This window comes from Arthrobacter sp. 2MCAF14, from assembly GCF_052115645.1.
Classification (GTDB): Bacteria; Actinomycetota; Actinomycetes; order Actinomycetales; family Micrococcaceae; genus Arthrobacter.
Genome location: NZ_JBFRHB010000012.1, coordinates 1 through 56338 on the forward strand (window position 1 = coordinate 1; position 56338 = coordinate 56338).

General features: G+C 63.2%; 53 protein-coding genes, 8 tRNA genes and 1 riboswitch (1 of these 62 cut by a window edge). Of the genes, 17 read left to right on the forward strand and 44 right to left on the reverse strand.

Features of this window, described 5'->3' with window-relative positions:
* Positions 1–314 (reverse strand): IS110 family transposase (locus tag AB4074_RS10190; RefSeq protein WP_441413375.1); only part of this gene is annotated, 314 nt, incomplete at its 3' end.
* A 377-nt stretch (positions 315–691) separates the two neighbouring features.
* Complete coding sequence (locus AB4074_RS10195; RefSeq protein ID WP_441413286.1) at positions 692–1018, reverse strand: hypothetical protein; 327 nt, start codon at positions 1016–1018, stop codon at positions 692–694.
* Between the two features lie 122 nt (positions 1019–1140).
* Between AB4074_RS10195 and mobF the strand changes: the two genes are divergently transcribed.
* From mobF to AB4074_RS10210, 3 genes are all read left to right on the forward strand, one after another.
* Positions 1141–4692, forward strand: coding sequence for a MobF family relaxase (gene mobF, locus AB4074_RS10200; protein WP_441413287.1), 3552 nt, complete (start codon positions 1141–1143; stop codon positions 4690–4692).
* A 20-nt stretch (positions 4693–4712) separates the two neighbouring features.
* Entirely contained in the window at positions 4713–5285 is a 573-nt protein-coding gene (locus AB4074_RS10205; protein WP_441413288.1) for a hypothetical protein, read from the forward strand.
* A 211-nt stretch (positions 5286–5496) separates the two neighbouring features.
* Entirely contained in the window at positions 5497–5682 is a 186-nt protein-coding gene (locus AB4074_RS10210; RefSeq protein ID WP_441413289.1) for a three-helix bundle dimerization domain-containing protein, read from the forward strand.
* Between the two features lie 563 nt (positions 5683–6245).
* Here the strand turns inward: AB4074_RS10210 and AB4074_RS10215 are convergent.
* Positions 6246–7277 (reverse strand): matrixin family metalloprotease, encoded by a 1032-nt coding sequence (locus tag AB4074_RS10215; protein WP_441413290.1) that lies wholly within the window; start codon positions 7275–7277, stop codon positions 6246–6248.
* 563 nt (positions 7278–7840) lie between these two features.
* On the opposite strand from AB4074_RS10215, the gene AB4074_RS10220 reads away from it, so the two are divergent.
* The gene (locus tag AB4074_RS10220; protein WP_441413291.1) at positions 7841–8779 is read left to right on the forward strand and encodes a hypothetical protein; all 939 of its coding nucleotides are present in this window, start codon (positions 7841–7843) and stop codon (positions 8777–8779) included.
* 265 nt (positions 8780–9044) lie between these two features.
* On the opposite strand, the gene AB4074_RS10225 is transcribed toward AB4074_RS10220, so the two are convergent.
* The 8 genes from AB4074_RS10225 to AB4074_RS10260 form a co-directional block, all read right to left on the reverse strand.
* Positions 9045–9557, reverse strand: a complete 513-nt coding sequence (locus AB4074_RS10225) for a single-stranded DNA-binding protein (RefSeq protein WP_441413292.1) — start codon at positions 9555–9557, stop codon at positions 9045–9047.
* A 50-nt stretch (positions 9558–9607) separates the two neighbouring features.
* On the reverse strand, positions 9608–10675 hold the full coding sequence (locus AB4074_RS10230) for an ArdC-like ssDNA-binding domain-containing protein (RefSeq protein WP_441413293.1): 1068 nt from the start codon (positions 10673–10675) through the stop codon (positions 9608–9610).
* Between the two features lie 175 nt (positions 10676–10850).
* Positions 10851–11360, reverse strand: a complete 510-nt coding sequence (locus AB4074_RS10235; RefSeq protein ID WP_441413294.1) for a hypothetical protein — start codon at positions 11358–11360, stop codon at positions 10851–10853.
* Positions 11347–13164, reverse strand: a complete 1818-nt coding sequence (locus AB4074_RS10240) for a type IV secretory system conjugative DNA transfer family protein (RefSeq protein ID WP_441413295.1) — start codon at positions 13162–13164, stop codon at positions 11347–11349. Before AB4074_RS10240 ends, AB4074_RS10235 begins: the two co-directional genes overlap by 14 nt.
* Positions 13164–14426, reverse strand: a complete 1263-nt coding sequence (locus AB4074_RS10245; protein ID WP_441413296.1) for an ATP-binding protein — start codon at positions 14424–14426, stop codon at positions 13164–13166. Before AB4074_RS10245 ends, AB4074_RS10240 begins: the two co-directional genes overlap by 1 nt.
* 194 nt (positions 14427–14620) lie before the next feature.
* Entirely contained in the window at positions 14621–16108 is a 1488-nt protein-coding gene (locus AB4074_RS10250; protein ID WP_441413297.1) for an SCO6880 family protein, read from the reverse strand.
* A gap of 5 nt (positions 16109–16113) precedes the next feature.
* A complete protein-coding gene (locus AB4074_RS10255; RefSeq protein WP_441413298.1) occupies positions 16114–17499 on the reverse strand; it encodes a type IV secretion system protein in 1386 nt (461 codons plus the stop codon).
* 12 nt (positions 17500–17511) lie between these two features.
* Positions 17512–17799: a hypothetical protein gene (locus AB4074_RS10260; protein WP_078108165.1), complete on the reverse strand. Its 288-nt coding sequence runs from the start codon at positions 17797–17799 to the stop codon at positions 17512–17514.
* 937 nt (positions 17800–18736) lie between these two features.
* Here AB4074_RS10260 and AB4074_RS10265 point away from each other — a divergent pair.
* Positions 18737–18913 carry a DUF4236 domain-containing protein gene (locus AB4074_RS10265; RefSeq protein ID WP_441413299.1) on the forward strand — a complete coding sequence of 59 codons (177 nt, stop codon included), beginning with the start codon at positions 18737–18739 and terminating at the stop codon, positions 18911–18913.
* Positions 18914–18996: 83 nt separating this feature from the next.
* On the opposite strand, the gene AB4074_RS10270 is transcribed toward AB4074_RS10265, so the two are convergent.
* The 4 genes from AB4074_RS10270 to AB4074_RS10285 are packed head-to-tail and all read right to left on the reverse strand — an operon-like array spanning position 18997 to position 21855.
* Positions 18997–19623: a C40 family peptidase gene (locus AB4074_RS10270; protein WP_441413300.1), complete on the reverse strand. Its 627-nt coding sequence runs from the start codon at positions 19621–19623 to the stop codon at positions 18997–18999.
* A complete protein-coding gene (locus AB4074_RS10275) occupies positions 19613–20116 on the reverse strand; it encodes a hypothetical protein (RefSeq protein WP_441413301.1) in 504 nt (167 codons plus the stop codon). The genes AB4074_RS10270 and AB4074_RS10275 overlap by 11 nt, the downstream gene beginning before the upstream one ends.
* Positions 20116–20841, reverse strand: coding sequence for a hypothetical protein (locus AB4074_RS10280; RefSeq protein ID WP_441413302.1), 726 nt, complete (start codon positions 20839–20841; stop codon positions 20116–20118). The genes AB4074_RS10275 and AB4074_RS10280 overlap by 1 nt, the downstream gene beginning before the upstream one ends.
* 51 nt (positions 20842–20892) lie before the next feature.
* A complete protein-coding gene (locus tag AB4074_RS10285) occupies positions 20893–21855 on the reverse strand; it encodes a sigma factor (protein ID WP_441413303.1) in 963 nt (320 codons plus the stop codon).
* Between the two features lie 131 nt (positions 21856–21986).
* Between AB4074_RS10285 and AB4074_RS10290 the strand changes: the two genes are divergently transcribed.
* Positions 21987–22310 (forward strand): ArsR/SmtB family transcription factor, encoded by a 324-nt coding sequence (locus tag AB4074_RS10290; RefSeq protein ID WP_441413304.1) that lies wholly within the window; start codon positions 21987–21989, stop codon positions 22308–22310.
* Here the strand turns inward: AB4074_RS10290 and AB4074_RS10295 are convergent.
* Positions 22264–22767 carry a hypothetical protein gene (locus tag AB4074_RS10295; protein WP_441413305.1) on the reverse strand — a complete coding sequence of 168 codons (504 nt, stop codon included), beginning with the start codon at positions 22765–22767 and terminating at the stop codon, positions 22264–22266. The two genes, AB4074_RS10290 and AB4074_RS10295, sit on opposite strands and share 47 nt — an antisense overlap.
* Before the next feature lie 229 nt (positions 22768–22996).
* On the opposite strand from AB4074_RS10295, the gene AB4074_RS10300 reads away from it, so the two are divergent.
* Positions 22997–23302 carry a helix-turn-helix domain-containing protein gene (locus AB4074_RS10300; protein WP_441413306.1) on the forward strand — a complete coding sequence of 102 codons (306 nt, stop codon included), beginning with the start codon at positions 22997–22999 and terminating at the stop codon, positions 23300–23302.
* Between the two features lie 263 nt (positions 23303–23565).
* Here AB4074_RS10300 and AB4074_RS10305 read toward each other — a convergent pair whose 3' ends face one another.
* Together AB4074_RS10305 and AB4074_RS10310 are read right to left on the reverse strand one after the other, a co-directional pair.
* Positions 23566–24696 (reverse strand): tyrosine-type recombinase/integrase, encoded by a 1131-nt coding sequence (locus AB4074_RS10305; RefSeq protein WP_441413307.1) that lies wholly within the window; start codon positions 24694–24696, stop codon positions 23566–23568.
* 88 nt (positions 24697–24784) lie between these two features.
* Positions 24785–24866: transfer RNA gene (locus AB4074_RS10310), tRNA-Leu, on the reverse strand.
* A gap of 196 nt (positions 24867–25062) precedes the next feature.
* Between AB4074_RS10310 and AB4074_RS10315 the strand changes: the two genes are divergently transcribed.
* The gene (locus tag AB4074_RS10315) at positions 25063–25668 is read left to right on the forward strand and encodes an ANTAR domain-containing response regulator (protein WP_269993486.1); all 606 of its coding nucleotides are present in this window, start codon (positions 25063–25065) and stop codon (positions 25666–25668) included.
* A 160-nt stretch (positions 25669–25828) separates the two neighbouring features.
* Here AB4074_RS10315 and pyk read toward each other — a convergent pair whose 3' ends face one another.
* From pyk to hisI, 11 genes are all read right to left on the reverse strand, one after another.
* Positions 25829–27328 carry a pyruvate kinase gene (gene pyk, locus AB4074_RS10320; RefSeq protein WP_441413308.1) on the reverse strand — a complete coding sequence of 500 codons (1500 nt, stop codon included), beginning with the start codon at positions 27326–27328 and terminating at the stop codon, positions 25829–25831.
* Positions 27329–27385: 57 nt separating this feature from the next.
* The gene (locus AB4074_RS10325) at positions 27386–28843 is read right to left on the reverse strand and encodes a glutamate synthase subunit beta (protein ID WP_441413309.1); all 1458 of its coding nucleotides are present in this window, start codon (positions 28841–28843) and stop codon (positions 27386–27388) included.
* Positions 28836–33449: a glutamate synthase large subunit gene (gltB, locus tag AB4074_RS10330; protein WP_441413310.1), complete on the reverse strand. Its 4614-nt coding sequence runs from the start codon at positions 33447–33449 to the stop codon at positions 28836–28838. Before gltB ends, AB4074_RS10325 begins: the two co-directional genes overlap by 8 nt.
* 261 nt (positions 33450–33710) lie before the next feature.
* Positions 33711–34943, reverse strand: a complete 1233-nt coding sequence (gene lgt / locus AB4074_RS10335) for a prolipoprotein diacylglyceryl transferase (RefSeq protein WP_441413311.1) — start codon at positions 34941–34943, stop codon at positions 33711–33713.
* A 19-nt stretch (positions 34944–34962) separates the two neighbouring features.
* Positions 34963–35775, reverse strand: a complete 813-nt coding sequence (trpA, locus tag AB4074_RS10340) for a tryptophan synthase subunit alpha (protein WP_236817209.1) — start codon at positions 35773–35775, stop codon at positions 34963–34965.
* Positions 35775–37172, reverse strand: coding sequence for a tryptophan synthase subunit beta (trpB, locus tag AB4074_RS10345; RefSeq protein ID WP_441413312.1), 1398 nt, complete (start codon positions 37170–37172; stop codon positions 35775–35777). The genes trpA and trpB overlap by 1 nt, the downstream gene beginning before the upstream one ends.
* A gap of 110 nt (positions 37173–37282) precedes the next feature.
* Positions 37283–38101, reverse strand: coding sequence for an indole-3-glycerol phosphate synthase TrpC (trpC, locus tag AB4074_RS10350; RefSeq protein ID WP_441413313.1), 819 nt, complete (start codon positions 38099–38101; stop codon positions 37283–37285).
* Between the two features lie 2 nt (positions 38102–38103).
* Complete coding sequence (locus AB4074_RS10355) at positions 38104–38376, reverse strand: HGxxPAAW family protein (RefSeq protein ID WP_236817197.1); 273 nt, start codon at positions 38374–38376, stop codon at positions 38104–38106.
* An 89-nt stretch (positions 38377–38465) separates the two neighbouring features.
* Positions 38466–39071: a Trp biosynthesis-associated membrane protein gene (locus tag AB4074_RS10360; protein ID WP_441413314.1), complete on the reverse strand. Its 606-nt coding sequence runs from the start codon at positions 39069–39071 to the stop codon at positions 38466–38468.
* A complete protein-coding gene (locus tag AB4074_RS10365) occupies positions 39068–40648 on the reverse strand; it encodes an anthranilate synthase component I (protein ID WP_441413315.1) in 1581 nt (526 codons plus the stop codon). Before AB4074_RS10365 ends, AB4074_RS10360 begins: the two co-directional genes overlap by 4 nt.
* A 57-nt stretch (positions 40649–40705) precedes the next feature.
* Complete coding sequence (hisI, locus tag AB4074_RS10370; RefSeq protein WP_441413316.1) at positions 40706–41134, reverse strand: phosphoribosyl-AMP cyclohydrolase; 429 nt, start codon at positions 41132–41134, stop codon at positions 40706–40708.
* An 89-nt stretch (positions 41135–41223) separates the two neighbouring features.
* Between hisI and AB4074_RS10375 the strand changes: the two genes are divergently transcribed.
* Complete coding sequence (locus tag AB4074_RS10375) at positions 41224–41868, forward strand: TIGR03085 family metal-binding protein (RefSeq protein ID WP_184739179.1); 645 nt, start codon at positions 41224–41226, stop codon at positions 41866–41868.
* Between the two features lie 98 nt (positions 41869–41966).
* Here the strand turns inward: AB4074_RS10375 and hisF are convergent, their stop codons facing one another.
* The 14 genes from hisF to AB4074_RS10445 form a co-directional block, all read right to left on the reverse strand.
* Positions 41967–42743 carry an imidazole glycerol phosphate synthase subunit HisF gene (hisF, locus tag AB4074_RS10380; protein ID WP_441413317.1) on the reverse strand — a complete coding sequence of 259 codons (777 nt, stop codon included), beginning with the start codon at positions 42741–42743 and terminating at the stop codon, positions 41967–41969.
* A gap of 33 nt (positions 42744–42776) precedes the next feature.
* Positions 42777–43637 (reverse strand): ATP phosphoribosyltransferase, encoded by an 861-nt coding sequence (gene hisG, locus AB4074_RS10385; RefSeq protein ID WP_234750229.1) that lies wholly within the window; start codon positions 43635–43637, stop codon positions 42777–42779.
* Positions 43638–43777: 140 nt separating this feature from the next.
* Positions 43778–44041, reverse strand: a complete 264-nt coding sequence (locus tag AB4074_RS10390; RefSeq protein ID WP_018778638.1) for a phosphoribosyl-ATP diphosphatase — start codon at positions 44039–44041, stop codon at positions 43778–43780.
* A 117-nt stretch (positions 44042–44158) separates the two neighbouring features.
* Positions 44159–44644 carry a 6,7-dimethyl-8-ribityllumazine synthase gene (gene ribH, locus AB4074_RS10395; protein WP_345446583.1) on the reverse strand — a complete coding sequence of 162 codons (486 nt, stop codon included), beginning with the start codon at positions 44642–44644 and terminating at the stop codon, positions 44159–44161.
* 56 nt (positions 44645–44700) lie between these two features.
* Positions 44701–45402 (reverse strand): GTP cyclohydrolase II, encoded by a 702-nt coding sequence (gene ribA, locus AB4074_RS10400; protein WP_441413318.1) that lies wholly within the window; start codon positions 45400–45402, stop codon positions 44701–44703.
* Positions 45399–46019, reverse strand: a complete 621-nt coding sequence (gene ribB / locus AB4074_RS10405; protein WP_441413376.1) for a 3,4-dihydroxy-2-butanone-4-phosphate synthase — start codon at positions 46017–46019, stop codon at positions 45399–45401. Before ribB ends, ribA begins: the two co-directional genes overlap by 4 nt.
* A 71-nt stretch (positions 46020–46090) precedes the next feature.
* A complete protein-coding gene (locus AB4074_RS10410; RefSeq protein WP_441413319.1) occupies positions 46091–46729 on the reverse strand; it encodes a riboflavin synthase in 639 nt (212 codons plus the stop codon).
* A complete protein-coding gene (gene ribD / locus AB4074_RS10415) occupies positions 46729–47880 on the reverse strand; it encodes a bifunctional diaminohydroxyphosphoribosylaminopyrimidine deaminase/5-amino-6-(5-phosphoribosylamino)uracil reductase RibD (RefSeq protein WP_441413320.1) in 1152 nt (383 codons plus the stop codon). Before ribD ends, AB4074_RS10410 begins: the two co-directional genes overlap by 1 nt.
* The gene (pnuC, locus tag AB4074_RS10420; protein WP_441413377.1) at positions 47877–48575 is read right to left on the reverse strand and encodes a nicotinamide riboside transporter PnuC; all 699 of its coding nucleotides are present in this window, start codon (positions 48573–48575) and stop codon (positions 47877–47879) included. Before pnuC ends, ribD begins: the two co-directional genes overlap by 4 nt.
* 85 nt (positions 48576–48660) lie before the next feature.
* Positions 48661–48815, reverse strand: a riboswitch (FMN riboswitch).
* A 99-nt stretch (positions 48816–48914) separates the two neighbouring features.
* On the reverse strand, positions 48915–49577 hold the full coding sequence (rpe, locus tag AB4074_RS10425; protein WP_345446601.1) for a ribulose-phosphate 3-epimerase: 663 nt from the start codon (positions 49575–49577) through the stop codon (positions 48915–48917).
* 93 nt (positions 49578–49670) lie between these two features.
* Positions 49671–51221, reverse strand: coding sequence for an RsmB/NOP family class I SAM-dependent RNA methyltransferase (locus tag AB4074_RS10430; RefSeq protein ID WP_441413321.1), 1551 nt, complete (start codon positions 51219–51221; stop codon positions 49671–49673).
* On the reverse strand, positions 51218–52138 hold the full coding sequence (gene fmt, locus AB4074_RS10435; RefSeq protein WP_441413322.1) for a methionyl-tRNA formyltransferase: 921 nt from the start codon (positions 52136–52138) through the stop codon (positions 51218–51220). Before fmt ends, AB4074_RS10430 begins: the two co-directional genes overlap by 4 nt.
* Positions 52135–52701, reverse strand: a complete 567-nt coding sequence (def, locus tag AB4074_RS10440) for a peptide deformylase (RefSeq protein WP_441413323.1) — start codon at positions 52699–52701, stop codon at positions 52135–52137. The genes fmt and def overlap by 4 nt, the downstream gene beginning before the upstream one ends.
* A 50-nt stretch (positions 52702–52751) precedes the next feature.
* Entirely contained in the window at positions 52752–53633 is an 882-nt protein-coding gene (locus tag AB4074_RS10445; RefSeq protein ID WP_441413324.1) for a cytochrome, read from the reverse strand.
* A 160-nt stretch (positions 53634–53793) separates the two neighbouring features.
* On the opposite strand from AB4074_RS10445, the gene AB4074_RS10450 reads away from it, so the two are divergent.
* Positions 53794–54942 (forward strand): GGDEF domain-containing protein, encoded by a 1149-nt coding sequence (locus tag AB4074_RS10450; RefSeq protein WP_441413325.1) that lies wholly within the window; start codon positions 53794–53796, stop codon positions 54940–54942.
* A gap of 92 nt (positions 54943–55034) precedes the next feature.
* Here the strand turns inward: AB4074_RS10450 and AB4074_RS10455 are convergent.
* A tRNA-Val gene (locus AB4074_RS10455) sits at positions 55035–55109 on the reverse strand.
* Positions 55110–55369: 260 nt separating this feature from the next.
* On the opposite strand from AB4074_RS10455, the gene AB4074_RS10460 reads away from it, so the two are divergent.
* From AB4074_RS10460 to AB4074_RS10490, 7 genes are all read left to right on the forward strand, one after another.
* Positions 55370–55442 (forward strand) — tRNA-Gly (locus tag AB4074_RS10460).
* A gap of 55 nt (positions 55443–55497) precedes the next feature.
* Positions 55498–55568, forward strand: a tRNA-Cys gene (locus tag AB4074_RS10465).
* A gap of 41 nt (positions 55569–55609) precedes the next feature.
* Positions 55610–55684 (forward strand) — tRNA-Val (locus AB4074_RS10470).
* Positions 55685–55740: 56 nt separating this feature from the next.
* Positions 55741–55813, forward strand: a tRNA-Gly gene (locus AB4074_RS10475).
* A 48-nt stretch (positions 55814–55861) separates the two neighbouring features.
* Positions 55862–55936, forward strand: a tRNA-Val gene (locus AB4074_RS10480).
* A gap of 56 nt (positions 55937–55992) precedes the next feature.
* A tRNA-Gly gene (locus AB4074_RS10485) sits at positions 55993–56068 on the forward strand.
* 258 nt (positions 56069–56326) lie between these two features.
* On the forward strand, positions 56327–56338 hold the 5' portion of the coding sequence (locus AB4074_RS10490) for an amino acid permease (RefSeq protein ID WP_441413326.1). It continues 1416 nt past the right edge of the window; 12 of the gene's 1428 nt are visible here — the first part of the coding sequence; its start codon is at positions 56327–56329; its stop codon lies beyond the right edge, outside the window.

Sequence of the window (56338 nt, forward strand, 5' to 3'; positions counted from 1 at the left end):
CACTCAGCGTCTTTGACGTCCGTTTTGCGGCCCGGGACGGCCTTCATGTGGGCAGCGTTGAGCAGCCAGCACTCCATCCGCTCTTCCAAGGCGTAGAACACAGGTTTCCAGTAGGTGCTGGTCGACTCCATTGCCGCCAGCGTCACGCCTTGCCCGACCAGCCAGTCCCTCATCAGCTCAAGGGAGCGGGTCATGGTCCGGAACGTGCGCGTCTCGCCGTGACGACCGCCGCCCGGCCCTGGGGTGCGCACGCACACGGTCACCGTTTTCTTTCCGATGTCCAGCCCGGCAACGCGCTCGAACATCACGTCCATCAGAATCACCCATCCTTTGAAGCGAGAATCGATATCGACGCCGCTTGGAGGATCCTCTGATCAGGACACAGACCCACGTGCTTTACCGCAACAATCCGGCACACCCACGGACCCCGCGTCATACACCTCTACGGGCTCCCCCGCACCAGTGTGCCTCGACGTCGCCAAGGGGCACCACAATTCTCACCCCACTGCACGCGGAAGGAACTTCCCCATCCGTTTACACCTCTGGCACCAAAGGCCCTCGCCGTGAGCACTGGCTCACGGCGAAGTCATGTTGTCGATCGGGTCCACCCTGATGAACGATCATGAGTGGGAAGAATTGCGAGGAATGTAAGGAGACCTTCGAGCCGTCGCGCACATCGCAGCGGTTCTGCTCAGCCCGGTGTGCCAACAGAAAGCGGGACCGTCGACGGCGGAACCGGACTGCCGGAGCGAGTCCAGCGCTGCCTTTCGCTGCGGCCCAGGACAGAGTCATCGAACCTGCAGCTCATCTTGGAAACCCGGGAGCCAGACTCATCGCCGATCTCGCCGTCAGCAAGCAGAACCAAAATTTCCTGCATGCCCACCTCCGCTCCCAATCCGCCGCCGTCGATCACCTCGAAGCCGAGAACGGTGAGCAACGGGCAACCATCAAAAGCCTCCAAACTGAGATCAGCCGCCTTAAGACCAGCCAGCGAGCCGACGCCCACGACTTGGTCCATCTCGCCAGCAGGCTACTAGCTCTCGCCCGGGCCACCGGCGCCGAACTCGACAACACCGTTATGGAACTGTTCCGCGGTCACGGCTGGATGAATACCGCCCGAAAGACAGGAGCCAAACAGCGATGACCATGTCCATCGCCCGACTCTCCGCACAGTCAGGCCTGAAATACCTCTTCAAGACCACAATGATGGACGACCTGACGACCACTCCCCCTGACGCGACCACGTACTACATGAAGGCCGGGACACCGCAAGGCCGTTGGCTCGGCTCTGGCCTGACCGGCATCAACCGCACAGCTGGGGATGCAGTTACCGAATCCGACGCAAAAGCCATCTTCGACAGTGCCATCCACCCGGACACGGGCGCTCCCCTGGGCCGTCCACACGGCCAGCCGACCGTGGTCGAAACCAAACAAGGACAAACCGAGGTGCGCCGCGCCGTCGCCGGCTTCGATCTAACATTCAGCGTCCCTAAATCTGTGTCCGTCCTATGGGCGCTGAGCCCGCGGAGCCTCCAGGACCAGATCCTTGAAACCCACCACGACGCCATCAACGCCACGCTTGACTGGTTGGAAAAGCTGGTCATCCACACCCGGGCCGGACGCAATGGGGTCGCCCACGTTGGCACACGCGGCGTCATCGCCGCGGCGTTCGACCACTGGGAATCACGCTCGGGAGACCCGCAACTGCACACCCACGTCGTCATCGCCAACCGGGTCCAAAGGATTACGGACGGCGCCTGGGTCACGGTCGATTCGCGGACGCTCTACAAGGCCGCCGTCGCCGCCAGCGAGCACTACAACGGTCTCCTCTTTGATGCCCTCAAACGGGACCTCGGCACCGATACAGATATCCGCAATCCCCTGGCAAACACCCGCAATCCGAGCGCTCAGCTCACGGGCATCGAAGACGTCTTGATCCGCGAATTCTCCAACCGCTCCCGCCTCATCGATCAGGAAACCGACCGCCTCGTCGCCGAATGGACCAAGAACCGCGGCACGAGACCAACCCCAACGCAAGCAGTCAAGCTCCGACAACAAGCGACCCTCTCCACGCGAACCGCGAAGCCGGAAACGATTGCCCCTCTGCATCAGCTCTCGGCTCATTGGCGCGAAAGGGCCTCGTCCAAGGGTTTCGACCCCCGCCGCGTGCTGGAATCCACCATCCGACGGTCGCAAACTTCTCCTTTCCGCTCGTCCGAATTCGCCGCCGACTGGGTGGAGGCTGTCGCTTCCCTGACTCGGGATCTGGTGGCAGCCAAGCGCGCGACGTGGAACCGCTGGAATCTGCTGGCCGAGGCGGAACGGGTCTGCGCCGCGATCCGCTGCCTGGCGCCGGGTGACCGCCACGCCCTGATCGACGCCATCGCCACCGCGGCTGAGGCCCGATCGGTCCCGCTGAACGAATACCGGTACAGCGTCGCCGCGGGGGCGCTGCCGGATCTTCGCCTTGGCGGACGGAGCGTTTTCGACTTCCATGGGTCGCGTCTTTTCACCGACGCGGGCACGCTCGCTTGCGAGGAGGCCGTTATGGCGGCAAGGAATGACGACGGCGGACCGGTTGTCCGCGCGTCTATCGCCACGGATGCACTCGCCGGCTACCGCCATCACGGCAAGTTCGGTTTGCACTCTGACCAGCGGGCCGCCGCCGCTGAGGTGCTGCTGAGTGGCAACCGGCTTGATGCCGTCGTCGGGCCTGCCGGGACCGGCAAGACCACCACGCTCGGCGCGATCAAGGCTGCGTGGGAGAAACAGTTCGGTGCCGGCAGCGTGACCGGGCTGGCACCTGCGGCCGCGAGCGCCGAGGTCCTTGGCCGGGAGCTGTCGATGGTCTCGGAGAATGTCGCGAAGTGGCTCTACGAGTCGGTCGGCCAGGGGGCTATACGTCGGGCAGAGCGCTTCTTTGACGTAGAGAGGCGCCTGAGCAGTGTCGTGGCTACAGGGACCGCGTTCGCACAGGAAGCGACTCGTTTGGCCGCCGAGCAGGACCGGTGGCGGTTCCATCTGCACCAGTTGGTCGTCGTCGACGAAGCCTCCATGGTCTCCACCGTTCAACTCGCCGCGCTCGTGCAACAGGCCCGGGACGCCAGGGCCAAGGTCCTTTTGGTGGGTGACCCGGCCCAGCTGGATGCCATCGACGCCGGCGGTGTTCTTGGCTGGCTGGACCGCGAGGGCAAAGCGGCGCGGCTGAGTACGATCTGGCGTTTCGAAAACGCGTGGGAGCGGGAGGCATCGCTGAAACTCCGTGCCGGAAACTTCGAAGCCATCGTCGACTACGACCGGCACCAGCGCATTCGGCACGGCACTTACCTCGACATGGTCGATCAGGCATACCTGGACTGGCAATCGGACAACCGGGCGGGTAAGTCGTCCATCCTGATTGCCGCGGACAACGACACAGTCAGCATGCTCAACGAACGCGCCCAAGCAGATCGCGTCATCCAAGGGCTTGTTGACGCCGAACACACGGTCCTCCTGAGCGACGGCCTCCGAGCAGGCCGCGGTGACACAGTCATTGCGCGCCGCAACGACCGCACTGTTGCGGACAGCAACGGTGACTTTATCCGCAATGGCGCGCTGCTCGACGTCGTACGCGTCGGGAGGCGCGATGGCTCCCTTGTGGCGGTTCGACGGGATACCGGCGCGACTGTTTCGCTGCGGCGCGATTACGTTGAGGCTTCCGTTGAGTTGGGATACGCGACGACGGCCCACCGCTCCCAGGGGATCACGGTCGACGCCGGCCATACCGTCGTGACTCAGGGCGGGCTGACGCGTGAGCTGCTGTACGTGAGCATGACTCGCGGCCGTGGAGGAAACTATGCGTATATCAGTGAGAACGACCCCGCGGATCACGAACCTCTGGATCCATCCCTTCAGGCATCGTGGCGGGAAATCCTAGGTGAAGTGTTGGAGGCCGAAGGTGCCGAACGGACCGCCCACGAAGTGCGAGAGGCCGAGCAACTGCGCGCCGATAGCCTGGAACGGCTCAGCGCCGAATACGACTACCTCGCGCAAATTGCTGCTGCCGAGGATCTGGAAGAGTTTCTCAAGACGCGCGCCCCTTCGAGGTTCGACGAGTTGCAGCGCGCCCCGTCCTGGGGTGCAACCGTGGCAGCGTGGCGCCGATCCTCGGGGATCAGTCGCGAGGGCGCCCAGCGGACAGTTGTCAAGGCTTTGGAAACGAGCGGGTCAGCCAGGGATCTGACTTCGATAATTCATTCCCGACTCCTCAATTTTGCGTCCACAATGCCCGTTAGTTACCCGCCCATCATTCCGCAGCGTGTTCACACTGGTCGGCCCGACCTCGCCGACATGATCAACCAGGTATCGGAACGGATCCGGCGCAGGGCTACCAAGGTCACGGCGACGGCCTTGATGCACGACACCGAGTGGAAGCGAAATCTCCTGCAGAACCTGTCGTCACAGGACGACATTCCTTCCGTGATTGGCAGGGTCGCCATCTATCGAGACAGGTGGGGCATCGATGACTCACCTGTCCCCCTCGGGCCTGTTCCCGGCGAGTATGAGTGGGAACGGGCATCGCAATACGAAACCATCCAACGCCTCATTAGCCGGACAGTGTCACAGGCCGTCTGGCGTCAGCAGGCTGGCATTTGGGGAGCAGACTCCGTCTACCGCGAGGCGGACCTTATGAATGTCGGTTGGCAGCTCTAAACTAAGCAAGAAGGCATCCCATGGTCTCAAACCCAGTCATCAAGCCGAAGGTTGCGACGCCCGCTCTGATTCTTGCCAGCGCCGCGGTTGCGCTTTGCGCGGCGTACTTTCTTGGAAACCTGGCTCACAGCTGGTCCCTAGATACGGCGCATATGCTCGGCTCGGCGGCTGAAGTCAGCTCCGCCGCCATCGTCGGCGCGGTCTGGCTGGTACGGTTTCGTCGCCGTCGCGCTTGGCTTGTGGAAGCCAATGCAAAGTGGCGTCACTTCGAAGATGCGCGGCGGACACACGGCACGACCACAGAAATCACGGTGCTTAGCGTCGACGCCCTCGATCCAACCGGTTCGTGGATCACTATCAATTGGAACCGCTTCGGTCACGTTCAGCCTGCATGGCTGGAGGCCCTGGCCGAACCCATCTGGGCAGGGTCGGTTCTGTTGATATCACCGGATCCGACCCAGGCAAGGCCTGGTGCGCCATGGCCGGCCGCGTACTTCATACAGGCTTCGAATTGCCATGCCTGGGCTCCAAGCAAGGAAGGCATGTCCGGACAGGGCCGTGAACCTCGCGCCAAGTCGATGAGCATCAAGTAGTTGGCTCCTCTCTTGCCCCGGCTGGGCCGAGCGCGTGAAGTACGTCCGGGCGGGGATACCATCTCCGCTTCGCGCCCCAGGAATTTCGCGACCGATTTTCTCCGCGCTGCTAGGTTCGTCAACCCACTCGACCGCCCTAGTCATTTTGTTGGCCCCCCACGATCGGATTGGACGCTTAGCCCTATGACGAGGGAAGACGAAGCACGGGCCTTTGTGGCTGAACAAGGTGGCCGAGCGGTTCCCCACTATTCCCCGCGCGGACATCGAAACAATCGTCGCCGAAGAACACTCGAACCTGAACAGCGGCCCGATCCGGGACTACGTACCACTCTTGGTTGAGCACGCAGCCAAGAGTCGCCTCAAACAACCCAACGAAATCCAATTCTCCGACGGTTAGCCGTCCGTATTTGTCGGGAACCAGCCAACCGACGTTAACGGTAGGTCCCGGAGTGCTCATGCCGTTCTTGAAGACATTTTCGGCACTCGTCCGGTCCGCTCGTCAGCTTGTCCGGAGTTCGGAGAAGTGGGACGCGCTGTCGGAGCCTTTCCTGCTGGGATGGCGGGCCGCGGCGCGCAACCTTCTCGCGGACAGCTTGGAGTCCGCGGGCATCAAGGTGTCTGCCCCAGCATCCATGGGGTGTTGCCACCCTTGAATAGGACGGGCTGCGCCGCGAGCCCCTCCTGTGTTCAGTCGACCAAGAGCTCCCGGATGTTTTGGAAGAAGCCGCCGTCGACGTCGGGCTGCGCCTTCGAACTTTCGATGGGGTCATGGCCGCCTACGGGATTGTCTCGTGCAGCTGCTTCGCTCTTAGTTCAGACGACGGGAGTTACCGTTTCGGGGCACTGCTGTCCGTCATCGTCTTTGACTAGCTCGACGGGCCAAAGGTCCCCCGCGGCGCCGCTTCACGGACGGTGTTCTCAGGTTCCCATTTATGTGTGCGGCTGTCCCTGCCCGCTTCCCTACAAGGTGGGCTGGCACTTTCCCTGGCCGAGGAGGGAGAGTCCGGTGAGGTCCCCGGCACCAAAGGTCACCACGCCTGGAATCTCGGAGGGATTCATGATCTGGCTCGGGTCATTGACATGGTCTAGGCCCACCACGTGACCGAGCTCGTGCTCGATCACCGCCCTAACCTGTTCCGTTCCGAGTTCCGCGGACATTCTTTGAAGGGCCGGGCCGTTCAGTTCCACCTGCCCGCTGACGTAGGTGAAGCCGGTATTTCCGAAGTTGACAGCTTCGCTGCCTCCCAGACCCGTGACGGTTTCCCCTTGTGCAGGATTCGTGAATTTCGGTTGTTCAGCGTGGGTCTCCCAGGCGATGAGCACAGGAGCCCAGCGGTCTCCGTATCGATCCTTCTGATATGACCGATGGTCCACGGATGGCGCCTCAGTGGTGTCGCCGTCGTTGACGAAGGTCAGTCCAGTCGCATGGGAGATCGCAGCGATAGCTTCTTGGATGAGCTCGGGGCCGACGGCCAACGAGTTGTCGGGCCGGGTGACGTAATGGATCGCCCGGCACGGATCATAGGTAACCGGGCTGCCGTCCTCACGCTTCTGCAGGAAGGCGTAAGACTTGCTGGTCACGGTCAGCGGTGCGGGCTGCCCAAGCGGGCCCGGGTTCTCCCCGATACCCGCTGGTGGATGATCCCTTACCTGGAGTGCCGCCGCGCCGGCTGCAGCGCCACCCGGATTGGCAATGCCGGTTAGTCCACCAAGCCCGTTCAGTCCGGGCACAAAGGGGCCCACGAAATAGAGCCCTGCCAGAAGCACGACGATCCCGGTGACGATCGAAACAGCCTTGGCAACCCGCCGCAGTTTTTTGGGTCGCGGGGTGGGAGCAGCCGCTTCACGCCAGGCAGTCGGGCTCGGCGTATGCTCCCCCAGCATTTCTTCAAGCTTCCACAGCGGAATACGCTCAGGCACCTTCCGTGGCTCACGTGCTGAACCGCCGATGACCCGTCTGTGGTTGTCTTCGCCGTCACTCGAATCCCCCATCGTCAGAGTGTATCTCTCAGGTAAGCGGGCATTGGGCCGACCGCAGTCGGCTTCTGTAAAAGTGTGTCCATGTTGGTGTTAGGCGGCACCTCGGCAGGGTAGTGCTGTTAGTCGAGGTCGGCGTATCGGCCTCAGGGGCCGTGCGTGGGGGCGCGCGTCGCGGGTGTTCGCGTCGCGATCGTGCGGTAGGTTGCCGTATGACTCATACGCGGCGCGGGGAATACGAATGAAGTACATCTGTGGACACAACTCATCTCGGGCCCCAGGCGATGTTCCTGCCGACGTGCCCGCATGAAGTCGGGCACTCTCCGGGAGGCGCTGATGGCAGCGGCCGCGGCTGACCGCTGGCTGAGCGCATCCGACTTAGTCGCCGTCGCACGGAGCACTGGTGTTCTTTCGGATCATCGACGGGCTAGGGAGCTCACCCTCGAAGCGATCAAAGAACTGGTTTCCGAAGGATTATTGGTTCCGGGAGCATTCGGAACCGGCCGGTATTTGCCCTGGACTCTGACCGGCAAGGATGCGCCACGCAAGGTGTCGAGAGCGAGTGGAACACGAGCGCTATGTCCCGCACATGGTTCGCGGCAAAGGCCAACCTGACCTTGTCCGAGCTCGGCAATCTTCCACAGAGATCCCCTCGCCACTCTGCACGCGAAACCATCGCAGCTCCGTCGGCGGCCACGGGCAGCGAGGCGACGGGACCATGGGTCCAGGTCACCAGGGAAACCCGCATAGCGGCCACCATACCGCCAGACTCCGTACCGCCAATGTGGAAGGGCAGCTGGCTTCGCAGGAGGGTCTGGCTCAAACGCGCCGCTGCTGTCATCGCCATCGCATCGGTCTCAGGCTGGCTCGGATGGGCCGTCATCGCGGGGATCAACCACGCACTCGCCACCCACACCAAGACCGATGGGACGGTCACGGCACACACTGTTACCTCGGCACGCCGCGATTCCTCGTGCCAACTGGACGTGGACTACACCATCAAGGGCCGCCAACTGCACAGCGTCGCCAACGTCAACGCGAACTGCAACACTCTGCCCGCGCCGGGGTTCCGGACAACTATCGACGTCAACACAGCCGATCCCAACGACGTTTGGATCGACGGCGCCAACGACGCAAACCATCCCGACCCCCTGGCCATGGGCATATTTCTGCTCATCCTCCCGACCGCAATCGCCCTCGCACTCATGAACGAGCTACGAGACTACGGCGGAATCCGGAAACTGCTCGCCTCCGGAAAGCATTGGCGGCAGGTCGAGGTCACCGTCGCCCGGAAGACCGCCGGCCGGAACGGCGTCACGATCCGCCTCGAAGCGAAGGACCCCGCAGGAAACCGGCGCTCGTTCTATATCTTCTATCGGCTCGTAAGCCCGATCGGCCCCGCAAGTAAAGGCGACAAAGTCAGCCTTAAGCTAATCGCTGACGGCAAACGGCGGGCACTCATCCAGCGGCCCGACAACGGCCGAATATGCGTGGCACGCATCAGCAGAGCCAGTTAGCCACACGGATAAATGCATCGCGTTGCAGCGTGCAATTGACGACCCCCACCCGTGTTAGACGATCTATCACTGCCTACGACTGGTCAAAGACCCGGTCGTTTCGCCACCCTGCTGCCCGAGCTCAACCGTCCAACAGCCCCGACCCCGCTTCGTTGCCGTGCCGTCGGCGGACCGTGCAATTCTGCGACAAGGATCGAGAGAAAGAATCCGATGCGCCAACATGGGGCACATCGGATCTTATCCACAACAGACGCCGTACGGCGGCCTAGTAACTCATCTCACTCCCCTGCGCTGCCCCGAAAGGGGGCACCACCACTGGGCTCTTCGTAGCAATGTTGTACACAGGTGAGGCGGCCTCCGCTGAAGCCGACGCTTGCAGGTCTGCCCCAATGCCAGCATCGGGCCCAGAAACGGCTGTGTGCACCGATCGCTGATAGGCGGCGGTACCGAAGCGCAGATCCGGCCCGATCGTGTCGGCCACGATGCGGCGGGCTTCTCGTTTCTCACCGTCTTTCTCGTAGGAACGGAATTCGAGCTCTCCTGCCACAGTCACCGGATCGCCTTTTTTCAGCGAGTTCGCGGCGTTTACTGCGAGCGCGCGGAAGGCGGAGACGTTGTGGAAGACGGGTTCACCGTCCTGCCAGGTTCCGTCGGCTCCTTGGATTCGCTGGTTGACGGCGACGCGGAGCTTGGCGTGGGCCACTCCGGACTCGCCGTAGGTGAGCTCAGGGTTGGCGACGAGGTTGCCGGCGATGCTGATCGGGATTTTGGTGCTCATTGTTTTTCCTTTCCGGTCCCAGCGGGACTCTCCCACCGGACAGATTAGAGTCAGATTCCAGGGCCCGCGATTGTGGGTCCGTCCACCAACGCGGCAGGCTGTCCCAGGCCGATGTAGGACACAACCGGGTTGAGCCGTGGGTCGGCATCGGCGGCGAGTACCTTGCCCCCGAAGCCAGGTGGATGAGTGACTTCGAGGATCCCCTTCGATGCTGCTGTGACTCGTCCGAGCACGGACTTCGCAATATCCACTCGGGAGACAGGGAGTTTGCTGTCCGCGCCCCGCGCCGGGGCCCCGTTCTCTGTCTCGATGACGGCGTCTGCCCATCCGGCAAAGTAGGAAGCCGATTGTGGTCCGCGGTCGATCCCATGGGCCCGCAGCACCGTGTAAGCAACAGATTCGGCTTCGACTTCGGCAAGCCCTCGGTGGTCTGCACTGCTGCCGTAAAGCCGCCCGACGTCGTCGTCCGGGCCGTGCAGCAGTACGTGCCCGAGCTCGTGGGCGAGCACGGCGGTGCGCTCCTCAGCGCTCAGCCACGCTCCCACCTGGACGCGGCGTTTCGAGAAATCCGTGTATCCACTGGTGAGTCCGTACTGGGTGCTGTCGATGTGGACTTCGAAGCCATGCTTGTGTGCGACCTCCGCCAGTGAGTCAAAGAGCTCCGAAGCGTCGATGCCGGACTGAGCCACGTCCCGCGGCACCAGCAGCGGAGTCCCTTGAGTCTGCGAGACATCAAAGACGGCTTGCCCACGCCAACCGGTGATGACCGTCTTCTTTCCGTCCTCGACGGCGCCACGAGGTAGCTTCTCCCCTACCCGGATCCGCTGCCGGGTCCCGTCGGGCAGCGTGAATTCCTGCATGCGTGCCGTACGCGGAGCAATCACCCACAGGGCGTGCTCACCCTTAAGCACCGCGCGGCCGTGGCGTTCCCATTCCCTGTACCCCGCCACGAGAGTGGGTTCCTCGGTGCCGCGCTGTGCCATCTGCATCATGAGCAGGGCCACGTTCCCACCGGAGTAACGCCAGAGCGTGGCGGAAGCGTCCAGCAGCACCTGCCATTGCGACGGCGATTCGACGGCCTGTTCCAGGATCATGTGGAGGCCGTCGGTGAGTGCCACGATGCGTTCTTCCGGTGTCAGCCGCGACGTAGCGGGCCCGGTCGAACCGGCGTCTGGCCGCTTTGAACGGGGAGCGCCTTCACCTCTGGAAGCCACAACGGCCACCTCCATGCCTCTTGGAATCCACAAACGCGGATATCTGTTCATGTCCCCCTGGCGGGCAGACGACATGACTTCAGAACTCGACCCCCGGCTGATGGTGAGCTGTCTGCCATTCCATGAATCCGGGATCATCCGCCGGGAGGACTCTTGGGGTGGGTTCTTTGTGCGACTGCAGGCCGACGCACCCGGCCGTCCGGGTGTGGTTCCGGAGGCGTTCGACGGCGTGTGGGAGCCGCTCGTGAAACGCGAGAGGGCCGAAGCCGGCGTCGTCGGCGGTGTAGGACGCCTGTTCTGCCCGCTGCAGGGCGTAGAGCTCGGCGACGATCTCGGAGTGGTGCCACCAGCAGTCCGGCACAACCGACGTCGTCAGCTGATAGGTGGCGACCATCCACCTCACCCAGGCTGCGAGCGCAGCCCAGACGCTTTCGGCCTGCTGCGGGCTCATGTCCCGCCACCGGTGGGTCGTCCCGGGGGATCCGCCCGTGGCGCGGAAAGCTGAGCGGAACAGCTCGGCTGTCAGCTCGTCGTCGTCCGATCCCGCTGAGGGGATATCGAAGTATTCGACGTCGTCATAGTTCCCCATCGCTGGTCCCTTCGGCTGTCAGTTGGCGTTGTCTGTGGCCTTCGGTCAGGGCGCGTTCGGTCTCTGCCTTGGAGCGTCCGAGTTCGGCCGCGTCCTTGCGTTTGTGCCATTCGCGCAGGTCCAACAGGATCGGTCTGGTTCGCCGGCCGAGCATGAGGGCCGTGCCGACCGGCAAACGGCGGATCTCATCCAGGGCGATGACTGGGCTCTCGCGGATCTGCTCTCCGTCCTGGCGGCCTTGCGAGGACCACGAACGGGTGGTCAGCGTGAGACTCCGCTCCCCCAGCAGTCCCGCGAGCGAGCGGAGGTCGCGTTCGTCGGAGCCGCCCCCGAAGATCACCTTGATGATGGCCGAGTCCCAGATCGTCGCTGCCTCGTCGATGGACCACCCTGTCCGGGCCTGGGACAGCGACTGCAACACCACAAGTGTCGAGATGCCGATTCCGCCTCCGTCCGAAAGGGCAATGGACAAACCCGGCCACGGGGCAAGGTTGGCGATTTCGTCGAGAATCAGAGAAAGTGGCGGGTCGAGCCGGCCGCCTGGCGAGACGAACGCCATTTCCCGGGCGGCATAGTCGATGTCATCAATCAAGGCGGAAAGATAGGGTCCTGCAGCGGCGGCCCCTGCCCTTGTGCCGATCAAATACAGCGTGCCGCGATCACGGATGAATTGTTTAGGGTCGAACTCTTCCGATTCGTCGTGCGGATCCAGTGCGGCCATGACCTTCGGCGAGGACAGCGGCGCGACAGCTGCCGACACGCCGATCCAGGAGTTCGAGGTGTTCCTCGGGTCGTCTTCGAGGATTCCCATCAGGTCGGCCTGCCACCCCAGCGCCGCCCCGGGGCCGCTGAGAACCTCCAGAGCCTCCCGCGCGAGCACCGGGCTTGAGGACCAACGCCGAAATGCACGGACACCTTCGCCGCTCAATGCCGCCGCGTGGAGAAGGCACTGCAGGACGATCAGCGAGCGCTTCTGCCACGCCGCGTTCTCACCCTTCATCTCCGTATCAGCCGTGACGACCAAGGCCCGGCGCGTGGCAATATCCGGATCCCCGCAACCACGGACCGGAGACCAGCGCAACGTCGAAGCCAGCCCCGACATCCCCTGCGGATCGAACACGGTCACAGGCCTGTCCCCCGAGGCGCGGGCTTTCATCGTCACCACGAGATTGTCCGCCCGGGTGGACGTCGTCACCACGGCGCCGGGCGCGTCCAGAATGGCATTGATCACCACGTAGAGTCCCTTACCGGAACGCGGCGCCCCCTGGATCACCATCGATTCTTCAGTGGAGACGTGGATCGTGACACCGCGTGAACGGCCGAGCGTCCAGGAAAGGTCCTGAATACTCGGGTTGCTCAGCCCGGGACGGGTGAACTTCCCCCGCCGACGGACAGCTCTGGCCCCGAAGTCGTGCAGAATCTCGGAGCGGCGCGCGATGCCATCCCGGTTCAAGATCTCCTGCCGCAGCCAAGCCCCCGACTGCTTCCATCTTCGCCAGGCCCAGATCCCGCTCACCGCGAGCGCAGCAACCAGAACCAGTACCGGGCCGACCATCCACCAGACATCGCCCGTGTCGATGTCGCAGTCGGGAGTTCGGCGCACGATCCAATCGATCCGGCCAGTGAAGAGTCCGACGGCGGCCGCCGGGTTGAGCGGTGACGGCGGCGTGGTGCCGCAGCGCCAAGTGACGACAAGTCGGGCGGCTCCCTGGACCAGAAAGGAAAATCCGACAAGGCCGGAGAGCGTGACGAGTCCGGCGGTGATGAGGGGGCTGGTGTTTCCTGCGCGCGGGTGAGTGAACATCAGATCATCCGGTCGTCTGTGCCGAAGACTTCTAGCTCATCGGTGGTGACACGGTTGGCAACGATGAAGGAGCGGTTTCCGACTTTCCAGAGTCCGACGCCCTTGGGAAGGTTCTCGACGTGTTCGCATTCGGCTTCGGTCAGGCCGAGGGCTTCCTTGGTCAGGCGCATGGCGTCGTGCTTTTGTCGGTAGATGATCCGTGTGTCGGCCTCGGTGAGGAGTCCAAGGGCTTTTTGGCGGTGTCCGCTGGTGCTGTCGCCGATCTCGTTGAGGTCGGCGACCTTGTGCATGATGAGCAGGTTCGCGATCCCGTAGGTGCGGGCCAGTCGCCACTGCTCGCTCATTTTGGCCAGCATGTAGGGATCGGCGAGCATCCGCCAACCTTCGTCGTAGACTACTAGCCGCTTGCCGCCGTCGGGATTGGTGACCGCCGCCTCCAGCCAGGTCGCCCCGCACGCTGCGGCAAGTGACAGCGCCTGCTCCGAGGCACCGATCAGGGCAGAAGTGTCCATGACCATCATGGGCGCATCGGCATCGAATGCGACGGTGGAAGGGGCGTCGAACATTCCTTCCAGATCGCCGGAAACAGTGCGCCGCAGCGAATGGCTGACAGCGGTCCCCCCGTCCCTGCCGACGAGACCGAGCGTTTCCTTCGACGGGTTCAAAAGGTGGTCCAGGACCATGGGCAGCGTCGGATTCGAGTTCTGGGCCACAGTCTCCATCAGCGCCATATCCAGCGCCGTGTGCTCCACAGGACGGAGCGGCATCCCCTGCCGCATGAGCGACACCAAAGCCACCAACAGATATCGACGGCGTTGGCGGACCACGGCCTGCCACTGCGCCTCACTCAGCGCGCTGGAACGCGGGCCCGCGTCCAGGGGGTTCACCCGGGCAGTCCGCCCGGGGCCGACAGAAATGACTTTGCCGCCAACAGCGTTGGCCACGGCAACCCATTCGCCCTTGGGGTCAGAGGCTACAGCGGCCTTCCGCCCCAGCGTGATCGACCGGGCCACCAACGACTTGCCGCACATGGACTTGCCCGTACCCACTGTCCCGATGACCACGATCGACGGACCGCTTATAACGCCCTTGTCATAGAGAATCCACGGGTCGTAGGAAAAAGCCCCGGACCCGAAGACGTCCGTGCCGATGTACGTTCCTTCATGGCCCAGCCCCGATTCGGTGATGAACGGATAGGCCGCCGCGAAAGTCAGCGTGGAAGCGCGGTGTGGTGACGGACGCAGCCGATGCGGGCCCCGCAAAGAATTTGGTTCCCGGCTCCCCCAGTCCCCACTGTGTTCGTTACCGTGCAGCCGTCCGTCGAGCCTCTCTCCGAAGCTCCGCAGAGCCGACAACCACGGTCCGCTCTCCCCCGCTACATTGTGCCGACGTCGTTCCTTCCTCTACCGGCGGTTTCCACCCGACGGCAGGTATTGAACAACTTGCCTGGTCGCCTTCATCGGAGCCCCCTCCCGAACGGCAGGGCACCGGCCACGAAGGCCGCCCATTGCTGCCCGGCCAGCAACCGCAATTCAACGAAGGCCCCTGCAGCCGCCGATTCAAGCTCCTGTCTGTGTCTCGCCAGATCTTCGAGAGTGGCTGCAGTGATCGTGACGTACGCCGCGGGCCGCACATCACCGTGGCCTGCGACGATCTCTTCCTCCCGCTGGGCCACCTCCTCTTCTTCCGCCTTTTGCTCACGCGTGAGGGGCCTGTCGAACCTTGTGTTGATTCGACGCCGGGTTTCATGGGCTTCCTGGGCCGAGCGGATATCCCGCAGCGCCTCAGTTGTGGGCACTGCCCGGATCACTTCAGTCACGGTATGGCGGAAATCTCCCACGTAAATCAATGGATGAAGGAATCCCGGAAAGACCTTCTGCCGCGGCCATTCAGCGATCCAGAACGTTTGATGAAAACCGGAGTCGGTGCGCACATAGTTCCAGTGCTCCTCGACGGCCATGGGGCCTGAAGGCAGTTTGGACGCCGTATCGCTGTGGCTCTTGGGTTCGGTGGCTGGTGCCGGCGGGCGAACGGCGACTGCGGCCGGGTCGAAGGCGCCGAGTAGGACGTCAAGGATCCCGTCCTCGGGGAGCCACTCCTCGACCTTGACGTTGTGCGTTCCCAGTGCGGTGGTCATGGCCTCCACCTCCAGCCGAAGTACTCGTTCGACGCCGACCGGTCCCCCGCCGGACTCCTTGATCCGCCGTCGGGCCTTGGCCGTGTCCACGACAAGAGTCAGAAGCAGGTCGTGGCTCATCGTCGACCCAGCTGCAGAAATCAGATCCTCATACGAACGCTCGCCCCAGCTCAGTTCTCCCGTGTCTCCAATTCGATGCGGTACGGCGTGTTCGTAGAAGTCACGCAGCGCCTGCGACGGATACGGAACCGTATAGTCCTGGACGGCAATTCTCGCGACGGTGCTGCGCTGGGCCATACCTGCCTGAACACGGGACCAGGCCTGCACTGCCCAGGCCTTGTCGTCAGTGTCCAAGAGCGCAAAAGACCTTGTGCTGCACCGCAGTACCGCGATGGCCTCCTTGCCCCGGGCGTCCACGATAAAAGACTCCCCCCGCGAGGTCCGACGCAGCTCGAGGTTTCCCAATCCGCCCGGAAGTGCCAAGCGCCCCGCTAGGACAGCCCGCTCGGGCCGGACGAGAAAACGGGTCTGACTGACTAACGATCGGTGGAAGAACAGGACAGCATGGGCCGCCCATACCGGGTATGGAATCCGTGAGTACTGCAGCAATCCGAGCAGCATCAACCCGAGCCACATCGGTCCCGACGCAAATAGTCCAACCGGTCCGTTTGCCGCTGAGGCCACACTCGCCACAAGGACCCCGCACGCCAGGAGGAGCAACTGATACCACTTCAAGCCCATGAACAAGCCGCGACGTTCGTAACGAGGAAACTTGACGGCCTCGAGGGTCCGCGCATTCTCAGACACCGGATTCACCGTCCTTCGGGGGGCTGGACGATCGTTTGCGAGCGGACCGAGGGTGGCACCGGCGGTGCTATCGATGGCGAGGCTTCAGGAACGGCGGAGGAACGCGACGCTGAAGGCCTCAGTCGATCGTCAATGATGCCCTGAGTAGATCCGTGAGTCTGCGCCCCAGACGTCGCCGACGACGCGCTTGTGCGACGCGCCCGAGGCGAGGCTGGACTGGGAGCCGATGCGCCGACGTCGAGCATCAATGGGGTGTCCTTTCGGGCATCCGCTCGCGAGGTCGTCGTGCCGGTCGGCGTTCCTGGCAGCGGGACCCTAGGCGGCAACGCGGTCGTCGGAAATTGGGGGCGACTGGACGGGATCGGGCGAGTTATCGACGAGCGGGCAGCCATGCCAGCGAGGGTGAATCGGCCACCGGTGTGTCGGCTGATCTGCCTTGCCGTGAAGCTGGAGCTGCGCGAAAGGACGTGGCCGCCGCCGGCAGTTTGGGCGGCCGCCGCCAGCTCTCCACCGGCGAAACTTACAAGCCGTAAGGCCATCAGAGGAGCGCCGCACGCCAGCGTCATTCCGACGACGCCGGCAGCCAACCCAGCGAACGACTTCGACTCGGCGAAGAGCTTGATGGCAACCGCCAGAACGGTTGCGGCCAGAGGCTTGGCGAGGAGCAGCGCGACGACGATCTCGCACCACCGTCGTGCCCAGGATTTCGTCTTCTCCCACGGCATGAGCATGAGCGCGACCGGGGCGACGGCGGCAAGCACGATGAGCGCGAATGACCGGAAGATCATCGAACACATCAGAATGAAGGCCAATATCCAGACAACGATGACGGCCATCGCCGTCACGATCACTGCTCCGGCTGCACCGCTGCTCGAGCCGGGAGCCAACGACACGACGTTCCAGTCCCGTCCGGATCCCGCAGGTGCCCGCTCGAAGCCGAAGAGCCGCATGAACACCACGTAGGGATCCGTCCCCATAGAGTCGAAGATTGATTGCGACGCGGAGTCGCCAATATGGGTGAGCTCACGAACCAGGTAGATGGCACCGGCGATCATTGGAACCGCCGCCCCACCACCAACCACGGCCCTCACCAAACGGCGGGGCTGTTGGCTGATCAGACCCGACAGCAACTGAAGGATCATGGCCACGACGAGCGGCGTCATCATGACGACAACCCACCAATTCGTCAGCCCCTGCACGGCGATCCACTGCGAATCATCAACGTTCGAGACGCTGAAGGCTCCCGTGATGAACGACCAGATCCAGGACGCGATGTTCTGGAGAATATCCGCAAAAAGGGCCGTGACAGCTCCGAGGAAACCATCGTTCGCCTGAGAGACGAGCCCGCACCCAGGCGGCCACCACCCATCCAGGTCACACTGAACCGGCATAACAGATCGGACCTAGAATCCGAGCGGGAACGCCGACTGGGACCAAAGAATGTAGCCGTTGATCCCGCCCAAGATCGCAGCCACCGGACCAGTCCAGAGCAAGATCATGCCGCCCCCGGACGCCAGCCGCGACGACTGACTCAATTTGCCGGCCAAGAGCATTGCCGCGCCGACGATCGCCACGATCGCGATGACAATGAAGGCACCGACGAGGATGCCGCCGCCGATCTCCTTGAGCGAGGCAAGAAACGGGAAATTGGGATTCGGGGTGATACCAGGATCTACCGCTGCCAACAACATCGAGTGCTCCGTCCGTCGTCTTCCAGAGGAATGAGCTGTGTAGGCTCACGACTTCATGGAGACCGTGGGGTGGAACGACATGACGAGACGAGTTCGTTTTATGCATTCCAAATGCCACTTTTATCCTGTACTAATGAGTGGACTTATCAATCGCGAGCGGCCTACGCCCGGCTCTCACATAATTTGGGGAATAGTTTGAAAACGATCCGATCTCTTGGCCGTTCCACCCAGGTGGGCTTGGCCGTTTCACTGCTGCTGCTTATTTTGACGTTTACAACAGGCGCCCCCGCGGTATGGGTCCTGCTCCTTTTCCTTTTCCTCCTCGGCACGGCCTTGTACACAATGGTCACTGGACGGCGGTCCTGGGCCCACCTTCCGAGCCGCAAGATAGGCCTTGCGGCATTTGCGGGAAGCCTGGTCATCGGTTTCGTCGCTATGGGCGGAGCCGTCGCTGCCACCCCCATCGCGCCGGCTTCGCATGTGCAGCCTTCCATCTCAAGCCAGCCTTCTACCGCTCCAGCTTTAACTTCGGCAAATTCGAGCCCCTCGCCTTCAGGTACTTCCACGTCGACCCCGGCCGTTACCCCCAGCGCGTCGCCCACTCCGACACCGACGCCCTCCCCGACACAGGTCATCTCCACCGAGCCCACCACATCCGCAATTGTGCCCGTAGCGCCTGCAGTGCCCGCGGCACCCGTCGTTCCGGCAGCACCCGCAGCCCCAGCCGCACCGCCGGCCGCAGTACCCGCTGCCCCAGCAGCGCCGCCAGCTCCAGCTCCAGCAACAAACTTGGTTCAAGGGGTGATCCCTGGCGCTTTCTGCCCAAACGCCGACGTTGGAATGCAAGGAATTTCCGCCGCAGGCAATGTTTACACCTGCGGAGGCAAGGGCCCGGACAAGAATGGCCACTACCACTGGAACTCATAAGGAGAGCTCGATGGGCTTCATATTCCGCAAGAGGGTTCGGCTTGGAAAGCGGTCCTCACTCAATCTCTCAAAATCAGGCGGTTCGGTGTCTGAGAGGATCGGGGCAGTCACTGTGAATAGCCGAGGACGCATAACAGTGCGGCTGCTTCCAGGCCTAACTTTTCGTTTTGGCGGGAAACGGCGCTGACCTTCAGCCTTCTGGAGTTAGCCACAGGTCGCGGACGGGACTCCCAATGACTGATGAGTCTCAGCACAGCCACGCCGTTATGCCTATGGAACCAGATCAAAGTACGCAGTGCCCGAGTTCCAATCGACAGGATGCCGCAACGTCCCGACGGCTGGGTTAAGCGCGCTGTACATCATGCCATCACCGGCATAGATGCCGACGTGCCCCCAGTTGTTGGGACCCTGAGGGTTCTGCACCACCAAATCCCCCGGCTGCGGATTATCAGTTGGATGTCCCACGGTCCACTGATCTACACGCGGGAGGTTGATCCCCGCCTGCCTATAGATCCATTGAACGTAACCCGAACAGTCCCACGCTTTGAACGCCGTTCCACCCCACACGTATGCCCCGCCCAGCCCCTCTTGAGCAAAGTGCAGGATGTCCTTCCGGATCTGGCTCAAATTTGGCGTTACTCCCGCCGGCGCCGAACCGTTAGGAGAACTGTCGCAAGAAACCAGTGCAGCGCCACCGGCGAGCGCTTCGACGATTGCCGTTGCCTCAGGTTCCCACCGCGCGTACAGCTCAGGAAAGGCCGACACTTGAACAGCTTGGGCAGCCTGACCCTTATCGATGGATTGCCAAGTGGGGACATCAAGCAGCCCTGGCGGGCTGCCATGATTGGGACCGCTCGGTCCGCCGTAGAAGGCCCGAGCGTTGTAGTTAGGGTCCATTAGCTGCTCGATGGTCCCCCAACCAGCGGCTGGACGTTGCTGGGCGGGTGCCAAGGGAGTCGTGGTCGCTGCCGACTCCGTCATGCCGAACCAAGAGCGAAGCGGGAACGTTTGTGTTCGCCAGAACTCTTAGTCCGGATTCCTGGAGGGCCATCATGATCGCGATGATCTGGCCGTCCCTCGGCACTCCCATTTGCCTTCCGGCTGCGATGTAAATCCGGGCAACTGATACTTGTGCGTAAGTGAGAGTGGCCGGCGCCTGGCTGTGTGGCAGAATCTCAAGACCACTGGCTCCATCCGCTGGCGGCTGGCCATTGGCTATCGCACCAAACGAGCAAGCACCAGCAGCGGTCGCCGAGTTGGCGGCAAACACTGCCACACCAGCGCAAAACGCAAAGGCAAAGACCAGGGTCAGTGCCATAACCACAGCCGTCGATGCCCGCAGAATAGCGCGGCGCTTCGCCAAGCCAGCCAGAACCGTAATAACGGGCATCAGTAGACGATTCTGCTCGGCGTCGCGTAGAAGCCAACGACGACACAATGATCGATCGGCGCAGTACTGGCCGGTGGACAATTCACCATGACGCTCACGGGAGCCGCGTAGGCATTGCGGTCCGAGTTCGATTGATCCACAACGCTCAGAGTGGCTGTGCAGACGTGAAGGCCAACCCAGGGCGCCGGGTGGTCGCGCACCTTGGCCAGCTCGCCGTCGCACACAAGGGACTGGACCGTCGCCGAACGGCGCGCCCGCTCTCCCGCCAATGACGCATAGGTTCCCGCGTTGACGCCGGTCGCTTCGAATTCCTGTACAAACACCGTTAGGGGGTTGGACCCGTCCGGCAGAACGTCCCACCAGTCCCGGAGCCGGGAGTAGACCTCAGAGTACGACGCCGTTCTCGCGTCCCAGGTGTAAATCGCCGTCGCTGCCGCGGAAGCGAGCCTCCGATAGTCCGTTGTGCGTGGTTCGCCGATCCCGGGCGGAGTTTCCAACACGGAAGCCGACGTCGGCGATGCGATTGGCGAGAAGGTCGACGACGCCGCCGGGCCAGGGGTTGCCAGGCCCGCCGTCGACGGTGAAGCAGGCTCCGTTCGGGTCCCGCCCGCGGGAAGCGCAAGAATGACCATGGCCGCCACCACGCTCAGAATTGCCAGGACGACGATCCCCCAGGACCGCCGTTTCCCTGAGCCCAGCAGGACACGCCTCAGCACCAGCCCCATTTCTGCCTCCTTGTCCCCTTCATTGCAAGCAGCACCGGCTCACGACATGACTCAAGGGGCCGTTGTCATTCCATTCCGGAGAATCCTCCACGACGCCTGATACAGGCGACGTGCAAAGCCGATCTGCACAGCGACATAGCGTTCTGTGACCCCGAGCTCCGCGGCCAAAGATTCCAGGGCTCGATTTCTCTCCGGCCCACGAACACCACGACGAACGATGGTCGATGCAACTCGCCGGAGCACTAGAGTCGGCAAGCATTCAGCTGCGTACTGGCAGAGATCTTCCAAGCTGCGGACGTCTGCCGGCTCCACGTCCAGGGCGCTTTGAACAGTCCTCGCCGTCTGGCGCACCACTGTCACCGCATGCCAGCGGCGGCGATCCTGTGGCGAGGGCGGACCGTATCGACGCGGCGCAGTACGACTGTCCATCGCTAGGGCCCAAACGCTCTCGTTCACACTGGCTCGGGTCAGGGTGATGATCGCTCGCGCCCATTCCTGGTCTATTACCCCGTCAGCGCCTCTGTCCCAGTTCCGGTCAATAGCCAGGACAGCGAGCGCGTCAGATGAACCCGGGCAATCACCGCAGCTTGGTTCGACCAGTAGCGGCAACGTCTGATGGGATAGCTCACGACGAATGTGCGCGGCGCACAGGTTTCCGGTCACTCCCTGTACCCACGCCTCAAAGCGAACACCGGGGAGTTGGCGATAGTGGCCGCGTGCGACTCCATCCCAGACGGCCAACCGGATGTCTTGCATGACGTCGTCCGCATCGCACGCTCGCCCGATCCGGGAGAGGTGGGAAACGACGTAAGGTCGTACCCCCTCGACGGCCACCATGATCTGGTCAACCGGAATTGGCACAGGCTCGAGAGGCCTAGTCAGGGAAACATCAATGGTCGCTGGTGGTGTTGGTTGTTTTTCTTGGGCTTGATTCGCCCCGTCTTCGACACTCATGGTCTTCACCGCTTCGACAAAAACAGACTCCAATAGTCCGACGCGGGTACCCCCGCACATGAGGTGTCAGCCCAGAATCGACCCCACCCACAATCGCAACAAAAGCTATGCAAACTATTGTCAAAAATAAGTAAAGTATCGTCAAGACTGCGGGACTTACTTTTCCGTACGCGTTCGGTAAGAATGGTTCCATGCCAAGGATTACCCAGCCCCACGACGACGCTTGGTCGTCCGACGTCGAGGCTGCCGTCGCGACCTTTGGCAATAGGTCGCGGAACGAAATCCTCCGCTATCTTTCAGCGCACGGCCCGGCAACACGCGGAGACATCGTGGATGCGGTGAGTGCCGGCGAGCCAAGCGTGGCCAAACACCTCCTGGCCCTCGAAGAGGCTGGAGCAATCATCGTCGACGTGGAACCCGGTCGGAGGCACGGCCGCTCACCGCGATACTCGGCCAACTCTGAGCGCATCAAGGCACTACTGGCGGCTCATCTTCAGTATCTGCTGGAGGAATAGCCGCAGCGCGTTCCCCCTCCGGATGGAGTCCGATGTCCTTGTTAAGGAATTCGGAGATCGCGCGCAGGGTTTCCGGCGATACATCCCCCAAGGTCCGCGCAGCAAATGACTTAACCCGGGCTGCCCGCAAAGACTTGACGAACTCAAGCTGAGAGTCGATTCGGTTCGGCAACGCGGCGTCGCCGCCAACCAAATAGGACGGATCGACGTTAAAGATGTCGCACAGGCCGGTCAGGAGGACCGGGTCTGTGACCAGTCGGCCGGACCCTTCCTTCATGTAAAACCAGCGAGCGCGCGAAAGCTTGATTCCCCGGTGAGCGAGTTCCGATTGAACTTCCTTAAATGTCACAGGCTTCCCCCGCTCGGCAACGACGACGTCGAGCAGCAGATTTAGACGGCGAGCAAGCTGGGTCTGGGGAGACAACGAGTCAGCCCTGCTCGTTCCGTGATCCCCCATCACCCACTCCCTTCATCGTCAACTGGCAGCGTCGCTCAGCTCCGTTCGAATTCGAGCCTCTGCGTCCCAGTATTCCGTGGGTGCCATGCCCGGGCAATCAGAGTTGCAATGAGGATCTTCCATCATTACTCCGCGAAGAGTAGCCTGCATCTGTAGACCCGTCTACAGCAAGCTGATCTTCATCGATATTTTGGCTGTGGTCTCCATGTCGAACATCCTGATGAATAGAATGCGAAGTCGGATTGTCCGGTTCCTCATCAGAAACGGGCCAGCCACCAGCGCCGATATCGCTTCGGCTCTCCAGGCATCTTCGCCGACGATCCGCCGCCACCTTGAGCTAATGCGTGGTGCCGGGCTTGTGGAACGTGCAGACCAACGATTCAGCGTCCGCACTGAACTAGTCCGGGAACAAGCCACCGAAACTGCTTCCACTTTCGGCCTCACTGTCATGCCGGACAAACCGCAAATACCCATGAACGAGGGCAGAATTGCAAAGCCTTTTCCCCAGGAACGCAACAACGAAAGGATCGAGTGAACACATGAAACTCGAATTCTTCGAGCCAGCGGAGGCTGCCACGGTACTCAAGTGTTCCGAGGCCTGGCTGCGCGAAGGAGCGGCCAAAGGCGAGTTCCCCCATGTCGTTTGGGGGAAGGGGAAGATCATTTTCACCTCGGGCCATCTGAAGGAAATTGCTCAGCTGCGTGAGGTCCGGGCAAGTCCCTCGTCAACGCCCGCTCCGAGATTGATCGGGACGCGGGCCCGGCCGCAACAGAGATACTCGTAGCGCGGGAGCGACTCTAACCCCTCCAAACAATCGCAGAGCGCTCGACGGCGTCGGCCGCATCTTGGAGCGCTTGCGGCATCAAGTGTCCGTAAACCTGTTCCGTGGTGCGAGTTGACGCATGCCCCAGGCGTCTGGAGACCGTGAAGAGGGACACACCATCCTGAATCAACCAGGAGGCATGGGTGTGACGAAGGTCGTGAATTCGGGGCGACTTCGTCAAGCCGAGGGCTTGGGCCGCCTGCACTGCCGGCATCCAGTAGTGGTGCCAATAGAGCTTGTGAATGATGCGTTCACCCTTGGGCGTTGTGAACAGGAGTTCCGATCCTGGCCGACTGGCCACCAACGGAATCAGAACCTCAACCAAATGCGGGTTCAGCGAAACCGTCCTTTTCCCGGCCCCCGTTTTGGTCGCGCCGATATAGAACTCGGAGTCGGCCCCTCGCTTCCACGCCTTGTTGATCCGCATTGTTGCTGGCTTGGACATGAGATCCACGTCCGCAACCGTCACGGCAGTCGCTTCACCAAAGCGAGTACCAGTCATCACCAAGAACTCGGTGAACGCTTTGTGCCGCTCACCCATGCATTCCAGGATCAGTCCAAATTCAGCGTGCGTCAGGAAGCGCGCCTCATCCTCGGCTTTTTCACTAGAGGGAAGCTGGACGCCTCGGCAAGGATTGTCCTTCCGATAGCCCAGCATGACGGCAGTCTCCATGGCGGCAAAGATCAAACCATGGTTATTCTTGATGGTCTTGGGAGACCTACCTTTTTCCTGCATCGTCTTGATCCAGTAAGTCAGGTGCCGATAGTCGAGCTTGTCGACCGGAATATGCCCAATGACGTCAGCGATATGCAACGTCAGCATGGTTTGGTAAGTGTGCACCGTTCCGGAAGAAGGACGGACCAGAAGGTTGATGTGCTCTTGGATCACAGCTGCCACAGTCGGCGCTTTGGTCTGGTTCTGCACCATCGCATGCTGAGCGATTTCGAACGACTGGTTGTTGGCGTCCAGGAGACGTTTCAGTGTCTGCGCTTCAGCCGACGTCGAGAAGGTGATCCCCTCTTGTTTTCGCGTCTCGGGGTTGCGCCAGCGGACCGTATAAGATGACGATCCGTCCGATTTTTTGCGTTCCCAAATGCTGGCCATGCCTAAAATTCTAGGCTTCGTGTGCACAGAAAACGAGTTTCTGTGCACACTCACCAGCCCAAAACCGCTCTGACCTGCGAAAACACTGTGCCCGAGGTGGGACTCGAACCCACACACCTTTCGATACCGCATTTTGAGTGCGGCGCGTCTGCCAATTCCGCCACTCGGGCGCGGAAACACCGAAACAAGACTAACCGACGTCGGGCTCTTCACAGAACTCAACGCTCCCTGTTGCAGTGCGCGAAACTACTCTACATGCAGATAGGCTAATTTCCAGAACCGGCTCGGCGGAGCAATAAATCATACGCAGGGACCGGGTGCAACTAAGATGGTTGAGAACCCGCCGTACGTCTTGAAGGAGATCCCGTGTCAGAACAGACGGAGTCCAAGCCCGCATCCCAGCCGGCACGCCGAGTAGTTGTCGCAGAGGATGAGACCCTCATCCGCCTGGACATCATCGAGATCTTGAAGGGCGAAGGCTACGACGTTGTCGGTGAGGCCGACAACGGTGAGAAGGCTGTCCAGCTGGCCGAGGAACTGAAGCCGGACCTGGTCCTCATGGACGTCAAGATGCCTGTCATGGACGGCATCTCAGCAGCGGAGAAGATCGTCAAGGCGAGAATCGCTCCCGTGGTCCTCCTGACGGCCTTCAGCCAGAAGGAGCTCGTGGAGCGCGCCCGCGACGCCGGGGCCATGGCCTACGTCGTCAAGCCATTCACTCCGGCCGATTTGATCCCGGCTATCGAAATCGCGCTTTCCCGCCATGAGGAGATCAGGGCCCTCGAGAACGAGGTAACCGACCTTCAGGAGCAGTTCGCCACGCGCAAGCTTGTGGAGCGCGCCAAGAGCCTCCTGACCACGAAGATGGGACTCACGGAGCCGGAAGCCTTCCGTTGGATCCAGAAGACCTCCATGGACCGTCGCCTCAGCATGCGCGAGGTCGCCGAGACGATCATCAACCAGGTCAACTAGCACTCACCAGCGAAGGGCGCCGCTTCCAATGGGATAGCGGCGCCCTTCGTCGTCCCCGGATCGAGCCCCCGGACACCCGCCGCCGCGACGAACGAACCCCAAAACAAGACAAAGGAGGCCCCGCCAAAACGGCGGAGCCTCCTAAACAGAGCTAAAGAGATCAGGCCTTCGACTTGGCCTTCTTCTTTTCAGGCCACGGTCCGACCTTTTCCTTGCGGGCTGCGGCCTCTTCCACACGGGAAGTGTCCGCAAGGTCGCCCACCCTGTGGACCTTGAGCGAGTTCGTGGAACCGGCCTGTCCGGGAGGCGAACCGGCAGCGATGACCACAAGGTCGCCGTTCTCCACGATCTTCATCTCGAGGAGGCTGCGGTCCACCTGGGCCGTCATGGCGTCAGTGTGACCCACCATGGGGACCAGGACGGGCTGGATGCCCCAGGTCAGCGCCAGCTGGTTCCAAACGTGCTCCACCGGGGTGAAGGCGAACACCGGCTTGACGGGACGCAGGCGGGACAGGCGGCGGGCAGAGTCGCCGGACTGGGTGAAAGTACAGATGTACTTTGCGTCCAGCTGGTCGGCGATTTCGACAGCGGCACGCGTGATGGCGCCACCGCGGGTCTTGGGCTTGGTGCCGAGCGGAGGAACGCGCTCAAGACCGTGCTCTTCAGTGGACTCGATGATGCGGGCCATGGTCTTGACCGTCTCGATCGGGAACTTGCCCACGCTGGTCTCACCCGAGAGCATGACTGCGTCGGCGCCGTCGAGCACTGCGTTGGCGCAGTCCGAAGCCTCGGCACGGGTGGGGCGCGGGTTGTCGATCATCGATTCAAGAACCTGTGTGGCAACGATGACCGGCTTGGCCCAGCGGCGTGCCAGTTCGATGGCGCGCTTCTGGACGATCGGCACTTCCTCGAGCGGGAGTTCCACGCCGAGGTCGCCACGGGCAACCATGATGGCGTCGAACGCGTCGATGATTTCGTGGAGTTGCTCCACTGCCTGCGGCTTCTCGATCTTGGCGATGACCGGCACGCGGCGGCCCTCTTCGTCCATGATTTCGTGCACGCGCTTGATGTCGGACGCATCGCGGACGAAGGACAGTGCCACCATGTCGACACCGCGCCTCATGGCCCAGCGGAGATCGTCCTCGTCCTTTTCGCTCAGAGCGGGGACGTTGACGGCAACGCCGGGCAGGTTGATGCCCTTGTTGTTGGAGACCCAGCCACCGACGGTCACGGTGGCGACCACCTTGACGTCGTCGACCTCGATGGCGCGCAGTGCAACCTTGCCGTCGTCGATCAGCAGTGCATCGCCGACGTTGACGTCTTCGGTCAGGCTCTTGAGCGTGGTGGAGCAGATGTCCTTGGTGCCCGGGACGTCCTCGGTGGTGATGGTGAAGGTGTCACCGACGTGGAGCTCGTGGGGGCCGTCGACAAATCGACCCAGGCGGATCTTCGGGCCCTGCAGGTCAGCCATGATGGCAACCGGCTTGTGAAGCTGGGCGGCGGCTTTGCGGACGTTCTCGTACGTGGTGTCGTGTACCGAGTAGTCGCCATGGCTCATGTTCATGCGGGCGACGTCGACGCCGGCTTCCAGCACCGCGAGGGTGTTGTCAAAGCTGGAAATTGCCGGTCCGAACGTTGCCACGATTTTTGCGCGTCTCATATACCTACCCTAGTAGTGTGCTGCAGTTGGAGTTGGGAAAGCGTCGTGCGCCGGTCCTTAGAGGACCGCAATAGCCCGGTCGGTGGGAGCCACCGGCGCGGGGAGAATGGTGCTGCCCATGAGGTACTTGTCGACGGCGGCAGCGCAGGCGCGGCCTTCGGCGATCGCCCAGACAATCAAGGATTGCCCGCGGCCGGCATCGCCCGCCACGAAGACGCCCTCGGTGTTGGTCATGTAGTACCCGTCTCGGGCCACATTGCCGCGGCCATCGAATTCTGCGCTGACCTGTTCGGTGATACCGGCAGGTTCCGCACCCGTAAAGCCGAGCGACAGGAAGACCAGGTCGGCAGGAAGTACGCGCTCCGTTCCGGCCTTCGGGAGGCGCTTGCCGTCCACGAACTCGGTCTCGGCGACCTTGACCCCTGTGAGCTTGCCGTTTTCGCCGACAAACTCGACGGTCGAGGCGAGGTAGGTGCGTTCGCCGCCCTCTTCGTGTGCGCTGGCAACCTCGAACAGGGTGGGGAACGTCGGCCATGGCTGGTGCGTGGCGCGCTCAAGCGGCGGCTGCTTGCCGATCGCGAGGGTGGTGACGGATGCGGCGCCGTGGCGATGTGCTGTGCCGAGGCAGTCGGCGCCGGTGTCGCCGCCGCCAAGGATGATCACGTGCTTGCCCTTGGCGTCGATCTGACCCTCCACAGTTTCGCCGGCAACCACGCGGTTGGCGGGCACCAGGTAGTCCATGGCGAAGTGGATGCCTTCGAGATCGCGGCCGGGGATGGGAAGGTCGCGCGGAACGGTGGCACCGGTGGCGATCACCACGGAGTCGTAACGGCGGCGCAATTGCTCCCACGTCACGTCGCTTCCGACCGCCACACCGGTGCGGAAGCGGGTGCCCTCGGCCTTCATCTGCTCGACGCGGCGGTCGACCTGTTCCTTCTCCATCTTGAAGTCGGGGATGCCATAGCGCAACAGTCCCCCGATCTTGTCATCGCGCTCGTAGACGGCCACGGTGTGGCCGACGCGCGTCAGCTGCTGTGCGACGGCAAGACCTGCGGGACCGGAGCCGACGACGGCGACCGTCTTGCCGGAGAGACGCGCCGGCGGAAGCGGTTGTACCCAGCCGTTTTCGAAGGCGTCGTCGATGATCGAAACTTCAACCTGCTTGATAGTCACGGCGGGCTGGTTGATGCCCAAAACACAGGACGCTTCACACGGCGCAGGACACAAGCGGCCCGTGAACTCCGGGAAGTTGTTCGTCGCGTGCAGGCGCTCGATCGCTTCCTCGCCCTTGCCGCGCCACGTGAGGTCGTTCCACTCAGGGATGAGGTTCCCCAGGGGGCAGCCCTGGTGGCAGAACGGAACACCGCAGTCCATGCAGCGGCCTGCCTGGCTCTTGAGCACGCCCTTGTCCTGGGCTTCATACACTTCTTTCCAGTCCATGATGCGGACGGGAACAGGACGGCGTGGCTGCGTCTCGCGCTGCCGGACTTTCAGAAATCCGCGTGGATCAGCCACCGGTTACCTCCAGGATTCGAGACCATACTTCTTCGCCATCGGGATCAAGGCCCTCTTCGATAGCGTCGAGACGGGTTTGCAGGACTGCGGCGTAGTCGCGCGGCAGAACTTTGGTGATGCGGGCGGCTGTGTCATCGAAGTTCTCGAGCAAGCGGCCTGCGAGGACGGATTCGGTTTCTTCCAGGTGCTTGACCAGGAGGCCGTGGACGATGGTGCGGTCCTCGTCGTCAAGCTCAAGCAACTGCAGTTCGCCGGAATCCAAGGCCTGCTTGTTGACCCGGGCAGGCTGGAGGTCCAGCACGTAGGCGGTACCTCCGGACATGCCGGCACCGAAGTTACGGCCGGTGCGGCCGATGATCAGCGTCTGGCCGCCGGTCATGTACTCGCAGCCATGGTCACCGATGCCTTCGACGACGGCGGTGGCGCCCGAGTTGCGAACCATGAAGCGTTCGCCCACCTGGCCACGCAGGAACATTTCGCCGCTCGTGGCGCCGTAGCCGATCACGTTGCCGGCGATGACGTTGCGCTCCGCCTGGAAAACGTTGGTGCGGTCCGGGCGGACGATGATCCGTCCACCGGAGAGCCCCTTGCCGACGTAGTCGTTGGAGTCGCCGAACATGCGCAGGGTGATGCCGGCCGGAAGGAAGGCTCCCAGCGACTGCCCGGCGGTGCCCTTCAGCGTGATGTCGATGGTGTCGGTGGCGAGCACATCGATGCCGAACGTCTTGGTGACGACGTGCCCCAGCATGGTGCCGACAGAACGGTCCGTGTTGATGACGTCAACGGCGATCTTCACCGGTGTGCGGTCGCTCAAGGCTTCCGCTGCCATGCCGATGAGGCGCTGGTCGAAGTGCTTGTCCAGCTCGTGGTTCTGGCCGGTGAGGTTCCGCAGGGGAACGTCGTCGTCGAACTCGAGGCCGTGCAGGATCGGGTCGAGGTCCAGGCCATCGGCCTTCCAGTGGTCCACGGCTTCGCGGGTGTCCAGGACTTCGGCGTGGCCGATGGCCTCTTCGAGGCTGCGGAACCCGAGTTCGGCAAGCAGCTCACGGACTTCCTCGGCAAGGAATTCGAAGAAGTTGACCACGAATTCGGGCTTGCCTGTGAAGCGCGAACGAAGCTCCGGGTTCTGGGTTGCGACGCCGACCGGGCAGGTATCGAGGTGGCAGACGCGCATCATGATGCAGCCAGACACCACGAGGGGCGCGGTTGCGAAACCGTACTCCTCGGCACCCAGCAGCGCAGCGATGACGACGTCGCGGCCCGTCTTGAGCTGGCCGTCCACCTGAACGACGACGCGGTCGCGGAGCCCGTTGAGCATGAGCGTCTGCTGGGTCTCGGCGAGGCCGAGCTCCCAGGGAACACCCGCATGCTTGAGCGAGTTCAGCGGCGAGGCGCCGGTTCCGCCGTCGTGCCCTGAGACGAGCACGACGTCGGCCTTCGCCTTGGTGACGCCGGACGCCACAGTGCCGATCCCGACTTCGGACACCAGCTTCACGTGCACGCGCGCCGAGGGGTTGGCCCGCTTGGCGTCGTAGATGAGCTGCGCGAGATCCTCGATCGAGTAGATGTCGTGGTGCGGGGGCGGGGAAATGAGCCCGACGCCGGGGGTTGAGTGGCGGGTCCGGGCTACCCAGGGGTAGACCTTCTGCGCCATAAGCTGGCCGCCTTCACCGGGCTTGGCGCCCTGGGCCATCTTGATCTGGATGTCCTCGGCGTTGGTCAGGTACAGGCTAGTCACGCCGAAACGGCCGGAGGCGATCTGTTTGATCGCGGAGCGGCGCTCAGGGTCCAGCAGGCGATCCACGTCTTCGCCGCCTTCACCGGTGTTGGACTTGGCGCCCAGCCGGTTCATGGCGATTGCGAGGGTCTCGTGTGCTTCCTTGGAGATGGAACCGTAGCTCATCGCTCCGGTGGAGAAGCGCTTCACGATGCTGGAAACCGGCTCGACTTCTTCGAGGGGCACTGCGGGGCGCAGTGTGTCCTTGAACTTCAAGAGCCCACGGAGGGTCATGAGGTTCTCGGACTGGTCGTCGATTCCCTTGGTGTAGGACTTGAAGATGTCGTAGCGGCGTTCACGCGTGGCGTGCTGCAGGCGGAAGACAGTCTCCGGGTTGAACAGGTGCGGTTCGCCGTCGCGGCGCCACTGGTATTCGCCGCCGCCGAGGAGCGGACGGTGCGGCAGCTCGATGCCGCCTTCCGGGTAGGCCATCTGGTGGCGCGCGGAAACTTCGGCGGCGATGACGTCCAGGCCGACGCCACCCAGCTGGGAGTGGGTGCCGGAGAAGAATTCGTCCACGAGGTCCTGGGACAGGCCCAGGGCTTCGAAAGTCTGCGCGCCGGTATAGGAGGCCACCGTGGAAATGCCCATCTTGGACATGATCTTCAGCACACCCTTGCCGAGGCCCTTGATGAGGTTGTAGACGCCGTCCTCGGGAGTCACACCAACCACTTCGCCGGTGCTGATGAGCTGCTCCACGGATTCCATGGCCAGGTAAGGGTTCACGGCGGAAGCGCCGAATCCCACCAGCACAGCCACGTGGTGCGTTTCGCGGACGTCGCCGGCCTCGACCACCAGGGCGGTCTTGGTGCGGTTCGCGCTGCGGAGCAAGTGGTGGTGGACGGCACTGACGAGCAACAGCGACGGAATCGGGGCCCACTGCGCGTTGGAGTCGCGGTCGGACAGCACGATGTACTGCACGCCGCGGTTGATCGCGCCGGAAACCTGCTCGCAGATTTCGGTCAGGCGGCTGCGGAGTGCTGCTTCGCCGCCCTCCGGACGGTACAGGCCGCGGACCTTCATGGCGACCTTGTCGCCGTCGGCGTTTTCGATGTTGGCGATCTTCGCGAGCTGGTCGTTGTTGATCACCGGGAACGGCAGGGAGATCTGCGGCTGGCGGACCTGCCCGACGTCGAGAAGGTTGCCGTTGGGACCAATGGCGCACGTCAGCGAGGTGACAAGCTCTTCACGGATCGCGTCCAGCGGCGGGTTGGTGACCTGTGCGAAGGACTGCACGAAGTAGTCGAACAGCAGGCGCGGGCGCTTGGACAGCACGGCAACCGGCGTGTCGGAACCCATGGCGCCGAGCGGTTCGGCCCCCGTGCGGGCCATCGGCCCGAGGAGGATCTTCAGTTCTTCGGTGGTGTAACCGAAAGTCCGCTGGCGGATGTTCACGGACGCAGCCGTGTGCAGCACATGCTCGCGCTCAGGGAGATCGTTGAGGTCGATCAGGTTGTCCTTGACCCATTCAGCCCAAGGGTTGGCCGCGGCCACCTCGGCCTTGACCTCGGCGTCGTCGATGATGCGACCGGCTTCGGTGTCCACCAGGAACATCTTGCCCGGCGAAACACGGCCCTTCTTGACTACCTTGGCTGGCTCGACCTCGATCACGCCGACTTCGGAGGCGAAGATGATCAAGCCATCTTCGGTGATCCAGTAACGGCCGGGGCGCAAGCCATTGCGGTCAAGGGTTGCACCAACAAGGTTGCCGTCGGTGAAGGACACTGCTGCAGGACCGTCCCACGGCTCCATGAGCAGCGAGTGGTACTCGTAGAAGGCTCGGCGCGCAGGATCCATCGTGGCGTGGTTTTCCCACGCCTCGGGGATCATCATCATGATCGAGTGCGTGATGGGCCGCCCGGAAAGCCAGAGCAGCTCGGCAACCTCATCGAAGGACGCGGAGTCCGAGGCGCCCGGCGTGCAGATGGGGTACAACTCCTCCGGGGAATCGCCCAGCAACGGGTTCGCAAGTTGGGACTGGCGCGCCCGCATCCAGTTCCGGTTGCCCTTGACGGTGTTGATTTCACCGTTGTGGGCAATGGTACGGAAGGGCTGGGCGAGCGGCCACGACGGGAACGTGTTCGTGGAGAAACGCGAGTGCACAATGGCCAGCTTGGTCTTGAAGCGCTTGTCCGAGAGATCCGGGTAAAACGGCTCCAGCTGGGCGGTGGTCAACATGCCCTTGTACACGATGGTGCGCGAGGACAGCGACGGGAAGTACACACCGAACTTGTTCTGGGCACGCTTGCGGACACGCCACGCCCGGGAGTCCAGTTCATTCCGGTCCAGCACCTCGCCCGTGGCGGAAGCGAGGAACGGCTGCGCGAAGTAAGGCATGCAGGCACGGGCCATGGCGCCGACCAGATCCCCGACTACCGGCACTTCACGCCAGCCAAGAACCGTCAGGCCCTCATCGATTGCAAGCGCCTCGATGCCGGCCTTCGCGTTCTCGGCTTCGGGGGTTTCGGCTGGCAGGAAAGCAGTACCCACCACGTATTGGCCGGGTGCGGGGAGCTCGAACTCAGTGACGGCCCGGAAGAATTCGTCCGGAACCTGCATGAGGAGCCCGGCGCCGTCGCCCGTGCCTTCGTCGGCGCCCACCGCGCCGCGGTGTTCAAGGTTGCGCAGGGCAGTCAGGGCCGCTTCCACGATGTCATAGCCGGGTTCGCCGCGCAGCGTGGCGATAATGGCCAGGCCACAAGCGTCCTTCTCCTGCTCGGGGTTGTAGAGTCCCTGGGCTTCCGGGAGCGCAGCGAAACGCTTGAAGGGCGAGATGGCCCCCTGCGGTTCGACTGATTCGGACCAGCTTGGGTTATGAAGATGGGTCATTGAAGACGTCCTTCCTCGAGATCGTGCGAATGGAAGGGACAACGTTGGCCCCACCTTGCCTGCCGTGTGACGGGCATAACAAAGCGCTAGTTACTTGAAATTGTAGGTCAGCAGGCAAGACGCAACGAACAGTTACGCATGTCCCTGACCCAAGCTTGACCGCGGAGCCTCTGTGTGCTGCCGGGCGACTGCCAAGGTGCCACGACGCTGTGGCCGGGGGTCTCTGGGCGGTAGCCCGGTTCCCCTGTGCCGTAGCGCTGGCTACTTGGTGCTGCCAGCTTCCGGCCCGGATCCGGGGGCGCTGCTGGCGGAGGTTTCGGTGGACGCGGAGCCGGAATCCGACGTGACGCCGGCATGTGACTCCTCGGCCGTTTCCGTAGGCTCAGCAGTATGGCCCAGATCGCTTTGGTTATTCCGGAGATTACCATGCGCACCGGTATCTGAGACAGATCCGTCCGCATCATGGGCCTTCGTATCGGTCACAATTGTTCTGTTCGTCTCAACAGCAGTCGCCTCAGCAGCAGTCGTCTCATCGTCCCCGGCACTTGGGTCAACCGCGGCGGGCTCGTCCTCTTCGGCGGTCACCGCGGCCGGTTCCCTGCCGGGAAGGTACGCGGTGTCCGGCTCCGGCCTGCCGCGCAGGCTCAGGACGATGAAGATGATGAGCGCTGCGACGAAGACGAAGATGCTGGTCCACACGTTGAGCCGTGTGGTGATGCCGAAGAGGTTGATCTGTTCCGCATCGTCAATCCGCAACGCTTCGATCCAGACGCGACCAAGCGTGTAGTAGATGGCGTACAGCCAGAAGAGCCTGCCCCGGCGGAAATGGAAGCGGCGGTCCAGGACCAGGAGGACCACGACGCCGATGATGTTCCAGAGGGATTCGTAAAGGAACGTCGGGTGGAACAGGGTGTCACTCGGCATCCCGGCCGGGAAATTGGGGCTGTTGGGATCTATTTGGAGGCCCCATGGCAAGGTGGTGGGTCCGCCGAAGAGTTCCTGGTTGAACCAGTTTCCCCAACGCCCGATCGCTTGCGCCAGCAGGAGCCCGGGGGCTGCGGCGTCGAGGAAGGCAGTGAGCTTGACGCCGGAACGGCGGCAACCGAGCCAGGCACCGACAACGCCGAGAACCACGGCACCCCAGATGCCCAGGCCACCCCGCCAGATCTGCGGGATCAGGGAGAGGTCGCCCGTGCCGTTGAAGCCCGGGCCGAAGTACGCGTCCGGCGAGGAGATCACGTGGTAAAGGCGGCCGCCGACAATGCCGAACGGGATCGCCCAGATGGCAATGTCCCACAGGCTGCCTTCGGGAGTACCGCGGCGCTTCCAGCGCACGGCGGTGAGCCACAGGCCCAGGATGATGCCCAGGAGAATGCACAGGGCGTACGCGTGGATGCGGAGAGTCCCCCACGGCAGCGGAATATCAAATCCGGACCATGAGGGGCTCGGAATGCTCATGGGAGCCATTGCCGCGACGTGGAGGAGACTCTGCATTGTCTACGCTTTTCCTTTTCTAGGCCTGCGCTGTTGCACGGCCGAGGCCGGCGCTGAGGTTCTTGGTGAGTTGCGCGACGGCGTCAACGCCGCCGTCGCGGATTGCCGCAACCAGCGCGGTACCGACGATCACGCCGTCCGCGTAAGCGGCAATCTCGCGGACATGGTCCGCGGTGGAGACCCCGAGCCCGACACAAACCCGTTCGGCACCGGCTGCATGCGTATCGGCCACAACCTTCTCCGCGGCGCTGCTGACTGACTGCCGGGCTCCGGTGACACCCATGATGGAAACGGCGTAGACGAAACCGCGGCTTGCCTCCACTGTCATGGCCAGGCGTTCGGGAGTGGACGACGGGGCCACGAGGAAGACCCGGTCGAGTCCGTATTTGTCCGAAGCTTCAAACCATTCGGCTGCCTCGTCCGGAATGAGGTCCGGCGTGATGAGTCCGGCTCCCCCCGCCTCGGCGAGCCTGCGTGAGAACTCGTCGACGCCCATGCGCATCACCGGGTTCCAGTAGGTCATGACCAACACGGCGGCGTCGGTAGCTGCGGTGATGCCCGCTACCACGTCGAAGACGCTGGCGACGCGGAAGCCGTTGGCGATGGCCTCTGTGGTCGCAGCCTGGATGACAGCGCCGTCCATGACGGGGTCCGAATACGGGATGCCGATTTCAATGAGGTCCGCGCCGTTGCGCGCCATGGCGATGCCGGCGTCGATGCTTGACTGAACGTCCGGGTAACCTGCCGGCAGGTATCCGATCAACGCGGCCCGGCCTTGTGCCTTCGCGCGGTCGATCGCGGCAGCGGACTTGCTGGTCATCTGCTCAGTCATCAGTTCTGGTCTCCGTTTGCGGCTTCAGGGCTTGCTTCTTCAGTGCTAATCTCAAGGTTGCTGCGTTCGGACGGGCCCTTGGGCTTGCGCGTGGAGAGGGTGGTGCCCTTGACGTTGCCGTTTTCATCCAGCATGTCGAACCATTCGGCGGCCGTTTCCACGTCCTTGTCACCGCGCCCGGACAGGTTCACGATGATGATCGTGTCGGCCGGTTTTTCCTTGCCTTCGGTCAGTTGTTTTCCCACCTTGATGGCACCGGCGAGGGCGTGCGAGGACTCGATGGCGGGGATGATGCCTTCTGTCCGGCAAAGCAGGCGGAACGCGTCCATGGCCTCGGTGTCCGTGATGGGCTCGTACGTTACGCGGCCGATGTCCGCGAGGTAGGAGTGCTCCGGACCGACGCTCGGGTAGTCGAGGCCGGCGGAAATCGAGTGGGACTCGATGGTCTGGCCGTCTTCGTCCTGCATGAGGTAGGACCGGGCACCATGGAGCACGCCGGGGCGTCCGAGGGTGATGGCGGCCGCGTGGCGCCCTGTTTCGACACCGTCGCCGCCGGCTTCAAAACCGTAGATCTTCACGGAGGCGTCGTCCAGGAAGCTGTGGAAGATGCCGATGGCATTGGAACCGCCACCGATGCAGGCACACACGGCGTCCGGAAGTTTGCCGGTCTGTTCCAGGATCTGCGCGCGCGCTTCCTCGCCGATGACCTCGTGGAAGAAGCGCACCATCGCCGGGAACGGGTGCGCACCCGCCGCGGTGCCCAGCAAGTAGTGGGTGTTGTCCACATTGGAAACCCAGTCGCGGAGGGCGTCGTTGATGGCGTCCTTGAGCGTCTGCGATCCATTGGTTACGGGAACCACGGTGGCGCCCAGGAGCTGCATACGGGCCACGTTGAGTGCCTGGCGGCGGCAATCCTCGGCGCCCATGTAGACGACGCATTCCAGTCCGAGCAGGGCCGCGGCGGTGGCGCTGGCAACGCCGTGCTGGCCGGCGCCGGTCTCCGCGATGACGCGGGTCTTGCCCATGCGCTTCGCGAGCAAGGCCTGGCCGAGGACGTTGTTGATCTTGTGGGATCCGGTGTGGTTCAGGTCTTCGCGCTTGAGGAAGATGCGCGCCCCGCCGGCGTGCTGGGAGAAACGCTTGGCTTCCGTGAGAAGCGACGGACGGCCCGAGTAGTTCTTGTTGAGGTCTTTCAGCTGGGCAAGGAACTCAGGATCGGCTTTGGCTTTCTCAAATGTGTCCTCGACTTCATCCAGGGCGGCGATGAGGGACTCGGGCATCCAGCGTCCACCGTAAGAGCCGAAGTACGGCCCTGCGGCGTTGCGGAGCGAGGCTCCACCTTGTAGGAATGCGTCGGCCACATTCTCTTGCGAGTTGGCTGTTGATGCGTCCACCATCAGTCTCACCGTCCTGTTCAGTTGGTAGTTGGGTTTTTCCAGGGCCGCAGGACAGCTACCAGCCGCGATGTCTGCTGCTGTCCGGGTCCACGCCGCGAATCAGGCCTGTCTCATGTCCTGACGGCGATGGCGGCAGCTCCGGCCGCCTTGAATTCGCTGATCCGCTCTCGCGGGGTGGAGTCGCTCACCAGTGCTTCGCCCACGAGGATGGCGTGGGCACCGTTCCCGGCATAATGCGCGACGTCTTCGGCGTTCCGCACGCCGGACTCGGCCACGACAACCGCTCCGCTTGGAATGCTTCCGGCGAGCGAGGCAAACAGGGAGCGGTCGACGTCGAGCGTCTTGAGGTTGCGGACGTTCACTCCGATGATCCGCGCCCGGACTGCAGCCGCACGCTCGATTTCCTCGGGCGTGTGGGTTTCCACCAGGACGTTCATGCCCAGCTCATGGCTCAGCGCGCTGAATTCCCGCAGCTGTGCGTCGGAAAGCGCGGCGACGATCAGCAGGATGAGGTCCGCACCATGCGCACGGGCCTCCCAGATCTGGTACTCGTCAACCGTGAAGTCCTTGCGCAGCAACGGAATGTCGATGGCGGCACGCACCGCGTCGAGGTCCGCCAGGGAACCGTTGAAGCGCCTCTGTTCGGTGAGGACGCTGATCACGGAGGCTCCGCCGTCGGCGTATTGCACCGCAAGTGCAGCAGGGTCGACGATGCTCGCGAGATCGCCCTTGGAGGGGCTGCGGCGCTTGATTTCCGCGATGACCTTCAGTTCGTCGCGGTTGGCTGACGGACCGCCCAAGGCAGCCCACGCGTCCAGTGCAGGAGCGGTGGCCGCTGAGCGTTCTTTCAGCTCGTCAAGGCTGACAAGGCGGCGGCGGGCCTCCATGTCCTCCCTGACACCGACGATGATGTCATCAAGAACGGTCACGGTCAGTGGCCGGCGTTCTTCAGCTTGCTGCCGTCGACGCCGTAACCTGCCTTGCGCATGGCCCAGCCGGCAATCAGGCCGGCCACCATCACGACGATTCCGGCGATGAAGATGGGGGTGCTGGCGATAACAAAGGCGATGGAGGACACCAGGGCCCCTACCAGCATGACAATCACGCAGGTCCACGCGGCGGGGCTGTTGCCGTGGCCGATGGCGTCGCTGTGGCTCGCAGCGGTCACAGGGGCCTTGCTCGCGGACACTGTGGTTTTGCTCATGTGAAAATCTCCTCAGGATGAATACTGCTTACATTCTGCCATTTATTGACCGCACCCGGGACATCGTCCGACGTCCGGACAGTCGGGTCTTACGTAGGGTCTTCTCCGCGCGAGAGACTGTCCCAGCTATCGATCTCGTCGACGGGTCCGGAACCCGCGAGGGCTGCCCGGCTGGCGACGTCGTACTTGGTGCGCGCCTTCCAGTGCCGGCCCGCGAGCGGCAGCAAGCCACCACACAAAGCGAGCAGGCCGGCAGCCACGACCGCGAGCACGGGGAACACGGTGGACGACGCAGCCGCCTGGCCACCCGAAATGCCGGTGGTCGCCGCAATGGTTCCCTGCGCCGCGCCGAGGGGGTCTGCCAGGACAGTCACCGCGGCGACAATGATCCCTGCCGAGGCAAGCACGATGATAGTTGCAATGATCCAGCGAGAAACCTTGCCCGCAATGGACGCTGCCAGCCCCCCGGCAAGAGCGACGAGCGCGAGTGCGGTCACCGCGGTTGCGGCCTTGCTCCCCTGAACATGGAGGTCGGCATTCGCCGCGGCAGTGGGATCGAGCCGGACGTTGATCCAAGTCTGTGTGGTGGTCCCGAAAACGGCAAGGGCAAGAATTGCCATGGCGAGCACGACATTGCCCTTCCGTGCCCACACGGGAGACTTTGTGATGGTCGTCTGAGGGCGGGCAGCGCTCACAGGGCGGGGTTCCCGTCGATGACGGTATCCGCGGAAACCGCGTCCGGGGAAATATTGTGAAGCGATCCGGCGGTGTGCACGGCACGCAAGGGGGCAGCCGCCTTGTTCACGGTCTCAAGCGCTTCGGAAGGCTTGTGGGAATCGGCCACGATGCCACCGCCGGCCTGGACATATGCCCGGCCTTCACGCAACAGTGCCGAGCGGATCGCGATCGCCATGTCCATGTCGCCTGCGAAGTCCAGATACCCCACGACGCCGCCGTAGATGCCACGCCGGTGCGGTTCGAGTTCATCCAGGAGACGCAATGCGCGCGGCTTGGGGGCACCGGACAGCGTGCCGGCGGGGAAGGTCGCCTTGAGCACGTCGTATGCCTTCGCCCCGGGTGCCAACTCTCCGACCACTGTCGACACGAGGTGCATGATGTGGCTGAAGCGTTCCACCTCCATGAACTGCGTGACGTCCACGGTTCCTGCCACGCAGACCTTGGACAGGTCGTTGCGGGACAAGTCCACGAGCATGAGGTGTTCGGCGCGTTCCTTCTGGTCCGCGAGCAACTCGGTGGCCAGCGCCTTGTCGGCTTCAACGGTCTTGCCGCGGGGCCGCGATCCGGCAATCGGGTGGGTAATGACCTCATTGCCCGTGACCGTCACCAGGGCCTCGGGAGAAGAACCGACAATCGTGTATTCGCGGCCGTCGGGATCTTCGAGGCTGAAGAGGTACATGTACGGGCTCGGGTTGGTGTTGCGCAGCACACGGTAAACGTCCAGCGGATCCGCGGCACACTCCATTTCAAAGCGTCGCGAAATCACCACTTGGAAGACCTCGCCATCGACGATTGCTTCCTTGCCGCGATCGATCGCGTTGAGGTAATCCTGCTCATCCCAGCGTTCCTGCACGCTGGACGCGAAGTCGAGCGCTTCGGATTGCAACACCGATACGGGCTGCTTCACGGGCGTGCTGATCTGGTCCAGCAGTCGCTTCACCCGGGCGACGGCGTCGTGCCAGGCTTCGTCGACGCGTTCGGAACTGTTGTCGAAATTGATCGCGTTGGCAATCAACAGGACGGTCCCGTCCATGTTGTCGTGGACAGCCATGTCGGTCACGAGGTTCAGCGCCAGTTCCGGCAGGTGGAGGTCATCCTCCGGCGGGCTTGTCAGCTTCTCCCAGTGCCGGACGGTTTCCCAACCGAGGAAGCCGACAAGGCCGGAGGTGAAGGGCGGAAGGTCCGGGAAGCGGTCCGTTTGCAGGGCAGCAATGGTGTCTCGGACGGCGTCGACCGGGCTGCCGTCTACCGGCACGCCGACGGGAGGCTCGCCGATCCAGTGCGCCTGGCCATCCTTGCTCGTCAAGGTGGCACGCGAACGTGAACCAATGAAGGAATAACGTGACCATGCTCCGCCGACAGCTGCCGACTCCAGGAGGAAGGTGCCCGGCTGGCCCTGGGCCAGCTTGCGGTAGAGCCCGATGGGAGTCTCCGCGTCGGCCAGTACCCTGAGCCGGACCGGGATGACCCGGCTGTGTGCGGCGAGTTCGCGGAACTCCTCCAGGCCCGGGCTGATGATTCCAAGGTCCTGCATGGTTAGTGTTCTCCGCCTCTTCTTGTGTGTTTGCCTCAGTGGATGGTGTGTAGTGGGCTAGTCCCGCTCGCCGATCACGGCGGCGAGGCTCCGGTCATCGAAGCATGTGCGTGTACCGGTGTGGCAGGCCGCGCCTACTTGGTCGACGCGGACCAGGAGGGCATCGCCGTCGCAATCCAGGGCCACCGATTTCACGAATTGGACGTGCCCGGAAGTGTCACCCTTGCGCCAGTATTCCTGGCGGGAACGCGAGAAGAACGTTACGCGTCCGGTGGTCAGGGTCCGGTGCAACGCCTCGTCGTCCATCCAGCCGAGCATCAGCACTTCGTCGGTGTCGAACTGCTGGACGATCGCTGCCACAAGACCGCCAGAATCGCGCTTCAGCGCGGCGGCCAGCTCTTGCGGGAGCGGACTTACGGGCACGACGGCGGGCTCCGCGGCATAAGCGGCAGCGGGCGTGGCTGGGGGTGTTGACTGCTCAGACATCAGATCAAGTCTAGTGCCTCATATGGAGCCGAAATTCAGCGGCGGTTCCACTGCGCAACAGAGCGCGTCTCGTGCTAGTTTCACAAGTGATGCATTTCGTCGATCCCTCCCGCGAAGTACTGGCCGAAACACTCCTGGCGGCCGGACCTGACTCCCCCACGCTCTGCGAAGGGTGGCTGACAAGGGACCTCGCGGCGCACTTGTACTTGCGGGAGCGCAAAGCGGCCGTCGGTATCGGCTTGGTCATCAAGAGCCTCGCCAGGGCCTCGGACAAAGCCACGGCAAAACTGGCCTCCAAGCTGAAAACCACGGAAGATTACGCCGAGCTGGTGAATACCTTCCGATCGGGGCCGCCCGCCTTGTCTCCTCTGAAGATCAAGGCCCTCGACGAGTCTTCGAACCTCATTGAATATTTCGTGCACACGGAAGACATCCGCCGGGCCGGAGACCGTTGGGCTCCGCGGGCCTTGGACGAGGAATACTCGGACGCCTTGTGGGATGAATTGATCAAGCGCGCTGCCATTCTCTACCGCGGCGTGGATCTCGGGATCGTGTTGGTCCGCCCCACAGGTCCCCGTCATGTTGCCAAGCGGGCTCCCGTATCGGTCGCCATCGTCGGCGAACCCGGTGAACTCCTGATGCACGCCCACGGCCGAACGCATCACGCGCTGGTCACCTTCGAAGGCCAGCCGGACGCCGTCGCCCTCCTCCAGTCAGCCGAAGTCGGCCTCTGACCCACGCTTAACCCCAACTGACTCGCAGTTGTTGCCGTTATGAGGCTTCAAAACGACGTTAACTGCGAGTCAGTTGGGTTGGACTGGGCTGGGATCCGCTAGCGGACCAGGAAGCCTGCTTCGCGGATCGCTACCTTGACTTGGGCGATCATGTCATCCGGACCGAAGTGGAACACCGAGGCTGCCAGAACCGCGTCGGCACCTGCTTCCACTGCGGGCGGGAAATGCGCCGGTTCTCCGGCGCCCCCGGAAGCGATGATCGGTATGTGGACGGCCGCGCGCACAAGGCGGATGAGTTCGAGGTCGAAGCCGTCCTTGGTGCCGTCGGCGTCAATGGAATTCAGGAGGATCTCCCCCACGCCGCGGTCCGCGGCTTCCTTGGCCCACGCAATGGCGTCGATTCCGGTTCCCTGGCGTCCGCCGTGGGTGGTCACCTCGAATCCGGAAGCCGTGGGCTCGGAGCCGGGCCTCGTCCGCCGCGCGTCCACCGACAGGACCAGCACCTGCGATCCGAAGTGGCGGGTGATCTCGTCGATGACGTCCGGGCGCGCGACGGCGGCCGTGTTGATGGAGGCCTTATCCGCGCCGAAACGCAGGAGCTTATCCACTTCCGCCACGCCCCGGACGCCACCGCCGACGGTGAGCGGGATAAAGACTTCCTCGGCGGTGCGGCGAACGACGTCGAACGTGGTTTCCCGGTTGCCGGAAGACGCAGTGACATCAAGGAAGGTGAGCTCGTCCGCCCCGGCGTTGTCATAGCGATGCGCCAGCTCGACGGGATCTCCGGCGTCGCGAAGACCCTCGAAATTGACGCCTTTCACCACTCGGCCGGCGTCGACATCTAGGCAAGGGATGACACGTACTGCTACAGCCATTGCTACTCCTGGAATCGTCTCTCTTGGATGGCGTCAGATGCGGCAGGCGTGGATGCTGCTGACCAGGATGGCGCGGGCGCCGAGGTCGTACAGCTCATCCATGATCCGGTTGGTTTCCTTTTTCGGAACCATGGATCGGACGGCAACCCAGTCCGAGTCGCGCAGCGGCGACACCGTTGGCGATTCGAGACCCGGTGTGAGGGTGGCGGCTTCTTCCACAAGATCCTTGCGGATGTCGTAGTCCATGAGGACGTACTGACGGGCGACGAGCACGCCCTGCAGGCGCCGGATCAGGACCTCGATCTCCTTCGCAGTGCCGTTTGCGGCACCACCCTCGCCGGTGCGGCGGATCAGGACGGCTTCGGACTTGAGGATGGGCTCGCCGAAGATCTCCATTCCGGCAGCCTTGAGCGTGTTTCCGGTTTCGACGACGTCGGCGATCGCATCGGCGACGCCGAGGCGCACGGAAGACTCAACGGCGCCGTCGAGGCGGACGACCTTGGCTTTGACGCCGCGCTCGGCGAGGTAGTCGCGCAGGAGGCCGTCGTAGCTCGTCGCGAGGCGCTTGCCTTCAAGCTGCTCGACGCTGGAGAAGTCACCGACGGGGCCGGCGAAACGGAAGGTGGACGCGGCGAAGCCAAGGGGAAGCAGCTCTTCGGCTTCGACCTGTGCGTCCAGCAGGAGGTCGCGGCCGGTGATGCCGACGTCGAGCGTTCCTTGGCCGACATACACGGCGATGTCCCGGGGGCGGAGGAAGAAGAACTCAATGTCGTTGTCGGGATCGACCATGACGAGTTCGCGGGTATCGCGGCGCTGGCGGTATCCCGCCTCGGTCAGCATCGCGGAGGCGGCTTCGGACAAGGACCCCTTGTTGGGGACGGCTACTCGCAGCATTGGGGGACTTTCTTGGGGAGTGGAAGGGGATGTTTCAGGCATTGTGCCCACGGCACTGTCCGCAGGGGGACTTGCAGTGAGCGCTGGGGCCACGTTGGGCTCCGTCAGGACCTCTTCAGGTCCTGACGGAGCGGACGTGGCTAGAGATGCTTGTAAACGTCTTCCAGGCTCAGACCCTTGGCGAGCATCAGGACCTGCAGGTGGTAGAGCAACTGGGAGATTTCCTCGGCCGCGGCTTCATCGGATTCATACTCTGCAGCCATCCAGACTTCGGCTGCTTCCTCCACGACTTTCTTGCCGATGCCGTGGATTCCGGAGTCCAATTCGGCGACGGTGCGGGAGCCTGCCGGACGGGTCGCTGCCTTTTCGCTCAGTTCTGCGAACAGCGTCTCGAAATTCTTCACGCCCTACAGCCTACTTGCTCGGGGCCGGTGACCGCCTGTCGGGTCATTGCATGACGGAAGGGATGTGAGCGAACGCACAATGTGCGCCGGCACGCCCACATCCCTTTCGTCGATTTGCTAGGTGTACTGCTTGAGAGTCAGAGCGGTGGAGAGCGCGGCGGTCACGGCTTCGTGGCCCTTGTCCTCCGACGAGCCTTCCAGTCCGGCGCGGTCCAGGCCCTGCTGCTCGGTGTCGCAGGTGAGCACGCCGAAACCTACCGGCACGCCTGTGCGGACGCTGACTTCAGTAAGGCCCGACGTCGCCGCCTGGCACACGTACTCAAAGTGCGGTGTACCTCCGCGGATGACGACGCCGAGGGCGACGACGGCGTCGAAATGCGGGGCGAGCCTTGCCGCTGCGACGGGAAGCTCAAAGGATCCAGGGACGCGCAGCACGGTGGGCTCGGCGATGCCGGCTTCCTTTGCGGCACGCAGCGCCCCGTCGAGGAGCCCGTCCATGATCTGGGTATGCCAGCTGGCAGCAACGATTGCGAGTTTCAGCTGGTGGGTTTCCTCTGTGTTGAGGGTGGTGAGGTCGATGGTGGGGGCGCCGTGTCCGCTCATGGGTGTGTGGTAGTCCGTTCAGTCTTGGTAGTGCAGTTCAGTCTTGTGAGTGCAGTTCAGTCTTGTTCGAGATCAAAAGTGCCGGCAGCTGCATGGGTACCGGCCGGCTCAGTGTCACCGAGGGTCAGGCGGTGGTCCATGCGGTCCTTCTTGGTCTGAAGGTACCGAAGGTTTTCTTCACGGGACGGAACCTCGGTGGGCACCATCTCGATAACCTTCACGCCGGCCGCGGCAAGCCTGTTCTGCTTGTCCGGGTTGTTGCTCAGGAGCCGGATTTCGTGAAGGCCCATCTCGGCAAGGATCTGGGCAGCGGCTTTGTAGCAACGGGCGTCCACCGGCAGCCCGAGCTGCTCATTGGCCTCGACCGTGTCGAATCCGGCCTCTTGCAGCGCGTAGGCCTTGATCTTGTTGGCCAGGCCGATGCCGCGGCCTTCCTGTCCGCGTAGGTAGAGCAGGGTCCCGCCCTCTTCGCGGATCAGCTCGAGGGCGTAGGCCAGCTGTTCGCCGCAATCGCAGCGGTACGAACCGAAAACGTCGCCCGTGAGGCACTCCGAGTGAAGGCGCACCAACGGGGCCTTGCCTGCGAGCGGCACCTTCGGGGAACTCACCGCCAGGTGCTCCGCCCCGGTTGCAAGGTCGGTCCACGCCTGTGCCACGAACTCACCGAAGGCGGTGGGTAGCTGGACAATCGGGCCGCCGCTCACGGGATGCACTGCGCGCGCGGCCGAGCCGCCGTCGTGCGTTGTCGCTGTGGTCATCGCTGCTCCTCGTTTCCTGCCGGAATTGCAACCTGGTCCTCAGCCTCCGACGCTACAACATAAGCCACGAGATCCTCGATCGAAATCAGAGGACATCCGTGCTCGGCAGCGAACTCCCGGAGGCTGTCCAGGCGCATCATTTCACCATCGTCATGTACCAACTCGGCGATCACGCCCACCGGGGCGAGCCCCGCAAGCCTGCAGAGATCAACTGCCGCTTCCGTGTGTCCCGGACGTTCACGCACTCCCCCATTAACGGCCCGGAGCGGAAAAATATGCCCGGGCCGGGTAATCGAGGACGGCGTGCTGCCCGAATCGGCCAGAATCCGGGCCGTCAGGGCCCTGTCCGTGGCGGAAATACCGGTGCTGACGCCCAAAGCGGCATCGCAGGACACCGTGTAGGCAGTGCCCTTGGCGTCTTCATTGACCAGGACCATGGGCGGCAGCGCCAGGGCATCAGCCCGCGCGCCTTCAAGGGGAACGCAAATGACTCCCGAGCTGTAACGGATGGTCCAGCCCATGAGGGCAGGCGTCGCGTGTTCGGCGGCGAAGATGATGTCGCCTTCGTTTTCGCGGTCTTCATTGTCCACAACAATGACGGGACGGCCGGCTGCCATGGCCTGCACTGCCTTTTCAACGGGGTCCAGCCCCTGGCGCACCACTGTGGTGCTGCCGTTGTGTGCGGCGCTCACTGGGCAGCCCCAGCGGCAGTTACCGGCGAACGGAAGGAGAGCAGGCGCTCGGTATATTTCGCGAGGACGTCCACCTCGAGGTTGACGCGCCCGCCTGTGGCCTTGGCCCCGAGCCCGGTTTCGTCCAGCGTGGTGGGAATGAGTCCCACTTCAAACCAGGGGTTCTCTTCTTCGGCCGGGCTGACGGCCGTGACGGTGAGTGAAACGCCGTCGACGGCGATCGACCCTTTTTCGGCGATGTAGCGTGCCAGCGGGGCCGGCAAGGCGAAGCGGAGGCGGTCCCAGTTGCCCAGCGACTCGCGCTCCAGAAGCTGCCCGACGCCGTCGACGTGGCCCTGGACAACGTGGCCGTCCAAGCGGCCGCCCGCCTGGACACAACGCTCGAGGTTCACAGTGTCACCCGCCGTCAGTTCGCCGATGGTGGTCCGGACGAGGGTTTCGCCCATGACGTCGACGCTGAACTCCCGGCCGTCGATGTCCGTTGCGGTGAGGCACACGCCGTTGACGGCGATGGAGCCGCCCAAGCCAAGGCCTTCAGTGGTGCTGGGGGCCATGAGGCGCAGCGTCGCACTGGCCTCGCCGTCGTGCTCGACGGACAGGACCGTGCCTTGTTCAGCGACGATTCCGGTAAACATCAGTGTCCTCCTGTGGTGGTGTCCGAGGCGTCCTTGCCCGGAAATGGTTCGTGGTGTTCGGTATGGGACTTCGTCCAGGCCGGTTTGTTTCCGTCCGATGGGCCGGACCTCAAATGCAGCCTGAGGTCGCGACCCAGTGCATGGACCGCACCGCCACCGGCGTCGTCCCAGTTCCAGCGCTGGGCGTCGGCGAGGGTGGAGATGCCGAGATCCGTCAGGGCAGGTGTACCGGAGCCCAACAGGGTGGGCGCAAGATAGACGATCAATTCATCCACAAGACCGGCGGCGAGGAAGGCGCTCAGGATGCGGGAGCCGCCTTCCACCATGACGTGCCGGACGCCTTCGGCGAACAGCAACTCCAAAGCTTCGGCAGGATCGCGGGTTGGCAGGTGGATGAACTTGCCGTCGCTCCCCCGGACAGCGGCATCCGAAGGGACATCCCGCAGCCCCATGACGGCCCGAAGTGGCTGGCTTTGCGATACTTCGCCATCCGGCTCCCGCGCCGTCAGCCGCGGGTTGTCCACCAGGACGGTTTCGGTGCCCACCAGAATGGCGTCGATCAGGCGGCGCAGTCCGTGGTTGTCGGCGAGCGATTCCGGACTGGAGATCCATTGGCTGGTCCCGTCGGTAGCCGCGATCCTGCTGTCGAGGGTCTGCGCAATGTGAAGCGTAACGAACGGGCGCCTCGCCTCCACCGCATTGAACCACTCGCGGTTCAGTTTCCAGGCCTCGGCGTCAGCCAGCCCGGACCGCACGTCCACGCCGGCAGCGCGCAGCCTGCCCGCACCTCCTGCGGCTGGATCGTGGGGGTCGTCGACGGCGTAAACCACACGTGAGATGCCAGCGTCAATGATCGCCTGGGTGCAGGGTCCCGTGCGGCCTATGTGGTTGCAGGGCTCCAAGGTCACCACCATGGTTGTTCCGGCGAGGTCGAGGCCTTTTGCCTGCGCTTTCGCGATCGCATCCGCCTCGGCGTGGGGCGTGCCGGCGCCGCGGTGGTAGCCCGTGACGAGTTGCTCTCCGTCCGGCCCGAGGACAACCGCTCCCACCAAGGGATTGGCGCCACGGTGTCCCCGGAGGGCCACGTGCAGTGCGGCCTCCATGGCCGCGAATTCAGCTTCCGGGAAGTCCAGTTTCGACGCGTTGCTCATGTGAGTGCTCCTGCGGTTTCCGGCTCGGGCGTTGGCCTGAGCGGGCGGCTTTCACGTCGGTCTGCGCGCCACCAGACAAAGAATCCGGCAAGTGTGAAGAACCCGTAAAAGAGGTACATGAAAGCGCTGGCAAAATAGCCCGCGCTGAATAGCAGCGGAACTCCGACAATGTCCACGGCAACCCAGATCAGCCAGAATTCGGTCCAGCCGCGTGCCATGCCATACGTCGCCAGGAGTGAACCCATGAAGGTCCAGGCGTCTGCCCATACAGGAGGGTAGGAACCCATGGAATCGAAGACGGGAGTCAGGGCGGCGGTTCCCGCAATCATGGCGGCCACCATTCCGATCCGCACTTTGGGGCTTGCCCAGCCGGGCACGATGGCGCGGCCGTGGGTGCCTGCTTGGAGGCCCTGCCGCCAGCGGTACCAGCCGTAGGCGGCGACGCTGATGAACATGATCTGGCGTCCGGCCTGGCCCCACAGGGTTGCCGGCGAGGCGGCACCGAAAACGTTGCCAAGAAAGACCGTCAACAGGAGCAGGTTGCCTGCGATCCCGATGGGCCATGCCCAGACTTTGCGGCACATGCCGCCCAGGGCGCTGGCGAGCCCGAAAATATTGCCTAGCACTTCGCGAAGAACAAGGACAGATCCACCTACGGGAATCTGTGCTTCGAAGAGCCATCGCAGAAAGTCCATGTCGTTCCTTCCCTCGAATGCCGCGATGGCTCCGGGGGTGTACGACAGCGCGATGCCGGGCGCACGGAACGCCCAAGGCATGACTGTACGTGCTTCTCCCATCCAGACTTTAACTGTCGGTACTGGAATTCCACCAGTTCAACCGTCCGCCGTCGTGATTCCCGTGAAGGAATCCCGATGGCTCGCGGGTCGCGGACTATAACCGCCGGTTCGGAATTACACCGACCCCGGAGCACGTATGTGTGTTGCTATTCTGACACAACTGGAGCAATGGCCGATGTATTCCCTGACCAATATGCAGGCAATTGCGTCATTGTTGTCACATTGCCGCGAGGCCGGTCACATGGCCGCGAGGCCGGCGGCGCGCAGCCGCTCAATAGCCGCAGCGGGGTCCGCATGGCCGTAGACGGCGGATCCGGCAACGAACACATTTGCGCCGGCTTCGGCTGCCCGGACAATGGTCTCCTCCGTGACGCCGCCATCGACCTGGATTGCGACGCCGATACCTGAACCCTCGATCGCCGCCCGCGCCCGCCGGATCTTCGGCAGCGTAACATCCAGGAAGGACTGCCCGCCGAAGCCAGGCTCCACGGTCATGATAAGGAGCATGTCCAGTTCGCTGAGCATGTCCAGGTACGGTTCCACCGGCGTGGCCGGACGAAGGGCCATTCCTGCCTTCGCACCGCGGGCACGGAGCTCACGGGCGAGCTTGATGGGAGCCATGGCTGCTTCCGCATGGAAGGTCACGGAAGCCACGCCGGCGTCGGCGTAGGCCGGCGCCCATCGGTCGGCGTCGGCGATCATCAGGTGGGCGTCCAGCGGGACCGGGCTCACAGCCTGGATCCGCTCCACGACCGGCAGGCCGAGCGTCAGGTTCGGGACAAAGTGGTTGTCCATGACATCGACGTGGACGGCGTCGGCGTTGCTGATTCTCTTCAGCTCGGCTTCCAGGTTCACGAAGTCCGCGGACAGGATGCTCGGGTTGATACAGCACTCAGTCAAGGCAGTTCCCTCAGTGTTGGTGGCGGTCTGGTGGTGTTGGCAATTCTCCAGCTTAGGCACCCGGGACTTTCAGCCGGGGAATGGCGCCGAAGGTTACGGCTTCTTCCGGATAAGCGCCAGGAACATCGCATCGGTTTGATGCACGTGCGGCCACAATTGTGCTGTCAACTCGTGCCCGGCGCCGAGGTTGCCGGTCAGGCTGACCGAGTCCAAGGCCGCACCGGCGTCGATCTGCTCCAGGTCATCCCGCTTGCGCAGGACATCGCTGACGACGGCGGTGGTTTCGGCCGGGTGCGGGGAGCACGTCACGTACGCCACCACTCCGCCCGGTTTGACGGCGTCGATGGCCGAGTTGAGCAATTCACGCTGCAACGGACCGAGATCGGCAAGGTCCTTGGGCGTCCGGCGCCACCGTGATTCGGGGCGGCGGCGCAGCGCGCCAAGGCCGCTGCAGGGAACGTCAACCAGAACCCGGTCGAAGGTTTCCGGTTGTTCCTTGCCGACGTCGCGGCCATCGCCTACCCGCACGCTCCAGGCGCCCGCCGGAACCGCCGAAAGGGCTTGGCTGACCAGCTTCGCCCGGTGTTCTGCGGGTTCATTGGCCAAGAGGCTCGCACCTTCCTGGCGGGCGAGGGCGGCCAGCAGCGCGGCCTTGCCACCGGGGCCGGCGCAAAGGTCCAGCCACTTCTCGCCGTCTTTGGCGCCCCGTCCGAGGTCCACGGCCGCGACGGCGCGGGCTACCAGCTGGGATCCGACGTCCTGGACGCGTGTGGTGCCTTCGCGGATGGAGGACATGCGCCCGAGGTCGCCGCCGCTGGACAGCGCCGAGTCGATGACGAGTTCGCCGGGAGTGGCCCCGCTTTCCAGGGCTTCATCAAGGTTGCCGATGCCGGGCAACGCCACCAGGTTCACCACAGGGGCCGCGTTGTCGGCTTCGAGCAGCTCGTTGATTTCGCTGGCGGGACGGCCATGCATGACGAGCGATTGGCGCAGAGCCCTGACAATCCATTCCGGGTGCGCGTGGCGTACGGAAGCGATCCTGGTCTCGTCGGTCTCGTTTTCCAGCAGGTGGTCGAGCCACTCCGGAAGCGTCCTTGCGGTGACTTTTCGGAGCACCGCGTTGATGAGCGACGACGGGCCTGCTCCGATGACCGCGCGGGCCAGCCCGACAGTCTGGTCGAGTGCGGCGTGGGCAGGAACGCGCATCGCGAGCAATTGGTGGGCACCAAGTCGCAACGCATCCAGGACTGCCGGATCCAGTTGGGCGAGGGGCCGGTCGACACACTCGGCCAGGACGGCGTCGTACATCCCCTGGCCGCGCAGCGCCCCGTAGCTCAGCTCGGTGGCGAATCCGGCGTCGCGCTTGTCGAGGTGGTGGTGGCGGATCCGTGAGGGCAGCACGAGGTTTGCGTACGCGTCTTCCGAAGCTACTGCGCGTAAGACTTCGAACGCCACCAATCGTGCCGGATCCGCGCGCCGGGTCCGCTGGGACGGTGCGTTGGTGGAGAAACCGCGTTGCGGGCCCCTGTTGCGTTCGCGGCCTTGGGCGTCGCGGTTGCTTTCGCCGCGGGGACCGCGGTTGCCGTGGCCCCCGCCGTCCCTGTTCCCACTGTTGTTGGGGCCGCGCCGGCCGGACTCATTCATTCGAATTCCACGCTTTCTGGTGTTGCCAAACCACGGGCCCAATCGGCCGACGGCATCATCTTCTTGCCCGCAGGCTGGATCCCCCTGAGCTGCACTGCATGTGATCCGGTCCCGACCAGGACGTTCTTGCCGTCAACCCGGACCTGGCCGGGTGCAAGGTCCCGGATGTCCGGGCGCAAACCTAAGGGTTCCAGCTTGACGCGCTGCCCGTCGAGCATGGTCCACGCTCCCGGCTCGGGCGTGACCCCACGGGACCTGCGGTTAATGGCGAGGGCCGGTTGCGTCCACTCGAGCCGGCCATCGTCGAGCGTCAGTTTGGGAGCGAGAGAGACGTCGCCTTGCTGGGGCACGGGGGCCGCTTTGCCGGACTCGACGGCGGAGACTGTCTGGGCGAGCAGGATCGCGCCGCTGCGCGAGAGCCGCTCCAGCAAGTCGCCGGCCGTGTCTTCAGGACGTACGGTTTCCGTCAAAGTCCCGAAGACAGGTCCGGTGTCGAGTCCCTCCTCGAGGAGGAAGGTAGCGGCTCCGGTGATGTCGTCACCGGCCATGACTGAACGTTGGATCGGTGCGGCGCCGCGCCAGGCAGGGAGGAGGGAGAAGTGGAGGTTGATCCAGCCGTGGCGCGGTACTCCGAGCGCGGCTTTGGGGACGAGGCCCCCGTAGGCGACGATCGCTGCGACGTCCGGCTCGTACGAAGCGATCCGCTCGGTGGTCCCGGCGTCCACCTTGGAGGCGTGGATGATGTCGATGCCGAGTTCAGCTGCACGTGCTGCCACGGGCGACGGCGTCAGGATCCGTTTGCGGCCGGTAGGGGCGTCCGGCCTGGTAAGCACCGCCACGATCTCAAAACCGGCCTCGATCAGCGCGTCAAGGGAAGGGACTGCGACAGCCGGGGTGCCGGCGAAAAGCACCCTCATTCGGCGGCTCCGAAGCTGCCGAAGCTCGAGCCCACAGTGTTGGCCCTCTTGGCGGTGGTCCGTTCAGTCACGGAGTGGTAGTTCGCTGCGCGGATTGCACGGAGGGCGGTTTTCCGGTCCTCACCCTCCAGGCGGTCCGTGAACAGGATCCCGTCCAAGTGGTCGGTCTCGTGCTGGAAGCAGCGGGCGAGCATGCCCTCCGCCTCAACGGACACGGGGTTGCCGTTCAGGTCCACGCCGGTGGCGCGGGTGGTCTTGCGGCGGCGAACCGGGAACGCGAGTCCGGGAATGGAGAGGCAGCCTTCTACCTCGTCAGGCTGGAAGTCATCGCTGCTCTCGAGCACGGGGTTGATGATGTGACCTTCCACACCCCCGATCCGGTAAGTGAAGACCCGCTGGCTGACGCCGATCTGCGGCGCGGCGAGCCCGGCACCGTCCACGTCTTCCATGGTCTCGGTCATGTCCGACACGAGTTTGGCGAGCTCTGGCCCGAATTCCGTCACTGGATCAGCAACCGTGCGGAGCACGGGGTCGCCGATGATACGGATACTCAAAATGGCCATGTGCTGTCTTTCCTCACGATCGGCGAAGCTTGGGTCCCCGCAAAAGGGGCCTAGGCCAGTTTAGTTGAGGCCGCGGGCGCCGCGGCGGCAGAGTACGACGGCGGAGCTACAGGGAGCAGCGCCGTTCCGGCCGCGGCCACATCGGCAGACATCTCCCACACCCGTTTCAAGGCGCAGAACTTCCACCAGTGGTGCTTGAGGACGTCCGGGTTGGCGCGCTGGGGACGCACCTCGGTCTCGCCGATAGCCACCGCGAGCAGGACAGGGTTTTCACCGTATTTCCACGGCTCCCACTCACCTGCCACTGGATCCACAAGGCTTTCTTCGGCCTTCATGCCCGCAACCAGTTGCATCACCACCTTGTCGTCGAGAGGTTTCACTGTTCCATCGCGGGTGGTGCCTTTGGTCTTGTAGTCGATCAGGCAGACCCTGCCGTTGATTTTGGCGACGAGGTCCAGGGTTCCGGCATAGCCAACGCTGGCGTTCCACACGGTGATCTCCGGCGCAATGGGCTCCACCCGGTACAGCTCCCACCACTCATCGAAACGGGCCGCGAAGGCTTCCTCGCCGTTTGAAGCGAGCTCGTCGCGCGTTTCCTTCACGCGGTGCGGGCGTCCGAGGGCGCGGAGGGCCACTTGCTCGCAGTAGTTATGCACGCGGTCACCACGGCGTGCGGCATCGTCCCGGTACACCTCCGCAGCCTTTGCTGCCTTGTTGACGGCCTGCCTCATCTTGGCAGGACTGGAAAGATGCTGCGGGAGCTCAGGGTCTTTCGCCAGGCTGCTGGCACCCATGTAGCCGAACCAGCCGTCCAGGGAGTGGGCCTGCTGGCCGATCACCGTGGTGATGGAAGGGACCGAGAAGGTCTCGGACGTGGACCGGGCATACATCCGGCCGTATTCGGTGGCATGGGCAAGCAGTGGATCTGTCATGGGAAAACTCTTTCACACACCGCTGACAAGAAGATGCGGAGCTCTGGTGGCTGCCGACGGGACCTCGCCCGGTAATTAATGTGCCCCTCACGCATGGCGCACGGGGTTCTCCGACTCCCGGTGCCATAATTGGTCACGTCCTCGGCTACGGGAGCGAATCTTGGTCCTCGATATAACAACACTGCGCGTCGCCCTTGGCGTGGTCGCTCTTACGCTGCTCCTCTTGTTCTACGCATCGTTCAGGCGCACACGGTCGTCCTACAACGGGTGGTGGTGCATCGCCCTCCTGTTCTTCCTCGCAGGGAACCTGGCTTTCCTGCTCAACGGGACGCCGTATCAAATCTGGGCGAACCCCTCGGGAAACGTCCTCCTGGTGGGAGGAGCATTCAGTGTGTGGACCGGTGCCCGGTCCCTCAGGATGTTGCCGCCGCCAAGGTGGCAATTTGCGGCAGCCTGTGGCGTCACGGCCCTCGCCTCCGTTTTGGAAAGCCCCGGTTTCAACACCTGGTCCGGGGGCCTGGTCTACCTGGGATTCATGACGCTGGGCATCGCCTTGGCGTGCCGCGATCTATGGCTGCTGGATTCCAGCTACTCCCACGTGCACAAGTCGATGGCCTTGGCCGCGGGGTTCCTGGCCGCATACTATTTCTGCCGCCTGTCCGTGTACCTCGTCGAAGGTCCAAGCGGACCGAACTTCCGCATGTATTTCGGCCCATCCATGGCCAGCCTGGTCACGCTGATACTCCTGGTTGCCGTCTCTTTCAGCATGACAGCCCTCAGCAACGATCAGTTGATCAACCGGCTCAGCGAACGTGCTGCCCGCGACAACCTGACGGGGCTCCTCAACCGTGGCACGTTCATGGACCTGGCTACCAAGGAACTCGAGCGACTGCACGCCACGAGCTCCGTCGCCTCCTTGATCCTGGCCGACCTGGACCATTTCAAAGCGATCAACGACGAGTTTGGTCATGCCGCCGGTGACGCCGCCCTTCAGGCATTCGCTGCTGCGTGCTCCGAGTCCGTACGATCCACCGACCTGGTCGGACGATACGGGGGCGAAGAATTCATCTTGCTCTTGCCGGGAGCCAGCCAGGAGCGGGCCGAAAGCATCGCGGGCGACATCAATCGCTCTTTGGCGGCAAGCAAAAACCTCGACCACATCCACCTTCCGACGGTGAGTTACGGAGTCACCTCAACCCAGTTCGGCGCAGTCGACCTCACGGCGATGATCGCCGCCGCCGACACCGCCCTTTACCAAGCCAAGTCACTCGGAAGGAACCGGGTGGTCAGGGCAGAGCCTCGCGCATGACCAGGCCCCGATGGGCGTAAAGCAGGAACTCGTCGCCAACGACAAGAGGTCCTGTGCGAAACATGAACAATGTTTCGCACAGGACCTCTTCTTGGTGGGCGATACTGGGTTCGAACCAGTGACCTCTTCGGTGTGAACGAAGCGCGCTACCACTGCGCCAATCGCCCGTGCACAAGAAGACTAGCCGACCCCGGCCGGAATTCAAAAATCCGGAAAGTATCGGCTCGACCGACTAGGCAACAACCAGGAAAAGGCCTACGAATCACACTGGTGTAACTCGCAAAATCCGCGCCAATTCAAGGAACTTAAGCCCATTGCCTACGATTCGGACAGATCGATTTGGAGTTTCCCGGAACCTCCTATAGAGTTTTTACTCGTCGGAAAGCGACGGAATGCCCCCTGCGGGCAGGCCGCCGAAGAAGACTATGCGGACGTAGCTCAGCTGGTAGAGCACCACCTTGCCAAGGTGGATGTCGCGAGTTCGAATCTCGTCGTCCGCTCGCAGGACACTGTCACGGCATTGATTTCTTGGAACCCCAGGAATAGTGCTTACACGGTGGGTTGGCCGAGAGGCGAGGCAGCGGCCTGCAAAGCCGTATACACGGGTTCGAATCCCGTACCCACCTCGGTGAAAACCTTGGTTTCCGGTCCAGGCCGGATTGCATTTGGGCGATTGGCGCAGCGGTAGCGCGCTTCCCTGACACGGAAGAGGTCACTGGTTCGATCCCAGTATCGCCCACCAAGGCAAGGCAACTTGCTTGTTGATGAAAGTCCGGCCTCGCCGGATGATCGTCATGTGCGGACGTAGCTCAGCTGGTAGAGCACCACCTTGCCAAGGTGGATGTCGCGAGTTCGAATCTCGTCGTCCGCTCTAGTATTTTAAGGTCCCGGCAACGGGCCGGCCGGCTTATGCCGATCCGGGCGATTGGCGCAGCGGTAGCGCGCTTCCCTGACACGGAAGAGGTCACTGGTTCGATCCCAGTATCGCCCACCAAGGCAAGGCAACTTGCTTGTTGATGAAAGTCCGGCCCCGCCGGATGATCGTCATGTGCGGACGTAGCTCAGCTGGTAGAGCACCACCTTGCCAAGGTGGATGTCGCGAGTTCGAATCTCGTCGTCCGCTCCATTTCCTCGACATCTGGCCAGCGCCGCTGGTCAAAAGCAGTGACACCGCCCAAGCAGCTCCGCCGGAGCTGCTTTTTTTGTGCCCGCAGACGCCCATCACCCGTGCCACCTACTCGAAAGATCAGCAAAACCGATCAATACCACTCAGCAAAAATCACTTTATCCAATGTGATTCGTATCGCATACTTTCTTCAGTCCCAATTCGTCCACGCCCACACGCAGGAGCACGGTGAATCAACAAACAGTTGTTCGTTCGATCATGAGGAAGAAA

Excerpts from the sequence above, each read along its gene's own strand:
- pyk (WP_441413308.1), bottom strand. The coding sequence starts at position 27,328 with ATGAGACGCGCAAAAATCGTGGCAACGTTCGGACCGGCAATTTCCAGC.
- ribD (WP_441413320.1), bottom strand. The coding sequence starts at position 47,880 with ATGAGCAACGCGTCGAAACTGGACTTCCCGGAAGCTGAATTCGCGGCC.
- AB4074_RS10215 (WP_441413290.1), bottom strand. The coding sequence starts at position 7,277 with ATGGGGGATTCGAGTGACGGCGAAGACAACCACAGACGGGTCATCGGC.
- trpB (WP_441413312.1), bottom strand. The coding sequence starts at position 37,172 with ATGGTGGACGCATCAACAGCCAACTCGCAAGAGAATGTGGCCGACGCA.
- AB4074_RS10255 (WP_441413298.1), bottom strand. The coding sequence starts at position 17,499 with ATGCCGGTTCAGTGTGACCTGGATGGGTGGTGGCCGCCTGGGTGCGGG.
- AB4074_RS10305 (WP_441413307.1), bottom strand. The coding sequence starts at position 24,696 with ATGGCCAGCATTTGGGAACGCAAAAAATCGGACGGATCGTCATCTTAT.
- AB4074_RS10235 (WP_441413294.1), bottom strand. The coding sequence starts at position 11,360 with ATGGGGAACTATGACGACGTCGAATACTTCGATATCCCCTCAGCGGGA.
- AB4074_RS10445 (WP_441413324.1), bottom strand. The coding sequence starts at position 53,633 with ATGACAGATCCACTGCTTGCCCATGCCACCGAATACGGCCGGATGTAT.
- hisI (WP_441413316.1), bottom strand. The coding sequence starts at position 41,134 with ATGTCTGAGCAGTCAACACCCCCAGCCACGCCCGCTGCCGCTTATGCC.
- AB4074_RS10410 (WP_441413319.1), bottom strand. The coding sequence starts at position 46,729 with ATGTTTACCGGAATCGTCGCTGAACAAGGCACGGTCCTGTCCGTCGAG.
- AB4074_RS10270 (WP_441413300.1), bottom strand. The coding sequence starts at position 19,623 with ATGGACCCTAACTACAACGCTCGGGCCTTCTACGGCGGACCGAGCGGT.
- AB4074_RS10195 (WP_441413286.1), bottom strand. The coding sequence starts at position 1,018 with ATGGACCAAGTCGTGGGCGTCGGCTCGCTGGCTGGTCTTAAGGCGGCT.
- AB4074_RS10280 (WP_441413302.1), bottom strand. The coding sequence starts at position 20,841 with ATGGGGCTGGTGCTGAGGCGTGTCCTGCTGGGCTCAGGGAAACGGCGG.
- AB4074_RS10275 (WP_441413301.1), bottom strand. The coding sequence starts at position 20,116 with ATGCCCGTTATTACGGTTCTGGCTGGCTTGGCGAAGCGCCGCGCTATT.
- AB4074_RS10300 (WP_441413306.1), top strand. The coding sequence starts at position 22,997 with ATGCGAAGTCGGATTGTCCGGTTCCTCATCAGAAACGGGCCAGCCACC.
- AB4074_RS10220 (WP_441413291.1), top strand. The coding sequence starts at position 7,841 with ATGTCCCGCACATGGTTCGCGGCAAAGGCCAACCTGACCTTGTCCGAG.
- gltB (WP_441413310.1), bottom strand. The coding sequence starts at position 33,449 with ATGACCCATCTTCATAACCCAAGCTGGTCCGAATCAGTCGAACCGCAG.
- AB4074_RS10365 (WP_441413315.1), bottom strand. The coding sequence starts at position 40,648 with ATGCAGGACCTTGGAATCATCAGCCCGGGCCTGGAGGAGTTCCGCGAA.
- ribA (WP_441413318.1), bottom strand. The coding sequence starts at position 45,402 with ATGACCACAGCGACAACGCACGACGGCGGCTCGGCCGCGCGCGCAGTG.
- ribB (WP_441413376.1), bottom strand. The coding sequence starts at position 46,019 with ATGGCAGCCGGCCGTCCCGTCATTGTTGTGGACAATGAAGACCGCGAA.
- def (WP_441413323.1), bottom strand. The coding sequence starts at position 52,701 with ATGGCCATTTTGAGTATCCGTATCATCGGCGACCCCGTGCTCCGCACG.
- lgt (WP_441413311.1), bottom strand. The coding sequence starts at position 34,943 with ATGCAGAGTCTCCTCCACGTCGCGGCAATGGCTCCCATGAGCATTCCG.
- AB4074_RS10285 (WP_441413303.1), bottom strand. The coding sequence starts at position 21,855 with ATGTGCGGGGGTACCCGCGTCGGACTATTGGAGTCTGTTTTTGTCGAA.
- AB4074_RS10430 (WP_441413321.1), bottom strand. The coding sequence starts at position 51,221 with ATGAATGAGTCCGGCCGGCGCGGCCCCAACAACAGTGGGAACAGGGAC.
- hisG (WP_234750229.1), bottom strand. The coding sequence starts at position 43,637 with ATGCTGCGAGTAGCCGTCCCCAACAAGGGGTCCTTGTCCGAAGCCGCC.
- ribH (WP_345446583.1), bottom strand. The coding sequence starts at position 44,644 with ATGAGCGGACACGGCGCCCCCACCATCGACCTCACCACCCTCAACACA.
- AB4074_RS10260 (WP_078108165.1), bottom strand. The coding sequence starts at position 17,799 with ATGTTGTTGGCAGCGGTAGATCCTGGTATCACCCCGAATCCCAATTTC.
- hisF (WP_441413317.1), bottom strand. The coding sequence starts at position 42,743 with ATGGCTGTAGCAGTACGTGTCATCCCTTGCCTAGATGTCGACGCCGGC.
- AB4074_RS10205 (WP_441413288.1), top strand. The coding sequence starts at position 4,713 with ATGGTCTCAAACCCAGTCATCAAGCCGAAGGTTGCGACGCCCGCTCTG.
- pnuC (WP_441413377.1), bottom strand. The coding sequence starts at position 48,575 with ATGGACTTTCTGCGATGGCTCTTCGAAGCACAGATTCCCGTAGGTGGA.
- trpA (WP_236817209.1), bottom strand. The coding sequence starts at position 35,775 with ATGACTGAGCAGATGACCAGCAAGTCCGCTGCCGCGATCGACCGCGCG.
- AB4074_RS10240 (WP_441413295.1), bottom strand. The coding sequence starts at position 13,164 with ATGTTCACTCACCCGCGCGCAGGAAACACCAGCCCCCTCATCACCGCC.
- mobF (WP_441413287.1), top strand. The coding sequence starts at position 1,141 with ATGACCATGTCCATCGCCCGACTCTCCGCACAGTCAGGCCTGAAATAC.
- AB4074_RS10290 (WP_441413304.1), top strand. The coding sequence starts at position 21,987 with ATGCCAAGGATTACCCAGCCCCACGACGACGCTTGGTCGTCCGACGTC.
- AB4074_RS10355 (WP_236817197.1), bottom strand. The coding sequence starts at position 38,376 with ATGAGCAAAACCACAGTGTCCGCGAGCAAGGCCCCTGTGACCGCTGCG.
- AB4074_RS10265 (WP_441413299.1), top strand. The coding sequence starts at position 18,737 with ATGGGCTTCATATTCCGCAAGAGGGTTCGGCTTGGAAAGCGGTCCTCA.
- AB4074_RS10375 (WP_184739179.1), top strand. The coding sequence starts at position 41,224 with ATGCATTTCGTCGATCCCTCCCGCGAAGTACTGGCCGAAACACTCCTG.
- AB4074_RS10225 (WP_441413292.1), bottom strand. The coding sequence starts at position 9,557 with ATGAGCACCAAAATCCCGATCAGCATCGCCGGCAACCTCGTCGCCAAC.
- fmt (WP_441413322.1), bottom strand. The coding sequence starts at position 52,138 with ATGAGGGTGCTTTTCGCCGGCACCCCGGCTGTCGCAGTCCCTTCCCTT.
- AB4074_RS10295 (WP_441413305.1), bottom strand. The coding sequence starts at position 22,767 with ATGGGGGATCACGGAACGAGCAGGGCTGACTCGTTGTCTCCCCAGACC.